The sequence below is a fragment of the Amycolatopsis sp. cmx-4-61 genome, from assembly GCF_046548775.1.
Classification (GTDB): Bacteria; Actinomycetota; Actinomycetes; order Mycobacteriales; family Pseudonocardiaceae; genus Amycolatopsis.
Map to the genome: position 1 here is coordinate 1 of NZ_JAEBEI010000013.1, position 56590 is coordinate 56590.

General features: G+C 71.1%; 51 protein-coding genes, 2 tRNA genes, 1 rRNA gene, 1 other RNA gene and 2 pseudogenes (1 of these 57 cut by a window edge). 36 read left to right on the forward strand and 21 right to left on the reverse strand.

All coding sequences use genetic code 11. The features are described 5' to 3' along the window. Positions 1-6: 6 nt before the first annotated feature. Positions 7-123 (forward strand): 5S ribosomal RNA (rrf, locus tag ACLJOU_RS30260). Positions 124-423: 300 nt separating this feature from the next. On the opposite strand, the gene ACLJOU_RS30265 is transcribed toward rrf, so the two are convergent. Continuing rightward, positions 424-876, reverse strand: coding sequence for an Lrp/AsnC family transcriptional regulator (locus ACLJOU_RS30265; RefSeq protein WP_410572049.1), 453 nt, complete (start codon positions 874-876; stop codon positions 424-426). A gap of 111 nt (positions 877-987) precedes the next feature. Here ACLJOU_RS30265 and ACLJOU_RS30270 point away from each other — a divergent pair, with 111 nt between their 5' ends. The 5 genes from ACLJOU_RS30270 to ACLJOU_RS30290 all read left to right on the forward strand — a co-directional run bounded on the left by ACLJOU_RS30270 (position 988) and on the right by ACLJOU_RS30290 (position 6851). Then, positions 988-1410, forward strand: coding sequence for a rhodanese-like domain-containing protein (locus ACLJOU_RS30270; protein ID WP_410572051.1), 423 nt, complete (start codon positions 988-990; stop codon positions 1408-1410). 15 nt (positions 1411-1425) lie between these two features. Beyond that, positions 1426-2175 (forward strand): type 1 glutamine amidotransferase, encoded by a 750-nt coding sequence (locus tag ACLJOU_RS30275; RefSeq protein ID WP_410572053.1) that lies wholly within the window; start codon positions 1426-1428, stop codon positions 2173-2175. Positions 2176-2269: 94 nt separating this feature from the next. Beyond that, the gene (locus ACLJOU_RS30280) at positions 2270-3403 is read left to right on the forward strand and encodes an anion permease (RefSeq protein ID WP_410572055.1); all 1134 of its coding nucleotides are present in this window, start codon (positions 2270-2272) and stop codon (positions 3401-3403) included. A 29-nt stretch (positions 3404-3432) separates the two neighbouring features. Continuing rightward, positions 3433-6408, forward strand: a complete 2976-nt coding sequence (locus ACLJOU_RS30285; RefSeq protein ID WP_410572057.1) for a bifunctional [glutamine synthetase] adenylyltransferase/[glutamine synthetase]-adenylyl-L-tyrosine phosphorylase — start codon at positions 3433-3435, stop codon at positions 6406-6408. Positions 6409-6422: 14 nt separating this feature from the next. Next, entirely contained in the window at positions 6423-6851 is a 429-nt protein-coding gene (locus tag ACLJOU_RS30290) for an acyl-CoA thioesterase (RefSeq protein ID WP_410572059.1), read from the forward strand. Between the two features lie 13 nt (positions 6852-6864). Here the strand turns inward: ACLJOU_RS30290 and ACLJOU_RS30295 are convergent, their stop codons facing one another. Further along, the gene (locus ACLJOU_RS30295; protein WP_410572061.1) at positions 6865-7314 is read right to left on the reverse strand and encodes a hypothetical protein; all 450 of its coding nucleotides are present in this window, start codon (positions 7312-7314) and stop codon (positions 6865-6867) included. A gap of 1383 nt (positions 7315-8697) precedes the next feature. Between ACLJOU_RS30295 and ACLJOU_RS30300 the strand changes: the two are divergent. Together ACLJOU_RS30300 and ACLJOU_RS30305 are read left to right on the forward strand one after the other, a co-directional pair. Then, a pseudogene (locus ACLJOU_RS30300) lies at positions 8698-8892 on the forward strand (helix-turn-helix domain-containing protein); the annotation flags it as partial. Between the two features lie 344 nt (positions 8893-9236). Beyond that, positions 9237-9614: a type II toxin-antitoxin system VapC family toxin gene (locus tag ACLJOU_RS30305; RefSeq protein ID WP_410572484.1), complete on the forward strand. Its 378-nt coding sequence runs from the start codon at positions 9237-9239 to the stop codon at positions 9612-9614. Here ACLJOU_RS30305 and ACLJOU_RS30310 read toward each other — a convergent pair. Next, positions 9598-9825 (reverse strand): annotated as a pseudogene (locus tag ACLJOU_RS30310) (HAD family hydrolase); the annotation flags it as partial. The gene ACLJOU_RS30305 and the pseudogene ACLJOU_RS30310 sit on opposite strands and share 17 nt — an antisense overlap. Positions 9826-9839: 14 nt before the next feature. On the opposite strand from ACLJOU_RS30310, the gene ACLJOU_RS30315 reads away from it, so the two are divergent. Beyond that, complete coding sequence (locus ACLJOU_RS30315) at positions 9840-10487, forward strand: tyrosine-type recombinase/integrase (RefSeq protein ID WP_410572063.1); 648 nt, start codon at positions 9840-9842, stop codon at positions 10485-10487. A gap of 155 nt (positions 10488-10642) precedes the next feature. Here the strand turns inward: ACLJOU_RS30315 and glnA are convergent, their stop codons facing one another. Then, positions 10643-12067 carry a type I glutamate--ammonia ligase gene (gene glnA / locus ACLJOU_RS30320; RefSeq protein ID WP_410572064.1) on the reverse strand — a complete coding sequence of 475 codons (1425 nt, stop codon included), beginning with the start codon at positions 12065-12067 and terminating at the stop codon, positions 10643-10645. Between the two features lie 269 nt (positions 12068-12336). Between glnA and ACLJOU_RS30325 the strand changes: the two genes are divergently transcribed. Then, positions 12337-12726, forward strand: a complete 390-nt coding sequence (locus ACLJOU_RS30325; RefSeq protein ID WP_310976043.1) for an RDD family protein — start codon at positions 12337-12339, stop codon at positions 12724-12726. 128 nt (positions 12727-12854) lie between these two features. On the opposite strand, the gene ACLJOU_RS30330 is transcribed toward ACLJOU_RS30325, so the two are convergent. Then, positions 12855-13595, reverse strand: a complete 741-nt coding sequence (locus ACLJOU_RS30330; protein ID WP_410572066.1) for a DUF4191 domain-containing protein — start codon at positions 13593-13595, stop codon at positions 12855-12857. Positions 13596-13651: 56 nt separating this feature from the next. Between ACLJOU_RS30330 and ACLJOU_RS30335 the strand changes: the two genes are divergently transcribed. The 6 genes from ACLJOU_RS30335 (at position 13652) to ACLJOU_RS30360 (ending at position 18446) form a co-directional block, all read left to right on the forward strand. Further along, positions 13652-15745: an ATP-dependent DNA helicase UvrD2 gene (locus ACLJOU_RS30335; RefSeq protein ID WP_410572067.1), complete on the forward strand. Its 2094-nt coding sequence runs from the start codon at positions 13652-13654 to the stop codon at positions 15743-15745. A 206-nt stretch (positions 15746-15951) separates the two neighbouring features. Then, positions 15952-16218: a hypothetical protein gene (locus ACLJOU_RS30340; protein ID WP_410572069.1), complete on the forward strand. Its 267-nt coding sequence runs from the start codon at positions 15952-15954 to the stop codon at positions 16216-16218. Positions 16219-16370: 152 nt separating this feature from the next. Continuing rightward, the gene (locus ACLJOU_RS30345) at positions 16371-16727 is read left to right on the forward strand and encodes a WhiB family transcriptional regulator (RefSeq protein ID WP_410572071.1); all 357 of its coding nucleotides are present in this window, start codon (positions 16371-16373) and stop codon (positions 16725-16727) included. Continuing rightward, positions 16724-16978: a hypothetical protein gene (locus tag ACLJOU_RS30350; protein ID WP_410572072.1), complete on the forward strand. Its 255-nt coding sequence runs from the start codon at positions 16724-16726 to the stop codon at positions 16976-16978. Before ACLJOU_RS30345 ends, ACLJOU_RS30350 begins: the two co-directional genes overlap by 4 nt. Before the next feature lie 419 nt (positions 16979-17397). Then, entirely contained in the window at positions 17398-18264 is an 867-nt protein-coding gene (locus ACLJOU_RS30355) for a class I SAM-dependent methyltransferase (RefSeq protein ID WP_410572074.1), read from the forward strand. Next, positions 18261-18446 (forward strand): hypothetical protein, encoded by a 186-nt coding sequence (locus tag ACLJOU_RS30360; protein ID WP_410572076.1) that lies wholly within the window; start codon positions 18261-18263, stop codon positions 18444-18446. The genes ACLJOU_RS30355 and ACLJOU_RS30360 overlap by 4 nt, the downstream gene beginning before the upstream one ends. 335 nt (positions 18447-18781) lie before the next feature. Here ACLJOU_RS30360 and ACLJOU_RS30365 read toward each other — a convergent pair whose 3' ends face one another. The 3 genes from ACLJOU_RS30365 to ACLJOU_RS30375 form a co-directional block, all read right to left on the reverse strand. Beyond that, positions 18782-19669: a hypothetical protein gene (locus ACLJOU_RS30365; protein WP_410572078.1), complete on the reverse strand. Its 888-nt coding sequence runs from the start codon at positions 19667-19669 to the stop codon at positions 18782-18784. A gap of 162 nt (positions 19670-19831) precedes the next feature. Beyond that, positions 19832-21172 (reverse strand): ABC1 kinase family protein, encoded by a 1341-nt coding sequence (locus tag ACLJOU_RS30370; protein WP_410572080.1) that lies wholly within the window; start codon positions 21170-21172, stop codon positions 19832-19834. A gap of 60 nt (positions 21173-21232) precedes the next feature. Continuing rightward, a complete protein-coding gene (locus tag ACLJOU_RS30375; protein ID WP_410572082.1) occupies positions 21233-22279 on the reverse strand; it encodes a ThiF family adenylyltransferase in 1047 nt (348 codons plus the stop codon). 230 nt (positions 22280-22509) lie between these two features. Between ACLJOU_RS30375 and ACLJOU_RS30380 the strand changes: the two genes are divergently transcribed. Continuing rightward, complete coding sequence (locus tag ACLJOU_RS30380; RefSeq protein ID WP_013223146.1) at positions 22510-23019, forward strand: M48 family metallopeptidase; 510 nt, start codon at positions 22510-22512, stop codon at positions 23017-23019. A 125-nt stretch (positions 23020-23144) separates the two neighbouring features. Here ACLJOU_RS30380 and ACLJOU_RS30385 read toward each other — a convergent pair whose 3' ends face one another. After that, the gene (locus ACLJOU_RS30385; RefSeq protein WP_410572084.1) at positions 23145-24557 is read right to left on the reverse strand and encodes a zinc-dependent metalloprotease; all 1413 of its coding nucleotides are present in this window, start codon (positions 24555-24557) and stop codon (positions 23145-23147) included. A 203-nt stretch (positions 24558-24760) separates the two neighbouring features. Here ACLJOU_RS30385 and ACLJOU_RS30390 point away from each other — a divergent pair, with 203 nt between their 5' ends. Further along, positions 24761-25765, forward strand: a complete 1005-nt coding sequence (locus ACLJOU_RS30390) for a PDZ domain-containing protein (RefSeq protein ID WP_410572486.1) — start codon at positions 24761-24763, stop codon at positions 25763-25765. On the opposite strand, the gene ACLJOU_RS30395 is transcribed toward ACLJOU_RS30390, so the two are convergent. Further along, positions 25762-26301: a PPA1309 family protein gene (locus tag ACLJOU_RS30395; protein WP_410572085.1), complete on the reverse strand. Its 540-nt coding sequence runs from the start codon at positions 26299-26301 to the stop codon at positions 25762-25764. The two genes, ACLJOU_RS30390 and ACLJOU_RS30395, sit on opposite strands and share 4 nt — an antisense overlap. Positions 26302-26450: 149 nt before the next feature. Between ACLJOU_RS30395 and ACLJOU_RS30400 the strand changes: the two genes are divergently transcribed. After that, on the forward strand, positions 26451-29450 hold the full coding sequence (locus ACLJOU_RS30400) for a UPF0182 family protein (protein ID WP_410572087.1): 3000 nt from the start codon (positions 26451-26453) through the stop codon (positions 29448-29450). 66 nt (positions 29451-29516) lie between these two features. After that, positions 29517-29590: transfer RNA gene (locus tag ACLJOU_RS30405), tRNA-Met, on the forward strand. Between the two features lie 134 nt (positions 29591-29724). Here ACLJOU_RS30405 and ACLJOU_RS30410 read toward each other — a convergent pair. Then, positions 29725-31143, reverse strand: a complete 1419-nt coding sequence (locus tag ACLJOU_RS30410) for an FAD-dependent monooxygenase (RefSeq protein WP_410572089.1) — start codon at positions 31141-31143, stop codon at positions 29725-29727. A gap of 96 nt (positions 31144-31239) precedes the next feature. Between ACLJOU_RS30410 and ACLJOU_RS30415 the strand changes: the two genes are divergently transcribed. The 8 genes from ACLJOU_RS30415 (at position 31240) to ACLJOU_RS30450 (ending at position 37216) form a co-directional block, all read left to right on the forward strand. Further along, positions 31240-31824, forward strand: a complete 585-nt coding sequence (locus ACLJOU_RS30415) for a TetR/AcrR family transcriptional regulator C-terminal domain-containing protein (protein ID WP_410572091.1) — start codon at positions 31240-31242, stop codon at positions 31822-31824. Positions 31825-31901: 77 nt separating this feature from the next. Next, a tRNA-Met gene (locus ACLJOU_RS30420) sits at positions 31902-31975 on the forward strand. A gap of 413 nt (positions 31976-32388) precedes the next feature. Then, positions 32389-32889, forward strand: a complete 501-nt coding sequence (locus ACLJOU_RS30425) for a PadR family transcriptional regulator (RefSeq protein ID WP_043776593.1) — start codon at positions 32389-32391, stop codon at positions 32887-32889. 63 nt (positions 32890-32952) lie between these two features. Then, positions 32953-34050 carry a peptide chain release factor 2 gene (prfB, locus tag ACLJOU_RS30430; protein WP_410572094.1) on the forward strand — a complete coding sequence of 366 codons (1098 nt, stop codon included), beginning with the start codon at positions 32953-32955 and terminating at the stop codon, positions 34048-34050. Between the two features lie 111 nt (positions 34051-34161). Then, positions 34162-34851 (forward strand): cell division ATP-binding protein FtsE, encoded by a 690-nt coding sequence (gene ftsE / locus ACLJOU_RS30435; protein ID WP_043776592.1) that lies wholly within the window; start codon positions 34162-34164, stop codon positions 34849-34851. Between the two features lie 48 nt (positions 34852-34899). Then, entirely contained in the window at positions 34900-35793 is an 894-nt protein-coding gene (ftsX, locus tag ACLJOU_RS30440; protein ID WP_410572096.1) for a permease-like cell division protein FtsX, read from the forward strand. Positions 35794-35837: 44 nt separating this feature from the next. Continuing rightward, a complete protein-coding gene (smpB, locus tag ACLJOU_RS30445) occupies positions 35838-36320 on the forward strand; it encodes an SsrA-binding protein SmpB (protein ID WP_003082092.1) in 483 nt (160 codons plus the stop codon). Further along, positions 36317-37216 (forward strand): amidohydrolase family protein, encoded by a 900-nt coding sequence (locus tag ACLJOU_RS30450; protein WP_410572098.1) that lies wholly within the window; start codon positions 36317-36319, stop codon positions 37214-37216. Before smpB ends, ACLJOU_RS30450 begins: the two co-directional genes overlap by 4 nt. Here ACLJOU_RS30450 and ACLJOU_RS30455 read toward each other — a convergent pair. The 5 genes from ACLJOU_RS30455 to ACLJOU_RS30475 form a co-directional block, all read right to left on the reverse strand. Then, on the reverse strand, positions 37206-38528 hold the full coding sequence (locus tag ACLJOU_RS30455; RefSeq protein ID WP_410572100.1) for an acyltransferase family protein: 1323 nt from the start codon (positions 38526-38528) through the stop codon (positions 37206-37208). The two genes, ACLJOU_RS30450 and ACLJOU_RS30455, sit on opposite strands and share 11 nt — an antisense overlap. Positions 38529-38652: 124 nt before the next feature. Further along, positions 38653-38877 carry a hypothetical protein gene (locus ACLJOU_RS30460; RefSeq protein ID WP_410572102.1) on the reverse strand — a complete coding sequence of 75 codons (225 nt, stop codon included), beginning with the start codon at positions 38875-38877 and terminating at the stop codon, positions 38653-38655. A 118-nt stretch (positions 38878-38995) separates the two neighbouring features. After that, positions 38996-39637: a response regulator transcription factor gene (locus ACLJOU_RS30465; protein WP_191315430.1), complete on the reverse strand. Its 642-nt coding sequence runs from the start codon at positions 39635-39637 to the stop codon at positions 38996-38998. Positions 39638-39676: 39 nt separating this feature from the next. After that, positions 39677-40807, reverse strand: a complete 1131-nt coding sequence (locus tag ACLJOU_RS30470) for a sensor histidine kinase (RefSeq protein WP_410572104.1) — start codon at positions 40805-40807, stop codon at positions 39677-39679. Further along, positions 40804-41478, reverse strand: a complete 675-nt coding sequence (locus ACLJOU_RS30475) for a sensor domain-containing protein (RefSeq protein WP_410572105.1) — start codon at positions 41476-41478, stop codon at positions 40804-40806. Before ACLJOU_RS30475 ends, ACLJOU_RS30470 begins: the two co-directional genes overlap by 4 nt. Before the next feature lie 153 nt (positions 41479-41631). Here ACLJOU_RS30475 and ssrA point away from each other — a divergent pair. Together ssrA and ACLJOU_RS30485 are read left to right on the forward strand one after the other, a co-directional pair. Further along, positions 41632-41999, forward strand: a transfer-messenger RNA (tmRNA) gene (ssrA, locus tag ACLJOU_RS30480). 393 nt (positions 42000-42392) lie between these two features. After that, positions 42393-42602 carry a hypothetical protein gene (locus tag ACLJOU_RS30485; RefSeq protein ID WP_143264264.1) on the forward strand — a complete coding sequence of 70 codons (210 nt, stop codon included), beginning with the start codon at positions 42393-42395 and terminating at the stop codon, positions 42600-42602. Between the two features lie 4 nt (positions 42603-42606). On the opposite strand, the gene ACLJOU_RS30490 is transcribed toward ACLJOU_RS30485, so the two are convergent. The 3 genes from ACLJOU_RS30490 to ACLJOU_RS30500 form a co-directional block, all read right to left on the reverse strand. Then, positions 42607-43845, reverse strand: coding sequence for a diguanylate cyclase (locus ACLJOU_RS30490; RefSeq protein ID WP_410572488.1), 1239 nt, complete (start codon positions 43843-43845; stop codon positions 42607-42609). Between the two features lie 139 nt (positions 43846-43984). Further along, positions 43985-45202, reverse strand: a complete 1218-nt coding sequence (locus tag ACLJOU_RS30495) for an MFS transporter (protein ID WP_410572107.1) — start codon at positions 45200-45202, stop codon at positions 43985-43987. A 120-nt stretch (positions 45203-45322) separates the two neighbouring features. Continuing rightward, positions 45323-46105: an IclR family transcriptional regulator gene (locus ACLJOU_RS30500; protein WP_410572109.1), complete on the reverse strand. Its 783-nt coding sequence runs from the start codon at positions 46103-46105 to the stop codon at positions 45323-45325. A 194-nt stretch (positions 46106-46299) separates the two neighbouring features. On the opposite strand from ACLJOU_RS30500, the gene hutH reads away from it, so the two are divergent. The 6 genes from hutH to ACLJOU_RS30530 all read left to right on the forward strand — a co-directional run bounded on the left by hutH (position 46300) and on the right by ACLJOU_RS30530 (position 54418). Continuing rightward, on the forward strand, positions 46300-47826 hold the full coding sequence (gene hutH, locus ACLJOU_RS30505; protein WP_410572111.1) for a histidine ammonia-lyase: 1527 nt from the start codon (positions 46300-46302) through the stop codon (positions 47824-47826). A gap of 2 nt (positions 47827-47828) precedes the next feature. Further along, a complete protein-coding gene (gene hutU / locus ACLJOU_RS30510; protein ID WP_410572113.1) occupies positions 47829-49481 on the forward strand; it encodes a urocanate hydratase in 1653 nt (550 codons plus the stop codon). Next, positions 49478-50674 (forward strand): allantoate amidohydrolase, encoded by a 1197-nt coding sequence (locus tag ACLJOU_RS30515; RefSeq protein ID WP_410572114.1) that lies wholly within the window; start codon positions 49478-49480, stop codon positions 50672-50674. Before hutU ends, ACLJOU_RS30515 begins: the two co-directional genes overlap by 4 nt. Positions 50675-50775: 101 nt before the next feature. Next, entirely contained in the window at positions 50776-52026 is a 1251-nt protein-coding gene (locus ACLJOU_RS30520) for a formimidoylglutamate deiminase (RefSeq protein ID WP_410572116.1), read from the forward strand. Next, the gene (gene hutI / locus ACLJOU_RS30525) at positions 52014-53159 is read left to right on the forward strand and encodes an imidazolonepropionase (RefSeq protein ID WP_410572118.1); all 1146 of its coding nucleotides are present in this window, start codon (positions 52014-52016) and stop codon (positions 53157-53159) included. Before ACLJOU_RS30520 ends, hutI begins: the two co-directional genes overlap by 13 nt. A 107-nt stretch (positions 53160-53266) precedes the next feature. Continuing rightward, positions 53267-54418, forward strand: a complete 1152-nt coding sequence (locus ACLJOU_RS30530; RefSeq protein WP_410572119.1) for an FAD-dependent oxidoreductase — start codon at positions 53267-53269, stop codon at positions 54416-54418. Here the strand turns inward: ACLJOU_RS30530 and ACLJOU_RS30535 are convergent. Next, entirely contained in the window at positions 54408-56015 is a 1608-nt protein-coding gene (locus tag ACLJOU_RS30535; RefSeq protein ID WP_410572121.1) for an exo-alpha-sialidase, read from the reverse strand. The genes ACLJOU_RS30530 and ACLJOU_RS30535 overlap by 11 nt on opposite strands. Further along, positions 56012-56590 carry the 3' portion of an acyltransferase gene (locus tag ACLJOU_RS30540; protein ID WP_410572123.1) on the reverse strand. 870 nt of this gene lie beyond the right edge of the window, so the window shows 579 of its 1449 coding nt (coding positions 871-1449); the start codon falls outside the window, past its right edge; it ends in the stop codon at positions 56012-56014. Before ACLJOU_RS30540 ends, ACLJOU_RS30535 begins: the two co-directional genes overlap by 4 nt.

Sequence of the window (56590 nt, forward strand, 5' to 3'; positions counted from 1 at the left end):
GAGTGTTTCGGTGGTTATAGCGTCAGGGAAACGCCCGGTCCCATTCCGAACCCGGAAGCTAAGCCTGACAGCGCCGATGGTACTGCAACCGAAGGGTTGTGGGAGAGTAGGACACCGCCGAACTTACGTTGAGGAAGGGCCTGGGCCCGGTAGAGACCACGAGTCTCCCGGCCCAGGCCCTTCCCTCATTTCCGGCCACAGCCGTGTCGACCCCCCAATCACGCGTGTCGACCCTTCAATCACGCGAGTCGACCCTCCAGACACGCGAGCCGACCCTCCAATCACGCCCGCCGACCGGCCCGGTACCCGAGTTCCGCCCCGGGTCACGCGATTCACGACTCGCTCGGCGGCGGTGATGCCTCCCCAGTCACACGTGATGCCCCGGCAGTCACGCGTGATGCCCCGGCAGTCACGCGTGATGCCTCAAGCCGGCCCCCGCCGGCCCAGCGGGCGGCTCCGCAACGGGGACGACAACACCAGCGACGTCGTCGTCTCCCCGTACCGCTGCACCTTCTCGACCAGCTCCTCCAGCTCCGCGGTGTCCCGGCACAGCACCCGCAGGATCCAGCACTCCTCGCCCGTGACGTGGTCCGCCGCCACCACCTGGGCCAGCGGCAGCACCGTCGTGCGGAACCGGGGCGTGTCCAGGCTCCGCACCCGGGCCCGCACCAACGCCTCGATCGGCCACCCCAGCTTCGTCGTGTCCACCCTCGCCGCGTAGCCCGTGATCACGCCGCGCTCCTCGAGACGGCGGACGCGCTCCGTCACCGCCGAGCCGGACAGCGACACCCGGCGCCCCAGCTCCGTGAAGCTCAGCCGGGCGTCGGCCTGCAGGAGCTCCAGCAGGCGCCAGTCGACGTCGTCGAGGTGGTCCACCACAACTCTCCCGGGTTCGCAGGGCCGCAACAGGGAAATCCCCGGCCGTCCCGGGCTTCCACGCCGATTCTGCCCTGTCCCGTAACCGCCTGCCCCAGCAGGATTTACCCCATGACACGCACGCTCGCCTTCCCCGCCGCGGCACCCGAGGCCGCGGTGAAGTACTTCGCGGCCGAGCTCGCCTTCGACGTCGATCCCGACGACCTCGTCCAGGACCTCGAAGCCGGCCGGACCGACGGCTACGTCGTCGTCGAAACCCGCGCGCCGGAGGCCTTCGCCCACTCCCGCATCCCCGGCGCGATCAACCTGCCCTACCGGGACCTGACGGCGGACAGCACGAAACACCTCGACCGGGACCTCGTCTACGTCTGCTACTGCGAAAGCGCCGTCTGCAACGCTGCCACCAAGGGCGCGCTCAAGCTCGCCGAGCTCGGCTTCAAGGTGAAACGGCTCTCCGGCGGCATCACCGGCTGGATCGCCGCCGGCTACCCGTACGAAGGCGACAAAGCCCCGGGAATCCGCTGCGCCTGCTGACCTACCCTGGACGACGTGACCCGAATCCTGATCATCCAGCCGGACGCGTCGGACCCGGTGGGCCCCCTCGGTGACTGGCTGACCGAGGCCGGCGCGGAACTCGACGTCCGCCTGCTGCCGGAAGCCGACCTGCCCGCCGAGCTCGACGGCTACCGGGGCGTGGTCTGCCTCGGCGGCGGCATGGGCGCGGAGGACGACGCCGAGCACCCGTGGCTCGCCGACGTCCGGCGGCTGCTGGCCAAGGCGGCCGGGAAGAACCTGCCGCTGCTGGGGATCTGCCTCGGCGGCCAGCTCCTGGCCGTCGCGACCGGGGGCCGGGTCGAGGTCGGCCCCGACGGACCCGAGGTCGGTCCGCACCTCGTCAGCAAGAAGGACGCGGCTTGGACCGACCCGCTGTTCGCCGACCTGCCGCTCGTGCAGGACGTCCTGCAGTTCCACACCGACGCCATCACCCGGCTCCCGCCCGGCGCCGAACTCCTCGCCTCCGCGCCGCGCTACGCCCACCAGGCCTACCGGCTCGGGCGGTGTGCCTACGGTGTCCAGTTCCACATCGAGACGACGCCCGCGGTCGTCGAGAGCTGGGCCGCCGAGTGTCCCGAGGAAGCCGAGTTCGCGCGGCCCGGTGCCCTCGAGCACGACAACCTGGTCACCGTGCACGCCGACATCGAGGAGACCTGGCGGCCCTTCGCGCACCGGTTCGTCAAGCTGGCCGCCGGAGAGCTCGAAGCCGCCGTCACGAGTCAGCGCACGTTGCCGCTGGCTTAACGACGGAAGTCACAACCAGCAACACGGTGTTAACGCCGGGCGCACCCGTCAGGTACCTTGCGGAAAGAGTCCCCACAAGGGTGCGGAGGTCGGGGTGCAACCCTCGTTGCTGGTCGTGGTCGTCGTCGTCACGGCCCTCATTTTCGATTTCACGAACGGGTTCCACGACACCGCGAACTCGATGGCCACGTCGATCGCCACCGGGGCTCTCAAACCGCGCGTCGCCGTCGCGATCTCGGCGGTGCTGAACCTGGTCGGCGCGTTCCTGTCGGTCGAGGTCGCCAAGACGATCTCCAGCGGCCTGGTGGACGACACGAAGATCGGCCCGGCGATCGTCTTCGGCGGGCTGATCGGCGCGATCGTCTGGAACCTCGTGACGTGGTTCGTCGGGCTGCCGTCGAGTTCCTCGCACGCGTTGTTCGGCGGCCTGATCGGCGCCACCTGGATCTCCGCCGGCGCCGACTCGGTCCACTTCGGAAAGATCGTCGAGAAGGTCCTGGTGCCCGCCGCGGCCAGCCCGGTCATCGCCGGGCTCGTCGCGATGGCCGCCACCTACTGCGTCTACCGCTTCCTGGTGCGCGGCCACCCGGCCACGCGCGGGTTCAAGGTCGGGCAGATCGTCTCGGCGTCGCTGGTCTCGCTCGCGCACGGCACGAACGACGCGCAGAAGACGATGGGCGTCATCACGCTCACCCTCGTCACCGCCGGCAGCCTGCCCGCGGGCGCGTCGCCGCCGGTCTGGGTGATCGTCAGCGCCGCGTGCGCGCTCGCGCTCGGCACCTACCTCGGCGGCTGGCGCATCACCCACACCCTCGGCAAGGGCCTGACCGACATCGAGGGCCCGCAGGGCTTCGCCGCCCAGACGAGCTCGGCGCTGGTCATCCTCGTCTCCTCTCGGCTGGGCTTCCCGCTCTCGACGACGCACGTCTGCTCCGGTGGGATCGTCGGCTCGGGCGTCGGCCGCCGGGACGCGCCGGTCCGCTGGCGGATGGCCGGCCGGATGGTCGTCGCGTGGCTGTTCACGCTGCCCGCGGCCGCGGTCGTCGGCGCGATCTCCGGCAAGATCGCCTCGCTCGGCACCATCGGCACGATCGCCGTGGGCGTCGCCGGCGCCGGGGTCGGCCTCGGCATCTACCTCCTCTCGCGCCGCCACCCCGTCACCGCGCACAGCTTCCACGTGCCCGAGCCGACGCCGGCCGGTGCCGAGCCGGGCCGGCTCGCCGCCTGAGCCGCCTTCCCCGGCTACGGTGGTCGGTGATGGCAGACCGCGCGCGAACGACCGCTTCGGCGGCGAGGTACGGCTTCACCGATTCCCGTGCCGAGGGTCAGTTGCGCGCGGCCGGCTGGTGGACCGACGCCGGCCCGGCCGAGACGGCCGCCGACGTGCTCGCGGCGTTGTCCCGCACCGCCGACCCCGACCTCGCCCTGCTCGGCCTGGACCGGATCCGCGAGGCCGACACCGCCGGGTGGGCCGCCCTCGAAGAGCGGCTGCGCACCCACCGGACCTTCCGCGGCCGCTTCCTCAGCGTGCTCGGGACGTCGAGCGCGCTCGGCGACTTCCTCGCCGCGAACCCGGACCAGTGGCGCTCGCTCACCGGGGACAAGTGCACCGACTCCGCCTGCTACCGCGAGGCGCTGCGCACGGCTCTCCTGGCCGACGACGGTTCGGTGCTCACCGGGCTCAAAGCCGAGCAGGCGCTCAAGGTCGCCTACCGCGGCCAGCTGCTCGGGATCGCCGCGGCCGACCTCGGGCACGTCGTCGAGGCCGGGCTCGACCACCCGAGCTACGCCGAGGTCGCGGCGCAGCTGACCGAACTCGCGGAGGCCGCGCTCGCCGCCGGGCTGGTCGTCGCCGAGGCCGAAGCCGGCGCGTCCGCCGAAGGCACTCTGGCGGTCGTCGCGATGGGCAAGTGCGGGGGCCGGGAGCTCAACTACGTCAGCGACGTCGACGTCATCTTCGTCGGCGAGGGCGACCTCGGTCTCGCGACGCGGCTGGCGAGCACGATGATGCGCGTCGTCGGCAAGGCGTGCTTCGAGGTCGACGCGGCACTGCGGCCCGAGGGCAAGGCCGGTGCGCTCGTCCGCACGCTGGACGGGCACCACGGCTACTACCAGAAGTGGGCCAAGACCTGGGAGTTCCAGGCGCTGCTCAAGGCGCGTCCGGTGGCGGGCGACGCCGAGCTCGGCCGCCAGTACGCCGAGATGGTGGCGCCGCTGGTGTGGTCGGCGGCCGACCGCGAGAACTTCGTCGCCGAAGTGCAGCAGATGCGCCGCCGGGTCGAGGGGCACGTGCCGTCCGAGCACGCCGACCGCGAGCTGAAGCTGGGCCGCGGCGGCCTGCGCGACGTCGAATTCGCCGTGCAGCTGCTGCAGCTCGTGCACGGCCGGGTCGACGCGGACCTGCGCTCACCGTCCACGATGGACGCGCTCGCAGCACTCGGCGAGGGCGGTTACGTCGGTCGTCAGGACGCCGCCGAGCTCGGCGCGTCCTACGAATTCCTGCGGATGATCGAGCACCGGCTGCAGCTGCGGCGGCTGCGCCGGACCCACCTGTTCCCGGCCCCGGCCGAGACCGACGAGCTGCGCATCCTCGCCCGCGCCAGCGGGATCAGGGCCAGCGGCGGCAAGACACAGGGCGAGGCCCTGCTCGCGGAGTTCCGGCGGCACGGCCAGGGCATCCGGCGCCTGCACGAGAAGATCTTCTACCGGCCGCTGCTGCAGTCCGTCGCGAACGTGCCGGCCGAGGCGCTGCGCCTGACGACCAAGCAGGCCGCCAGCCGCCTGGCCGCGCTCGGCTACACCGCCCCCGACGGCGCGCTGCAGCACATCAAGGCCCTCACCGCCGGCGTCTCGCGGCGCGCGGCGATCCAGCAGGCGCTGCTGCCGGTGCTGCTCGACCTCTTCGCCGACACGCCCGACCCCGATGGTGGCCTGCTGTCGTACCGGAAGGTGTCCGAGGCGCTCGAAGAAACGCCGTGGTACCTGCGGGTGCTGCGCGACGAAGGCACGGTCGTGGAGAACCTGGCGTTGCTGCTGGGCACGTCACGGCTGGTGCCCGACCTGCTGGTCCGCGCGCCGGAGGTGCTGCAGCTGATCGGCGATCCGGCCCGGCTGCTGGGCCGCACGCCGGCCGAGGTGGCGACGTCGCTGCGCGCCGCCGTCCGGCGGCAGCCCGGGTTGAACGCCGCCGTCGCCGCCGCGCGTTCCCTGCGGCGGCACGAACTCCTGCGCGTCGCCTGCGCGGATTTGCTCGGCTTGCTCGACGTGCCCGCAATCTGCGAGGCGCTTTCGAGCGTCTGGGTGGCGGTGCTGCAGGGCGCGCTGGCCGCGGCGTTCCGCCAGCGGCAGGCCGAGCTCGGCCGGACGCCGGCGCGCATCGCCGTCATCGGGATGGGCCGGCTCGGCGGCGCCGAACTCGGCTACGGCTCCGACGCCGACGTGCTCTTCGTGTGCGAGCCGGCCGAGGGGGTTTCGGACGCCGACGCCGTGAAGTTCGCTTCGTCGGTCGCGGAGACCGTCCGGAAGATGCTGGGGGCGCCGAGTTCGGACCCGGCGCTGGAGGTCGACGCCGATCTGCGGCCGGAGGGGCGCAGCGGGCCGCTGGTCCGGACGCTGGAGTCGTACCGCGCCTACTACGCGCGGTGGGGCGAGGTGTGGGAGGCGCAGGCGCTGCTGCGGGCCCGGTTCGTCGCCGGCGACGACGACCTCGGCGAGCGCTTCATCGCGATGATCGACCCGATCCGCTACCCCGAGGGCGGCCTGGACGCGACGAAGGCGCGCGAGATCCGCCGCATCAAGGCCCGCGTCGAGACCGAGCGGATGCCGCGAGGCGCCGACGCGACGCTGCACACGAAACTGGGTCGCGGCGGCCTCGCGGATGTCGAGTGGACGGTGCAGCTGCTGCAGCTCCAGCACGCGCACGAGGTCGAAGGCCTGCGGACGACGTCGACGCTCGACGCACTGGCGGTGCTCCCGGAAGCCGGGCTGGCGGAGCAGGCCGAAGCCGACTCGCTGACCGAGGCGTGGCTGCTGGCCACCCGGGTGCGGAACGCGGGAATGCTGGTGCGGGGCAAGGCGGTCGACCAGGTCCCGGGCTCGGGCCGCGACCTGGCCGCGGTGGCCCGGGTCCTCGGGCAGTCGGCCGGCGACGACCCGGGCGAGTTCCTCGACTCGTACCGGCGCATCACCCGGCGCGCGCACGCGGTGGTGGAGCACCTGTTCTACGAGGCCTGACCTACAGTGGGCCGGTGACCGATCGCGAGCCCTTCCGGACCCGGATCAAGGTCCGGCACTACGAGCTGGACACCCTGGGCCACCTCAACCACGCCGTCTACCACTCCTACGGAGAGGTCTCCCGCCTGGAGCTCCTCGAAGCGTCGGGCGCGCTGAAGGGGCTCCAGGGCGTTGCCGCGGTGCTGCTGGAGACGCACGTGGTGTTCCGCCGCGAGCTGCGCGCGGGCGACGAGGTCGAGGTGACGTGCGCGGCGAAGTTCGGCACGGGCAAGACGTTCAAGATGAACTCGGACATCATCAAGCTCGACGGGACGCTGGCGGCGGAGATCACCTGCACGCTGGGGCTGATGGACCTGGAGCGCCGCAAGCTGGTGGAGGACCCGCGCGGCCGGTTCGAAGCGGCCGGCGCGGACCTGAAGCTGCTGTCCGCTTCGGACGACTGATCGCGCCTTCGGCTCAACGCGTCCAGCGGACGGGCTTGTCCTGGTAGTCGCGCCCTTCGGCGTACTTGACCCCCGTGACCTTCTCGCCGGCCGAGGCGGCGTCCAGCCGGCAGGTGTCGAACTTGGCGCCGACGGTCGTGAAGGTCTTCGGCGTGAGCTTGGTCGAGCAGGCGTCCACGGACCCGGTGATGAAGGCGCCGGTCCCGCTGCCGTCGGCGAGCACGGCGCGCACGAGCGGCGGGTTCTTGGTCGCCAGGTTCGTGCCGCCCAGGTTTTCCAGCGTCAGGCGGATGTAGTACGGCACCATCCCGTCGGCGTTCGAACCGAACTTCTGCCGGAAGCTCGCGACGTCCCCCGCTTCGACGGCGGTCACGGTGACGCCGAGGTAGCCGTCCTGCCACGGCACCACCGCACGTTGCCCGAGCTTCAGCTCCGCACCGGCGGCCGTGATGTCCTTGGGCACGACGGTACTGGGGGGCGCGGCAGAGCTGCTCGAAGCCGGAGTGGCCCGGTCGTTGCCACCGCTCCCCGACGACGTACCGCAGGCAACGAGACAAAGGGCGGTCCCGCCCGCGACGAGGGCGTGCTTGATCCGCATGGCAATGCATCCTTCCGCTGGAGATCACCGCGATTCTGGACCAACCGGACAGCGGCGGATGACCCGGGGTTGATCTTCGCGGCGAGGCGGAAGACGAGAAACGCCGGCGGCGAGGGCTGTTCGCTCCTCGCCACCGGCGTGTCCGGGGGCCTACCTGATCACACGTCGTAGGTCTGCCACGACCAGGCGTTTACTTGCGGGCTGATCGTCGACACCCCTGCTGACCTGCTGGTTGTCGGTCGTCGTTGGTCGTTCTTGGTCAACCCTGGCGGACGTCTGACGGCCTGGAGACGGACTGCCGAGGTGGCAGTCCGCCCCGTCTTCCTCGCCCCTGCCGCTGTTAGCACCGGCTGCCGGGGTCAAGGGGGAGCGCAGCTCATCGCGCAGCGACGCCGGAGGCGCCCTTGAGGCCGGTGGGCTGGTGTTAAACGATCGCCAGCGAGGACCGGCCGACGCGGTGACCGTTAGTCACGACAAGTCAGGTCAAGTTAAGCCAAAATAAGCCAAGTTAGGCCAGAACATGCCGAGCGAGTTGTGGGGTGTACGTACACCGCCGGGGTTACAGTGACGCAGCCGGAGTCCGTATACGGAATTCGGAACGCGTCGCCGGAGCCGTCTTGAAGGACAGCCCCGACGACGAGTTGCCGCAGGTCAGCGCTGGTACCAGGTTCCTACGCCTAGCAGGACTAGCACGACCACGGTTACCGCCTGGTTCACCGTCAGTGTCACCTTGCCGGTGATGCTGACGGTGAACCGGTTCTTCCGGCCCCGTCGTGACATGGGCCTTCACCTACCTCATCCCCTGAGGCACAGCGCGGGCGATGTACCCGGCAGCGTCGAGAGCCAGGGGCGCTTCCTCGACGGCCGTCCGAGGAAGCGACTGGAGCAGGCTTCGCAGCCAGAGTAGAAGCCCGACGATGCGGCAATCGGGAAGACACGCGGGGCAATGTGTATGCGCGTGGCGCTCGCATCAACGTAGTCACGGCGGCGCGCCGCACACTGGATGCTCCGGCGGCTTGCCCGGCGGCCGGCGGCCGGAGCGGAGCGGCAGGCCGTCCGTGACGCGTGCGGGCGGGCCGCCGAACGGCAGGTGACGAGCGCGCCGCCGCTGGCGGTGCCTTGATCCCATAGAGCCACATTCGGCAATGACCGTGCCGCTGCGTCATCGTGGGAGGTGGTCGACGTTGGTAGACGCTGAGGAGAAGCCCCGTAGACTGGAGTCACGCAGACCCGAGGAGGCAGAGCGGTATGGCCGATCTCAAGAGGGGCGCGCGTGTGACCCACGACCCGCGCGACCGGCTGGTCGCTGACCTCAAGAAGAAGTACGAGCGGGGTGCCAGTATCCGGGCATTGGCTGAGTCCACAGGGCGCTCCTACGGCTTCGTGCATCGAGTGCTCCGTGAGAGCGGCGTTCAGATACGTGGTAGAGGCGGGGCATCGCAGTCATTCGTAAACGCACGTGGCGGCAGTAAAGAATCGAAGTCATCTGGAACCGCACGTGGCAGCAATAAGAAATCGAAGCCATCTTCTGGGAACACTCAACGTGCGCATGCCCGTCGTCTGCTGGACGCTCTCCCGGATTCTCGTGTAGCTGACGCTGTCGCTTTGCTGCGGGGACTCACTGAATCAAAAGAGGTCAACCAAACGCGCAGGAAATTCCGTACAGTCGGCGTTTTCGACGGAGAATCCGACCTGGGTAGGCGTGCTAAAGAAATAGCTCGGGAAGAATTCAGTAAAACCTCGGAAAAGACGGCGTGATAATCGTCGACACTGGCCCGGTGGTTGCGATGGCCAATCGTCGAGACGACGATCATGAACGTTGCACTGAACTGCTAACAAAAACTCCTGAGCAATTAATTCTCCCTGAGGCCATTGTTGGAGAGATTGGATATATGCTTGGAACTAGAGCTGGACCAAAGGCGGAGGCAAGCTTCCTTTGTGATATTGCAGATGGTTCGTACATCGTGGCGTCTATGCATGTCGACGACTTTGTTCGAGCGGCAGAATTAGTGGAACAGTACGCAGATCTACCCCTTGGTACTGCCGATGCTTGCGTCCTAACGGTGGCGGAGCGGCTCGGTATTACTCGTATCGCAACCTTAGACAGGCGACACTTCTCTATAGTGCGGCTTCGTCATGCGGCGTCGCTTACCCTCTTGCCATAGGGGCCATATGTACGGTTGCCAAGCTGGCGAGGGCGTCGGTGATGGCCCCGGCTGCATTGAGGTTGGACTTCTTACCGGGCTTGTTCGCATATCCGATTAAGCGGACCCCTGCGGCTTGTGCGGCTTCGATGTCGCTGGTTGAGTCGCCGATGAACACGGATTCACGGTGAGTGACATCGAGCGCCGCAACGGCCTGGTTCAGGAGGTAAGGGCTTGGCTTGAGTAGTGCGACGTTCGGAGGCGCGGGTACACGCGGTCCGGCGGACGCTCGGCGATCGCTACGGCGTCATGGTCCCGCTCGGCGCTGGCTGTGGGCTTCGCCAGGGTGAGGTGTTCGGCTGGTCACCGGACGACATCACCGATGGCTCCGACATGCTGCGGGTGGAGCGTCAGTTCAAGATCGTTCGCGGCCGGATGGTCTTCGCGCTGCCCAAGCATCGCAAAACGCGGGAGGTGCCGTTGTCGACGGAGGTCCGGACGGCGATCGAGGAACACATGGAGCGGTTTCCGCCTCTCGCGGTGACGCTGCCGTGGGAGGTGCCTGACGGCAAGCCGGTGACGGTTCGGCTGCTGATCTACACCCGGGAGAGCAACCAGCTCCACTGGCACTCCTTCAACCACCACACCTGGAAGCCCGCGCTGCGGGAGGCCGGGGTGAAGACGCCAGGCCGGGCGGATGGCTTTCACGCGCTTCGGCACTTCTACGCCTCGGCGCTCCTGGACGCGGGGAATAGCATCAGGGCACTCGCCGAGTACCTCGGCCACGCTGACCCGGCGTTCACGCTCCGCGTCTACACGCACCCGATGCCGTCAAGCTCGGAGCGGACGCGGCGGGCTATCGATGAGGTGTTTCGCCGAAGGGACGCCGCGTGAGGCGGCACATATATAAGGAACGGGACGGCGGTCGGGGTGTTCCCCTCGACCGCCGTCCCGTGTCTGGTGGGCCGTCACCTGGTGACCTTCACGGCCTGGTGACGGCCTGGTGGGGGCTCGGACCAGTGAAATGCCTGGTCAAAGCCCCGCGCCGATCAGACGTCGTAGTACAGAGCGAACTCGTACGGGTGCGGGCGCAGGCGCAGCGGGTCGATCTCGTTCTCGCGCTTGTACGAGATCCACGTCTCGATCACGTCCGGGGTGAACACGCCGCCCTCGAGCAGGTACTCGTGGTCGGCTTCCAGCGTGTCGAGGACCGTGCCGAGGTCGCCCGGGACCAGCTTGACGTCCTTGGCCTCCTCGGGCGGGAGCTCGTAGAGGTCCTTGTCGATCGGCTCCGGCGGCTCGATCTTGTTCCGGATGCCGTCGAGGCCGGCCATCATCATGGCCGAGAACGCCAGGTACGGGTTGCCCGAGGAGTCCGGGCAGCGGAACTCGGCGCGCTTCGCCTTCGGGTTGTTGCCCGTGATCGGGATGCGGACGCACGCCGAACGGTTGCGCTGCGAGTAGACCAGCGAAACCGGGGCCTCGAAGCCCGGCACCAGGCGGTGGTAGGAGTTCACCGTCGGGTTCGTGAAGGCCAGCAGGCTCGGGGCGTGCTTGAGCAGGCCGCCGATGTAGTGGCGCGCGGTGTCCGACAGGCCGGCGTAGCCCGACTCGTCGTGGAACAGCGGCTGGCCGTCCTTCCACAGCGACTGGTGGCAGTGCATGCCCGAGCCGTTGTCGCCGGCGAGCGGCTTCGGCATGAACGTCGCCGTCTTGCCCGCCGCGAACACCGTGTTCTTCACGATGTACTTGAACAGCTGCAGGTCGTCGGCCGCGTGGAGCAGCGTGTTGAACTTGTAGTTGATCTCGGTCTGGCCGGCGGTGCCCACCTCGTGGTGCGCGCGCTCGATCTCGAAGCCGATGTTCGTCAGGTTGCGGACGATCTCGTCGCGCAGGTCGGCGAAGTGGTCGACCGGCGGGACGGGGAAGTAGCCGCCCTTGAACTTCGTCTTGTAGCCCAGGTTGCCACCCACCTCGTCGGCGCCGGTGTTCCACCAGCCCTCGACGGAGTCGATCTCGTGGAAGGAGGCGTGCTCGGCGGAGTCGAAGCGGATCGAGTCGAAGATGTAGAACTCGGCTTCGGGACCGAAGTAGACGTTGTCGGCGACGCCGTACTCGGAGATGTACTGCTCGGCCTTGCGCGCGATGTTGCGCGGGTCGCGGCTGTACGCCTCACGCGTGAAGGGGTCGTGCACGAAGAAGTTGAGCGCCAGCGTCTTCGCCTTGCGGAACGGGTCGATCCGCGCCGTCTCCGCGTCCGGCAGCAGCAGCATGTCGGACTCGTGGATGGACTGGAAGCCGCGCACCGAGGAGCCGTCGAACGCGAGACCCTCTTCGAAGGCTTCTTCGGTGAAAGCCTTCGCGGGAACCGTGAAGTGCTGCATCACGCCGGGCAGGTCGCAGAACTGGACGTCGATGACCTCGACGTCCTCATCGGCGATGAGGCGCTGGATGTCGTCTGGAGTAGTGGGCACCCTCGGTGACTCCTTCTCGTTCGAGCTCGTACGGCAGTGCTCTCTTCGGCTCACGCTAAAAGTGCGGTGTTGCCCGACCGTCACCCGTATGTTTCGCCGGTGTTAACGGGTGGTCGATATCGGGTATCCGACCAGGTCGGATGTGGTCCACGCCACCGGCATACCCTGGACGGGTGGCGAGATGGACGGGTGAATGGCTGCCCGGCACCGGCGACGGCGGTCAGAGTACTGATCAGCACGGCTCGCGGTGGCCGGGCGAGAAGTTCGGTTTGCCCGAATCGGGCGTCGGCTCGGCGGCGAGCGGGGGCGCGCGTCTGCTCGGGCTGATCGTCGACCTGGTCGTCGCGGCCCTGGTCACGGCCATCTTCCTGCACCCCAGCCTGCAGGACCCGGCCGCGATGCAGCAGTTCAACCTCTGGTCCGGCGGCGTGTGGGCGGCCATCTCGGTCATCTCCGCCGGCTTCTTCGGCTTCACACCCGGGATGGCCGCCGTCGGCATCCGCGTCGCCCGCCTCGACGGCGCCGCGCTGGTCGGCCCGCTGCGCGCGCTGGTCCGGGCGGCACTGACGTTCGTGCTCATCCCGGCGGCGGTCCGCAACGCCGACGGCCGCAGCTGGCTCGATCGGCTGACCGGCACGGTGGTCATCCGGATGCGCTGACCGGCGCCCGGCCGCCCGCGGTTGCGGTCGGCGTCGCCCGGCGGGGTGGCCGAACCGGCGACCAGCGCCCTGCCGAACGTGAAAGGCCCCGTCCGGGATCCGGACGGGGCCTTTTCTTTGCGCGAGGGTCAGCGGCGGCGGATCGTCCGCTGGACGTTGCGCATCTTCGCGCCGGCGGGCATCGGGCCCTTCGGCAGCGCCGCGCCGCGGTTGCCGAGGGCGGCCAGCTTCGCCTCGAGGGCGTCGACCTGGGCCGGCTTGAGGTTGCGGGGCAGCTTCATCAGGTAGCTCTGGAGCTTCTTCAGCGGGAGCTGGCCGTCTTCGTGGCCGATCGTCACGTCGTAGATCGGCGTGTCGCCGATCAGGCGGGAGACGCGCTTCTTCTCCTGGGCGAGCAGGCTCTTCACGCGGTGCGGCGCGCCTTCGGCGACCAGCACGACGCCGGGGCCGCCGAGGACCCGGTGCACCGCGTCGAGCTGCGTGGTCGCCGCGACGGTCGGCGTCACCTTCCAGCGGCCGCGCAGGTTCTCCAGCGCCCACGCCGCGGCGCCGGGCTGGCCGTCGGCCTTCGAATAGACCGTCTTCTGGACGCGGCGGCCGAAGATGATCATGGCGACGAGGGCGCCGAGGATCAGGCCGAGCGGCAGCAGCACCCACTGCGCGTCGAAGAAGAAGCCGATCCCGAACAGGACGCCCGCGACGACCACGATCGCCCCGGCCATCCAGGGGATGAGCCACGGGTCTTCCTTGCGCTGCATCTTGAAGGCCTCGAAGAGCTGGCCGCGGCGGGCCTTGCTCGCCGCGCGCTTCTCCTTCTTGGCCTGCTTGGCCGCTTCCTTGTTCTTACCCGAGTCCTGCTGTCCCGCCATATGACCAGGATACGGCCGCGTGCCCCTGCCCCGTTTCCCCGTCCCCCTCTGCGAGGATGCCGGACGTGACCGGCGTACTTTCCCCCAGGAGCCTGAACCGTCTGCTCGATGGCCTCGACCCCGAGCAGCGCGCCGCCGCCAGTGCCCCACGGGGGCCGGTCTGCGTGCTGGCCGGCGCCGGCACGGGCAAGACCCGGACGATCACCCACCGGATCGCCCACCTCGTCCGGTCGGGGCACGTTTCCGCCGGTCAGGTCCTCGCCGTCACGTTCACGACGCGCGCGGCGGGGGAGATGCGGACGCGGCTGCGCGGCCTCGGCGTCGAAGCGGCGCAGGCGCTGACCTTCCACGCCGCCGCCCGCCGCCAGCTGCGTTACTTCTGGCCGCGCGTGGTCGGCGACCGGCCGTGGGACCTGCTGGAGAACAAGCTGCGGTACGTCGGCCAGGCCGCGAACCGGGCCAAGCTCGGCACCGAGGTCGAGGTCCTGCGTGACCTGGCGAGCGAGATCGAGTGGGCGAAGGCGTCGCTGATCAGCCCGGACGACTACCCGGCCGTCACCGCGCGCGCCCAGCGCGACATCCCCGCCCCGGCGGCGCAGGTCGCCGAGGTCTACCGGAACTACGAAGAGCTGAAGAACGCCGCGCAGGTGCTCGACTTCGACGACCTGCTGCTGCACACGACGGCGGTGCTCGAGGAGCACGGCGTCGTCGCCGAGGAGTTCCGGGACCGCTACCGCTGCTTCGTCGTCGACGAGTACCAGGACGTCACGCCGCTGCAGCAGCGCCTGCTCGACGCGTGGCTCGGCGGCCGCGACGACCTGACCGTCGTCGGTGACGCGAACCAGACCATCTACTCCTTCGGCGGCGCGTCGCCGCGGCCGCTGCTGGAGTTCACCCGGCGCTACCCGGACGCCACGGTCGTGCGCCTCGAGCGCGACTACCGGTCGACGCCCGAGGTCGTCGCGCTGGCGAACCGGGTGATCGGCGCCGCGCGGGGCCGTCCGGCGGGCTCTCGGCTGAAGCTGATCGGCCAGCGGCCCTCGGGGCCGGAGCCGCGGTTCGCCGAGTTCGACGACGAGGCGGTCGAGGCCGGCGCCGTCGCCCGTCGCGTGCGCGAGCTGCTCGACGGCGGCGTTTCGGCGAGCGAGATCGCCATCCTCTACCGGATCAACGCGCAGTCGGAGGCCTACGAGTCGGCGCTGGCCGACGCCGGCGTCCCGTACCTGGTCCGCGGCGGCGAGCGGTTCTTCAACCGGACCGAGGTCCGGCAGGCGATGTCCGCACTGCGGGCGGCGAGCGGCGACGGCAGCTCAGACCTGGTCACGACGGTGCGTTCGGTGCTCGCGCGGGTCGGCCTCACCGAGTCCCCGCCCGCCGGTGGCGCGGCGAAGGAACGCTGGGACGCGCTCCTGGCGATCGTCGAACTGGCCGAAGAGCTCGCCTCGACGGTCTCCGACGCGGACCTGCCGCGCTTCTGCGCCGAGCTCGACCAGCGCGCCGCGGCCCAGCACCCGCCGACGGTCGAGGGCGTGACGCTGGCGTCACTGCACGCGGCGAAGGGCCTGGAGTGGGACGCGGTGTTCCTCGTCGGCCTCGCCGAGGGCACGATGCCGATCCTGCACGCCGGCGACGACGAAGCCGCGATCGAGGAGGAACGGCGGCTGTTCTACGTCGGCGTCACCCGGGCCCGCGAGCACCTGTGGCTGTCCTGGGCGCTGGCCCGCACGCCGGGCGCGCGGCGCAACCGGCGGCGCAGCCGATTCCTCTACGGCCTGGTCCCGGAGGACCACCCGGCGGCCAGGGTCGCGCGGTCCCAGCAGAAGCCGGCGACGCCGGTGAAGACGCGCTGCCGCGTGTGCGGCGGGCCGCTGCTGGAGACCCTCGACGTCAAGCTGGGCCGCTGCGGGCGCTGCCCGTCCACTGTGGATGAAGACCTGCTGGAGCGGCTGAAGTCGTGGCGCGGCGACCGGGCGCGCGAGCTCAAGGTGCCGGCCTTCGTCGTGTTCACGGACGCGACGCTGATGGCCATCGCCGAGCAGCGGCCGGCCGACGAGGCGGCACTGGTGTCGATCTCCGGCATCGGCGCGACGAAGCTCGAGCGCTTCGGCTCGGGGATCCTCGGCGTCGTCCGGGCGTCGACGCAGACTTGACCGCGTCCGAACCATGATCGACGCGGCGAACCCGCTGCTCAGGGGCGATCTTCGTAACTTCGAGGATTTTCCCGTTAATTGAGTTGCCCCCGTGTGGTGCGGGGCAATAACCTGCCAGTACCGAGCCCGAAGGGCTCGACTGGGGATCTACGAGAAGCGCCGTCCAGCGGCCGCGTGTGCAGAGTACAGAAGGAGGTGCCGGTGAAATGACCATCAACATGACGCTCACGAACCCGGGCACCCGTCTGTCCTGCGCCGCGGAAGTTGCGGCTGCTCAGCGCCCGGGCACTGGTGTGTCCGTGAGCGCGAACGAGATCCGTGGCATGCGGCACGCCTCGCGCGTCGAGCGTCGTTGGGCCACCGGTGTCGTCGTCTTCGGGACGCAGGGCGTGCTCGCCGCGTACCCGCAGGCCGATCTGCCGACCATCAAGCAGTTCCGTGTTCCGTTGTCGATACGGGAGCGAAGTTCCTGACCCAGTCAGGACACTGAGGCTCACGAAGGCCGCGGAACCGGATAACCCGGATCCGCGGCCTTCGTGTTTTTGGCTGCACAACCCAAGAGGAACCAGCGTTGCCCAGCTCCAGCACCCAACCGAAAACCCGTACGACACAAGGAGGAACCACCATGTCTTCGGCCATCGCCTACACCTCGGGTGAGGCAATATTCGCCGACCTGCTCGACCCGATCGCCGTCCCCGACGTCGCGCTGCCCTGCCGTTCGGGCGACGCGGACCTGTGGTTCGCGGAGTCCCCGGCCGAGCTCGAGCGCGCGAAGGCGCAGTGCGCGGACTGCCCGGTCCGCGAGGCCTGCCTGGCCGGTGCGCTGGCCCGCCGCGAGCCGTGGGGCGTTTGGGGCGGCGAGATCTTCGAGCGCGGCGCGGTGATCGCGCGCAAGCGGCCCCGCGGCCGCCCGCGCAAGAACGCAGCGGTCGAGCCCGCCGCGGCCAAGGCCGCCGGCGATCACCGGAGCGCCGCCGCATGAGCGTCGAACCGGTCACCACGAGGGATTACGAAGCCCATCCCCGCAGCGAAGAGCTGCAGCTGACGAAGACCGAGATCGAGGAGATCAGCGAGATGTTGCTTTACGAAGAACTGTCCAGAGCCCGAATACGGGACTTGGAGGAGGGAGTCCGCGCCCAGCGGTCCCGAGGCGGCGCACGCGCTGCCCGCCGCTGGTCGCGGGTGGCTCGGTGGGCCGCGCGCCGAGCGGAGCGGTACCAGGAGCAGAGGTGAGTGCCGGCCCCTGCCGCCCCTTCGGGGGTGGCGGGGGCCTGCGCGTTGTGCGGGACGCTTCGGCGTGGCGTAGGCGGGCGGCGCGCCCGGATTCGCGATGTGCCCGCCGGACGGGGTCGCTCCGCGGGGTGCCCTGATGATGCCGCGGTCGCGCGCGGTGGTGCCCGTGAATGGTCAGGCCGTGTCGAGCCGTGCGCGGTGGCGCCGGTCCGGCCGACGGGCGCGACCGCGCGGGGCGTTCGCGAGTCGCCTGGGCGCTGCAGCGGCGCCCGGGGTCGAGCTGCCGCGGCTGCTGGGGTGCGTGCGCGAACCGGGTTGCATGCTGTGCCGCTGGGGTGGGGCCGGGAGCCTGGGTCTCCTTCGAGGGGTGGTCCTCCTTCGTGGCGGTTGCGGGTGGGGGGCTGGTGTTGAATGGGGTGATGTCCGGACACAGCCACCACGACATCGACTGGGCGGAGCGCCTGGCCCAGCTGCGGATGGCCGATGCCCTCGATGCCGAGGCGCTCGAACCCGTGGCCCGGCGACTCGTCGGGTCCGTTCGGGGGCCGGCGACCGTGGTCGATGTCGGGTGTGGGGCCGGGGGGATGAGCGTGCTCTTCGCGCGTGAGCTGGCCCGGGGCGGTGGGGGCACCGTTGTGCTCGTCGACGCCACGCCGACCCTGCTGGCCGAGGCCGAACGGGCCGTCGGCGAGGCGGCCGGCGACTCCGTCGCCGTTGTCGGCCTGCTCGGGGATCTCACCGATCCCGCGCTGGCCGTGCCCGCCGCTGAGCTCGTGTGGGCGTCCGGCGTCGTGCACCACGTCGGTGATCAGCAAGCCGCGCTGCGGACGCTGGCCGGGCTGCTGCGCCCCGGTGGGGTGCTCGCCGTCGCCGAGGGCGGGCTGGAGATGCGGTGCCTGCCGTGGGAGCTGGGCGTCGGGCGGCCCGGGCTCGAGCAGCGGCTGCTGGCCGCCCGGGCCTCGTGGTTCGAACGGATGCGTGCCGGGATCCCGGGCAGCGTCGGCATGCCCTACGGCTGGCCCCGCGCGCTCCGCGAGGCCGGCCTCGCGGACGTCGAGTCGTTCGGTGCGCTCATCGATCACCCCATGCCGGGCTCGGACCTCCTGCGTGAATACGTCGTGCACCGCGTCGGGTGGCTGGCGGAGTCGGCCGGGGAGTGGCTCGACGCCGACGACCTCGCCGCGGCCGCCGCGCTGACCGACCCGCAGAGCCCGGACTTCCTCGGCCACCGGGACGACCTGTACCTGTTCGGCGCCAAGGCGATCCACTGTGGACGGTTGCGGTGAGCGCGCCGGAGCCGGTCGTGTGCACCCGCTGCGGCCGGAGCCGCGCGGCCGACGACGATCCCGCTACGGCGCTCGCGTGGGTGGCCAGTCGCGAGCGGGGCGCTCTGCGGTGGCTTTGCCCGGTCTGCGCGCGGCAGCATGTGCGGGACATCGAGGGGAAGTTGCCTGACGAGTACTGGTGATACGGCCTCCTGGGTGGTGGTCGTGTCGGGGGTGGCGGGCGTCAGGCGGCGCCTCCGAGCGGTGCCTGCGGACCGCGCGGACGTGGGGCGGGGTGCCTTGACGCTTCGCCGACGGCACGACGGTCCGGCTACGGCGCTCGCGTGGGTGGCCAGCCGGGAGCGGGGCGCTCTGCGGTGGCTTTGCCCGGTCTGCGCGCGGCAGCACGTTCGGGACATCGAGGGCAAGCTGCCTGACGAGTACTGGTGATCAATTCGGCCTCCTGAGTGGTGGTCGTGCCGGGGTGGAGGTGCCGGTGGGACCGGGCGTCCTGAGTCGTAGGGGGAGTGGGTAGACGTCAGGCGGCGCCTCCGAACGGTGCCTGCGGGACCGCTCGGACCTTGGGGCGGGGTGTCCTGGACGCTTCGCCGAACGCCCGGGCCAGCTCTCGTGCCACCTCCTGCGGAACCTGGCGCAGCTGCCTGACCGTGCAGCGGACCAGGACGATGCCCGTCGCGGCCAGGGCCAAGTGGGTGAAGCCGCCGCCGGTGCCCGGGGCGCAGCGGTAGCGCCAGGCCAGGCCGAACTCGTCCCACCACGCGTCGGCCTCGCCCAACCTGCGGCCGCGGCGGTCGCAGATCGTCTGGTCCCAGCTCGGCGGGGGCAGGTGGGCCAGGTCCAGTACCCGGGCCGCCAGGCCGTGGGCCCGGATCGGCCCCTCCTCGATCTCGCGGAGCACCTTGCGGACCGCCGCCGTGCCGCGCTGGGGGCCCGCTTCGAGCTCCGCCAGGAGCTCCCGCCGGTCACACAGGCCCCAGTAGAGCGGCAGGGTCAGCAACTGGCGGACGCGGGCCACGTCGGGCTCGCACCGGGCCAGGTCCAGCGCCGCCCGGGCCGGTGGGGCGAACGGCAGCCCGTCGACCTGGAGCGGCTCCGGTAATCGCGCCGTCCGCGCCAGGCGGACCCCCTCGGCTGCCACCACCCGGCACTGGCTGGGCACCAACAGGCGGATGTCGCCCGCCACCCGGTACTTCACGCCGTGGGCCCGCAGCGCGTCGGCGCCGGTGATCACCACCCCGGGCCCGTACCGCACGAGCGCGGCCTGCAGCAGCTCCTGCCGCGTCGGAGCGGTGTTGCGGAGCAGGACGACCCCGGGGTGCAGGCGGCGCCACGGCCCTCCCGGGCCGCAGAGCCGCCTCGTTCTTCGGTCGGACACCCCGGCCCGGCGCAACTGTTCGAGGTCCATCACCTCGCAGCCGCCGGGATTACCAAGTGCGAGCGGGTCAGTGCTTTGCGTAGCAGTCATACTCCGAGCATGGCGGCTCGGCCAACCGGGTGGAACCCCCGCCACCGCGGCTGTGGACAACTTCGCCGGATCCGCCCGTTCGTGGCGCCGCCTGTGGACAACTCAGGCGGCGAACCCCGGCTGCCAGCGCTCCACGATGCCGCGGGCCGGGATCTCCGCGTCGAGCTGGCAGAGGATGCCCGTCGACCCCGCCGTCACCCGGTGGATCATCAGGTACTCGGGCGGCAGGTTGAGGGAGCGCCCGACCCGGAAGTCGTTGCCGCGGCTGTCGCCCACCCGTCCGGCCTGCTTCTGCATCCAGCGGCGGGTGAAGTGGAACGTCGGCGCCGCCAGCGGCTCGGTGAACGGCGCGAGGTAGGCGAGGACCTCCTCGGCCTTGAGGTCGCTGTCCGGCCGGATGAACCGGTTTTCGCGCAGCAGGCGCATCAGCTCGGCGGACTCGCCGTCGAGGGCCAGCCTCGTCATCTCGCCCAGGTGGCGGGGGATGCCGTCGGGCAGCCGGGCCACGCCACCGAAGTCGATGACGCACAGCCGGTCGTCGTCGGTGATCATGAAGTTGCCCGGGTGCGGGTCCGAGTGCAGCAGGTGGACGCGCTCCGGTGACGAGTAGTGGAACTCCGCGAGCAGCCGGCCCGCCAGGTTCCGGGTCTCGCGGTCGCCGTCCGCGATCACCTTCGACAACGGCGTGCCGCTCGCCCACTCCGTCACGACGACCTTCGGCGCGCTGGCCACCACCCGCGGCACCAGGATGCCGGGATCGCCGTCGAAGGCCTTCGCGAAGGCGCGCTGGTGCTGGGCCTCGGCCTGGTAGTCGAGCTCCTCGTTCATCCGCTCGGCGAGCTCCGCCAGCAGCGGCTTGACCTCGGTGCCGGGCACGAAGGCCTGGAACAGCCGGCTGAACCGCTGCAGCTGCCGCAGGTCGCTGCGCAGGGCTTCGTCGGCGCCGGGGTACTGCACCTTGACCGCGACCGCGCGGCCGTCGTGCCAGACCGCGCGGTGCACCTGGCCGATGCTCGCGGCCGCCGCCGGTTCGTCGTCGAACGACGAGAACCGGCTGGCCCAGGTGCGGCCCAGCTGCTCGGCGAGCACCCGGTGGGTCTGCCGGACCGGCATCGGCGGCGCGGCGGCCTGCAGCTTCGTCAGCGCCTCGCGGTACGGCTTCGCCATGTCGTCCGGCACCGCCGCTTCGAACACGCTCAGCGCCTGGCCGAACTTCATCGCCCCGCCCTTGAGCGTGCCGAGCACCTCGAACAGCTGCTCGGCGGCCTTCGCCGACAGCGTTGCGTTCACCTGTTCCGCGCTCTGGCCCGCGAGCCTCTTGCCCCAGCCGCCGACGGCCCGGCCGGCGATGCCGAGCGGGAGACTGGCGAGCTTGGCGGTACGGGCGGCACCCTTGCGCGGCATCGCGGTGTCACGATCGGCTGGGTCGCGGAAGTCGGTCACAAGGGCGATTCTGCCCTGCGGCCTCGGCGGCGCGCAGCCTGCGAGCGACGTCTTCGTGGACTACGTCTCCAGGATCACCTCCCGGGCGCCGCACCGGCACCGGGGGTGCGGCGGCCAGCGACGGCGGCGGATGCGGCCGTCGAAGGCGTCGATTTCGAGGGTGGCGTTCCACGCCGGCGGCGGCGCGGCGCTGGGGGAGAGCAGCCGCATGGCCTGGGCGACCGCCAGTGATGCGCAGGACTGGACCGCGCCGAGATCGGGCCGCTGGTGCCGGCCGGCGAGCTGTCCGGCGACGCGCGGCCAGCACGGGTCGAGCTCCGTCCGGTGCAGGTCGGCGCAGCGCAGGCACGAGCTGCGGCCCGGGATGACGAGCGGCCCGACGATGCCCGTGCCGTCGCGCACGCGCGCCGCGAGGTGCGGGACGCCGTCTTCCACCAGTTCGGCGACGACCTCCGGGGCGGGTACGACGGCGTCGGTGAGCAGGGCGAGGTCCGGGTACCGGTCGTGCAGGCGGGTGACGCGGACCTCGGGATCGACCCGCCGGAGCAGGTCGGCGAGGGCTTGCCGCCGGGGACGGCCGAGGTCGGCGTCGGTGAGGCCCGAGCCGAGGTCGTGCTCGGTCACCGCCCCGGGCACCTGCAGCTCGACGTGCCCGACGCCGGCGTTGGCCAGGAGCACGGCGGCCGCCACCGCCACCCGGCCGTCGCCGCACACCGAGACCGCGGCGGCGCGCCGCCGTTCGGCCATGGTCGGCTGGTGGTGCCTCGCCCGCAGCGACCAGAGGCCGGGCTCGCCGCGGAAGCCCGGGCCGTCGGGCCGGCCGGCGTCGGTGACCAGGCCGAGCGCGGTCAGCTGCCGCAGCAGGGTCCGCAGCTGGTCGCGGTGTTCGCTCTCCGCGAGCAGGAGCCGCTCGACGTGCTTGGTGCCGTCGAGCGCGCGCAGCCGCGCGGCGAGGTGCGGGGAGAGGTTTTCGACGATCACGCCGTGCCGCGGGTCGAGGCCGATCTGGATCTCGCGCGGGCCGCGTTCGAGCACGGTGAGGCCCGGGAGCAGGGCGGGGTGGTCCGGCAGGAGGACCGGTGGCATGTCCGCGGTGTCGAGGATCATGTCCGCAGCATCGCACCCGGTGCCGGCCGGAAGGCCCGGGAAGCCGCCGGAGCGGCCGAGTTGTCCACAAGTGGAACCGCCTGTGGACAACTCGGGTCTGTGACCTCAAGGCGCTCGGAGTTGTCGGTGCCTGGCCGTACCGTTGTCGGGTGGTCGAAGCACGGATGCCCTCACTGAGAGGCCGGGGGGAAGCGAACCCCTCGTCGGACACACCCGGACACAAGGTCGAAGTGCGGCGCAGCCAGCGCCGGCACCGGACGGTCACCGCGTATTGGAACGACGACACGCTCGTCGTGCTCATCCCCGCGCGGATGACCAGGGCGGAGGAGAAACACTGGGTCGCCGAGATGGAGCGCAAACTGCAGCGCTCGGAGCCACGTCGGCCGGCGTCCCCGAAGACGTCGGACGAAGCCCTGCTGGCGCGCTGCGCGCTGCTGTCGGGCAAGTACCTGGGCGGCACCGCGGTGCCGGCGAGCGTCCGCTGGGTGCCGCCGATGCGCACGCGGTGGGCGTCCTGCACGCCGGTCGACGCGACCATCCGGGTCAGCGAACGGCTGCGCAAGGTCCCGCCGTGGGTGCTGGACTACGTCCTGGTGCACGAGCTGGCGCACCTGCGGGAGCCGGGGCACGACGCGGCTTTCTGGGCGCTGGTGCAGCGGTACCCGAAGACCGAACGGGCCATCGGGTACCTGGAGGGACTGTCGGCCGCGGCCGGCTGGGGGATCTCCACCGAGGACTGAGCGGGTGAGCGGCCGGGGCGACCCGCGGTGGTGGGTCGCCCCGGCCGCCTCCGGGGATCCCGGGGGCCGGAAAGCAGAAGGCCGGTGACCCGCTCTCGCGGGGCACCGGCCTTCCGGAACTCGGCTCAGGACTGCTTGCCGCCCTCTTCGGACGGCGGCTCGTCCTTCTCGGGAGACTCAGCAGCCTCGGAAGACCCAGCAGCCTCCGAAGACCCGGCAGCCTCCGCACGCTCGGCCTGCTCCGTGCGCTCCAGCTCGGCCATCGGGTCCAGGTCGTCGATCGACCCCGCTTCGCCCACCCGGTCCGCGAAGTCGATCGGCTCGTCCAGGTCCTCGGCCGTCGGCATCAGGTCCGGGTGCGACCAGAGGCCGTCGCGCTTCTCGAGGCCGTGGCGGTCGCCCACCAGCTTCCACAGGGAGGAGGCCGCGCGCATGCGACGCGGCCGCAGCTCCAGGCCGACCAGCGTGGCGAACGTCTGCTCCGCCGGCCCGCCCGTGGCGCGGCGGCGGCGCAGCGTCTCGCGCAGCGCCTCCGCTCCCGGGAGGCGGTCGCCGACCGCTTCGGCCACCACCACGTCCACCCAGCCCTCGACCAGGGCGAGCAGCGTCTCCAGGCGGTTCAGCGCCGCCTTCTGCTCCTCGGTCGTCTGGGGCTCCAGCAGACCCGAGGACATCGCCTCTTCGATGCTCGCCGGGTTCGCCGGGTCGATCCGGCCGGCCAGGGACTCCAGGGCCGACGTGTCGACCGTGATGCCGTGGGCGAACTCCTCGACCGTCGCCAGCAGCCGCTGGCGCAGCCACGGCACGTGCGTGAACAGGCGCTGGTGCGCGGCCTCGCGCGCGGCCAGGAACACCAGGATCTCGCTGTTCGGCAGCTCCAGGCCCTCGGCGAACTTCTCGATGTTCGCCGGCAGCAGCGCCGACGTGCCCGCGGGAGCCAGCGGCAGGCCGATCTCCGACGACGTCAGCATCTCCGAGGCCAGCTGGGCCAGCGCGTTGCCGAGCTGGGAGCCGAAGGCCATCCCGCCCATCTGCCCCATCATCTGCAGCAGCGGACCGGCGGCCTGCTTGGCCTCCTCCGGCAGCGCTTCCATCCAGGCACCCGAGACGCGCCGGGCCACCGGGTCGCACAGCCGCTGCCACGTCGGGAGCGTCTTCTCGACCCAGGACCGCGGGGACCAGGCGACCGTCGACGTCGCGCCCGCCGGGTACACCGTCGCCGCGTCGAGCCACAGCTCCGCCAGGTGGGCCGCGTCGCGGACCGCCGCGTTCGCGTCGTCCCCGCCGCGGAAGCCGAGCTTGCTCTCGCCGGTGTTGCCTTCGCTGCCGAGGGTCTGCAGGGCGATCTGCTTGGCGAGGTCGTAGTTCACCGGCCCGCTGGAGGTGCCGGCCTGGCTGAGCATCTGGCCCAGCTGGCTCAGCATCTGCCCGAGCTGGTTGAAGGCCTCGGCGCCGGACTGCTGCCCGCCTTCCGAGGGGTCGTTCTCACCTCGTTTGTCGGGATCGGAAGGTCCGAAGCCGAACGGGGGTTTGCTCATGTGTCCACCGTACGCGGGTCGGCGGCCCCCGAGCGCGTCAACCGGGCCCATGAGCGTGGCCTTCACCGGGAAGCGAACGCGGTCACCGTACGCTGTCGGGCGTGACCAAGTCCTCCGAGGAGACCGCCCCCGCGCAGCGCACCGAGGAACCGGCGCCGGAGCCGGCCGGCGAGGCCCGCCGGATGACCCGCCGTGGCTGGACACTGGTGGTCAGCGGCTCGCTGTTCCTGATCTTCGTGGTGCTCGGCTCGGTCGTGCCGGTGCCGTTCGTGGCGATCGGCCCGGGCCCGACCTACGACACGCTCGGTCGCGACGCGGCGGGCAACCCGGTCATCCAGGTCACCGGTCACGACACCGTCCAGACCACCGGCGAGCTGCGGATGACGACCGTCTCGCTGCACGACGGCGTCACCCTCTTCCAGGGCCTCGGCTTCTGGGCCAGCGGCCGGTACGCGCTCGCGCCGCGCGAGGACTACTTCAAGCCGGGCGAGACGAACGAGCAGGTCAAGCAGGAGAACATCCAGCAGCTGCAGGACTCGCAGACCAACGCCCAGGTCGCCGCCCTCCGCAAGCTCGGCTACCCGATCAAGGTGCTGGCGAAGCAGATCGTCTCCGGCAGCCCCGCCGACCACGTGCTCTCGCCGGGCGACAAGCTGATCACCGTCAACGGCAAGAAGATCGTCGAGGCCGCCGACGTGCGGGCCGCGCTCGCCGGCACCCTGCCCGGCCAGACCGTGCAGATCACCTTCCAGTCCGACGGCCAGCCCGAGCGGACCGTGCCGCTCACCCTCGCCGCGCGCCCCGACCGCAAGGAGGGCTTCATCGGCCTCACCGCGGTCGACCGCGCCGACGCGCCGTTCACGGTCAACATCTCCCTGCAGGACGTCGGCGGCCCGTCCGCCGGGCTGATGTTCACCCTCGCCATCATCGACCGCCTGCAGCCCGGCGACCTCGCGAGCGGGCGGCACATCGCCGGCACCGGCGAGATCACCGAGACCGGCGAGGTCGGCCCGATCGGGGGGATCTCGTTCAAGGTCGTCGGCGCTCGCGAAGCGGGCGCCACCGACTTCCTGGTGCCCGACCACAACTGCGCCGAGGCCAAGACCACCGCGCCCGCCGGCCTCAACCTCATCAAGGTGTCCACACTGGACGACGCGCTTGCCCAGCTGGCCAACCTGAAGGCGGGACGCCCGACGGCCGCCTGCTAGGGCAGCAGCGTGGCCTTCAGCGCTTCGACCAGGTTCGGTGCCAGGTCCGGGCTTTCCACGATCTCGTCCATCGTCTCGTCGGTGCCGATCCCGCGCAGCCGCATCACGCAGGAGCCTTCGCCGTCGCGCAGGACGGCCGCGACCAGGCGCGCCTCCGTGCGCTGCGGGTGGTCGGCGGCCGCGCGGCGGAGGCTCTCGGCGTCCGCCTCGGCGACGTCCGGCAGCTCCGACTCCGAACCCGGCGGCAGCACGATGATCTCCTGGGCCAGCGCGCACCCGATGACCAGGTCCGGCCAGGCGATCCGGCCCAGCGCCTCGGCCAGGTCGCCCTCGGGCAGCGCCTCCTGGGCCACCGGCGTCAGGGGGTTCGTCCGGTCGAGCTGCCCGGCCAGCTCCGGCTGCTCGTCCAGCAGCGCCGCCGTCGGCACCAGCGCGAACAGCTGCGGCGGCTGGTCCCAGCCGCCCGCGGCCATGAACTCCTCGATCTCACGGGCGAGCGCGGCCACGCCGGCCTGTCGCGCTTCGTTCGCTGCCATGCGCCCATCGTGTCAGGTCGGCCGCCGCGGCGACGCCGCGAGTCCGGTTTGGGCGGGTCCCGGGAACTTCACCGGGCATCCGTAGAGTTAGGGAATCAGGGGGCGCACGCGCCCCTGCTCAGGTATTGACGAAGACAGGAGCGTGTGCCGTGGCGACTCGGCCCCCGGTGAGCCTGCCGAAGCTGTCCCGGCGGAGCCGGATCCTCCTCATCATCGCCGCGGTGATCGTGCTGGCGCTCCTGCTCGGAGCCCGCTTGCTCGACACGTACGTCGACTGGTTGTGGTTCGGTGAAGTCGGTGCCCGCCCGGTGTTCACCACCCAGGTGGTGACCCGGATCATCCTGTTCTTCGCCGTCGGCCTGCTCGTCGGCGGGGCGCTGGCGATCAGCCTGATGATCGCCTACCGGACCCGGCCGGTGTTCGTGCCGATCTCCGGCGCCGACGACCCGCTGGCGCGCTACCGCTCGGCGATCGTGGCCCGGATCCGCCTCTTCGGCGTCGGCATCCCGGTGCTCACCGGCCTCATCGCCGGCCTGTCGGCCCAGAGCGACTGGCAGGTCGTGCAGCTGTTCCTCAACGGCACCTCCTTCGGGCAGACCGACCCCGAGTTCGGCAACGACGTCGGCTTCTACGCCTTCGACCTGCCGTTCTACAACTGGCTGCTCGGCTGGCTGTTCATCACCGTCGTCATCTCCTTCTTCGGCGCGCTGATCTCCCACTACGTCTTCGGCGGCATCCGGCTGGCCGGCAAGGGCGGCCAGCTCGCCGGCCCGACCCGCGCGCAGCTCGCCATCACCGTCGGGCTTTTCGTGCTGCTGAAGGCGGTCGAGTACTTCTTCGACCGCTACAACCTGCTGCTGTCCGACCGCGGCGCCCCGCTGTTCATCGGCGCCACCTACACCGACCTGAACGCGGTCCTGCCCGCCAAGCTGATCCTGCTGTGCATCTCGGTGATCTGCGCGGTCGCCTTCTTCGCCGGGGCCTTCCTGCGCAACCTGCAGCTCCCGGCGATCGCGCTCGTGCTGCTGATCCTGTCGAGCATCCTCGTCGGCGTGGCCTGGCCGGCCGTCCTCGACCAGTTCTCGGTGAAGCCGAACGCGAACGAGAAGGAAGCGACGTCCATCCAGCGCAACATGGACGCCACCCGCCGCGCCTACGGCCTCACCGACGTCCAGTACCAGCCCTACAGCGGCAAGTCCGACGCCACGCCGGACCAGATCAAGGCCGACAACGGGACGATGGCGAACATCCGGCTGCTCGACCCGAACATCCTCTCCGACACCTTCACCCAGCGCGTCGGCCGCGAGAACTTCTACGGCTTCCCGGCCAAGCTCGACATCGACCGCTACACGGTCGGCGGCGTGACGCAGGACTACATCGTCGCGGCCAAGGAGATCAAGACCGAGGGTCTCACCGGCAACCAGACCAGCTGGATCAACAAGCACCTCGTCTACACCCACGGCAACGGCTTCGTCGTCGCGCCGGCCAACACGATCGACCGCGCGGTCAAGGACGCCAACTCCGACGGCGGCTACCCGATCGCCACCACCAGCGACACGCAGAACCCGGCGGGGGCCGGGGCGGCCGCCTCCGGCCAGCCCGGCATCGAGGTCAGGGAACCCCGCATCTACTACGGCGAGCTGTCCGCCGCCGAATCCGACTACGCCATCGTCGGCGGGAACGGCGCGCCCGGCGAGTACGACACCGCCACCGACCGGTACAGCTACAAGGGGTCCGGCGGCGTCTCGGTCGACAACTGGTTCAACCGCCTCGCGTTCGCGGCCGAGTACGGCGAGCGCAACATCCTGTTCTCCGACGCCATCGGCGACGGGTCGCGGATCATGTACAACCGCGACCCGCGCGACCGCGTCAGCAAGATCGCGCCGTGGCTGACCCTCGACGGCGACCCGTACCCGGCCGTCGTCGACGGCAAGATCCAGTGGATCATCGACGGCTACACCACGCTCAACAACTTCCCGTACGCCCAGCAGACCCAGCTCGGCGCGGCCACCAACGACTCCCTCAACGGCGTCGCCCGGCAGGCCAACAGCTCCATCAACTACATCCGCAACTCGGTCAAGGCCACCGTCGACGCCTTCAACGGCACGGTGACCCTGTACTCGATCGACGACAAGGAACCCGTCCTCAACGCCTGGGAGAAGGTCTTCCCCGGGCTCGTGAAGCCGAGCTCCGACATCTCGCCGGACCTGCGGTCCCACTTCCGCTACCCGGAGGACCTGTTCAAGATCCAGCGTGAACTGCTGTCGCGCTACCACGTCAGCAACCCGCAGGAGTTCTACTCGCAGCAGGCGTTCTGGAGCGTCCCGCAGGACCCGACCGCCGAAGGCGGCTCGAACCCGGCCGCGGCCGGCGCGGCCAACCAGCCCGGCTACTACGTCCTCGCGGACACCCCGGGCCAGTCCAAGCCGACGTTCCAGCTCACCAGCTCGCTCACCGGCCTCCAGCGCCAGTACCTCGCGTCCTGGATGTCGGTGTCCTCCGATCCGAACGACTACGGGAAGATCCGCGTCCTCCAGCTACCCAGCGCGGCCACCGGAGCCACCCAGGTCGACGGCCCGGTCCAGGTCCAGAACCGGTTCCAGAGCGACTCCCGCGTCGCCCAGGACCGCACCCTCTTCAACAACCCCAACGTCACCCCCATCTACGGCAACCTGATCACGCTCCCGGTCGCCGACGGCTTCCTCTACGTCGAACCCGTCTACATCCGGCAGCGCAACCAGAACAGCTACCCGCAGCTGGCCCGCGTCCTCGTCTCCTACGGACCCAAGGTCGGCTACGGCGCCACCCTCCAGGAAGCCCTCGACCAGGTCTTCGGCGCCGGCACCGGCGAAGCCACCACCACGCCGCCCCAGGCCGGGCAACCGACCACGCCGACCACGCCGACGACCCCCACCACCCCGGCCACGCCACCGCCCAACACCGGCGGCGGCAACGCGGCCCTCGACAAGGCCGTCGCCGACATCCAAGCGGCCATCGCCAAACTCAAAGCCGCCCAGCAATCCGGCAACTTCACCGACCAGGGCGCGGCCCTCGCCGCCCTCGACGCAGCCGCCCGCGCCTACGAATCCGCCAAAACCACCGCACCCGGCACCAGTACCCCACCCCCCAGCAGCCAGCCCGGAGGGTGACGTCGGCAACGCAACGGGCACCTGCTTTGCACCCCGCGAAACCAGGGCGTAAGGTAGGTGCCACGACGCGGGGTGGAGCAGCTCGGTAGCTCGCTGGGCTCATAACCCAGAGGTCGCAGGTTCAAATCCTGTCCCCGCTACAGAGGTTGGGAGGGGTGTGCGGACGGAATGCGTCCGCACACCCCTCCTTCGCATTTGTTCTGGGGGTCGAACCCCCAGGCCCCCGCCAGGGGGGCTTCGCCGCCCCTGGACCCCCCTGCGCGTGGTTGCGTTGTTACCTGAGCCAGGCTTTTGTCTCTCCTGTTGTGTTTGCTATGTAGCCGTCCGGGCGGATCAGGAGTCTGTCTGTGTCCGGGTGGGGGAGGTTGGGGACTTCGGCTACTAGTACCTCTGGGTGGGGGGTTGGTGCCGGGGTTTTTGTCAGGAGGACCCAGTTTCCTTTGTGGAACAGGGTGCTTGCGTGGGTGTTTTCCAGCTTGAAGTCCGGGAGGCGGGTTCCTGCCGCTGGGTGGGGATCTTCGTTCGCGTACTTGATGTTCAGGCCGGAGACCATGCCTGACAGGTGGTGCTGGACTTCGGGGAGCTTGGTCAGATCCCGGAAGAGGGCTCGTAGGGCCAGTTGGTTCGGGGTGGTCGGGATCAGGGCGTTTTGGGCCGCTATGTTGGCCAACACTTGTTCGGCTACTGGGCGGCGCTCCGCTTCGTACGTTTCCAGGAGTCCCGCGGAGGCGCGGTTGCGGAGTTCGGCCGCCAGTTTCCAGCCCAGGTTCATGGCGTCCTGGATGCCCAGGTTGAGGCCCTGGCCTCCGGCCGGGAAGTGCGTGTGGGCCGCGTCGCCCGCCAACAGGACCCGGCCCACCCGGTAGTGCGCGGCCAAGCGGCTGTCGTCCGAGAAACGGCTCGCCCAGCGAATTTCGGCGATCTCGACCTCCTCGCCGAAGCGCTCGGCCACTGCGTCCCGCACCTCTTGTGGAGTTACCTCTGCTCGGAGGTTCGGTGGGCGGTTCAGGCGGTCTCCGAACGTCATGCGGTACAGGTTCCGCTCGGCCAGGGGGATCACGCCGACGAACTTGCCCGGGCTTTTCGAAGTCACCATGTTGCCCATCGAGCGCCACTGCGTCGGGGCTCCCGGGGGCGTCGATCCGAACAAGACGTCTGCCGCTACGCCGTGGCCCTGGCCCTCGATGCCCTCGAAGGGCAGCTTCAGGGCCTTGCGGACGGTGCTGCGGCCGCCGTCGCAGCCCACCAGGTACTGCGCCCGGATCCGTAGATCGCCAGCGGTGACCGTCACGCCGTTCTCGTGCTGGTCGAATCCGGTGAGCTCGTGGCCTCGCCGGACGCGGACGCCCTGCTCGTTCAGGCGCTCCTCCAAGGTCGCTTCCACCTCGGCCTGCGGGATGCCCAGCTGGTACGGGTGCCGGGTGTCCCAGCCCGCGTAGCTCACCGGGATCACCGCGAAGTGTCCCTCCGCGACAGTCGCGAACGAGCGCTCCTCCGCGCGACCCAGCAACCCGCGCAGATCCAGGATCTCCGCCGTGCGCGGTTGCAGGTTCAAGGCCTTCGACAAGCCCGTTCGCTCGTGCATCCGCTCGAGCACGAGAACGTCCACTCCGGCCAGTGCCAGCTCGTTCGCCAGCATCAGGCCCGTCGGGCCCGCGCCGGCGACCACGACCTCCGCGGTCAGCTCTTGCATCCCCAGCTCCTTAACAACGTTAAATTGACCTGCCCCCGAGAATGCCCTTAATCTTGTTAAGGTGTCAACCCCGGGTGCTTGAGGAGACGGCGCAACATGGCCCTGACCAGGCAGGACATCGCTCGATCCGGACTCAAGCTGCTCAACGACGTCGGCCTCAACGGGCTCACGCTCCGGCTGATCGCCGGTGATCTCGGCGTCAAGGCGCCGGCGCTCTACTGGCACCTGAAGAACAAGCAGGAACTCCTGGACGAAATGGCCACGCAGATGTACCGGGATTCCGCCGCGGACCGCGAACCGCCGGCGTCCCTGGGGGAGTGGGACAGCGTCGCGCACGGCGCCCGGGCGCTGCGGCGGATGATGCTGGCCTATCGGGACGGCGGCAAGGTTTTCGCTGGTACGTACCTTGCGGACACCGGATTGATCGGCCCGCACCCGCTCCGCCGGAGCATCGAGGCCGGGCTGGACGAGGCGCGGGCGCGCCAGGCCACCTTCACCGTCTACTGCTTCGTCATCGGCTACGTCATCGAGGAGCAGGCCGTCCGGCCGATGCCCGGGGAGTTCGACGAGCGGTACCGGGAGTCGGGCGGCGAGGCGGTACTGGGCGACGCCGACGCGCGGTTCGAGGACGGCCTGGCCATGGTCCTCAGTGGAGCCCGTCAGTGGCTCGAGACCGCGTAAGGGCAGGTGAGGGCGTTTAGGGACCCCGGTGAAACGGCCTTGGCCACCCCGTGTAATCTATTCAAGTACCACAACGGCGCGGGGTGGAGCAGCTCGGTAGCTCGCTGGGCTCATAACCCAGAGGTCGCAGGTTCAAATCCTGTCCCCGCTACAGAGGTAAGAGGCGTGGTTCGCGGAAAGCGCGAACCACGCCTCTTTCGCATTGTATCGGGGGTCGAACCCCCAAACCCCCGCCAAGAGGGCTTCGTCCCCTTGGATTCCCCGTCGTTGGTGCCTTTCGCTACGGATCTCGTGATGTGGACGTCCGGGCGGGGCGGTTGCGGTGCGTGTCCGGGGTGCGCCAAGCCGGGGAGGGCCGCCCGCCGAACTCACCTGCCTGGCCGTCGCCGGGCGGTTCGCGTGCGTCTGGTTGGACCAAAAATCCCTGGGAGCGGTTGCAGAGCGTATTCACGTCCACAGTGGACCGGCTCGCATTGGGCCGAACGAGGGGATCTCACTAGCCACAATGGACAGATCCGCTGACCACTGTGGACACAGCGGCCGATAAGTGGGAATCTAGGGGGCGTGTCCGAATTGAATGCAACAGCCGCCGCCCTGCTCGGTCTGCTCCACGACGGTCCCGCCACCGGCGGGCAGCTCGTCGCCGGAGCCGGAGAGCGGTTCGGTGCCTTCTTCAGCGTCACCCGCAGCCAGGTGTACCGGGAGCTCCCGGCGCTGTCCAAGGAAGGCCTCGTCCGGCTCGGCAAGCAGGGCCCGCGCTCCAGCCAGCAGTACCTGATCACCGCCGCCGGCAAGAAGGCCTTCAAGGCCTGGCTGACCTCCGAAGCCGGCCCCGACCACCTGCGCAGCCCGCTCATCCTGCGGCTCGTGCACGCCGGGTCGCTGACGGCGAAGCAGCGCCAGTCGCTGCTCGACTCGGCCCGGGCGAGCTACAGCCAGCAGCTCGACGACGCCAAGGCGGCCACCAAGGCGGCCGAGGGGCCGTACGAAAAGGCCGTCGCCGAGTTCGCCCAGGCCCAGGCCAAGGCCGCGCTCAAGCTGCTCGACGCCATCCCCGCGGCCTGAGGTTCGCGCGCCCACGACCGGTCCCTACAACCGGTCGTGGGTTTTGCCGTAACCTTGACAAACGTGAGTGATGAGTTCGACGCGGCACTGAAGGACCTGGCCGGCAAGCTGACGCAGATCGAGTCGGTGATGGACCTGGCTGCGCTGCGTGCCCAGGTGGCCGACCTGGAGCAGCAGGCCTCCAGCCCCACCCTCTGGGACGACCCGGAGGCGGCGCAGAAGGTCACCAGCCAGCTGTCCCACCGGCAGGGCGAGCTGCGCCGGGTCTCCGACCTGCGCCAGCGGCTCGACGACCTGGGCGTGCTGTACGAGCTCGCCGAGGCCGAGGGCGACTCCGGCAGCATGGGCGAGGCCGAGACCGAGCTCGCCGACCTCGGCAAGGCCATCGACGGCCTCGAGGTCCGCACGCTGCTCTCGGGCGAGTACGACGACCGCAACGCCGTCGTCACCATCCGCTCCGAGGCCGGCGGCGTCGACGCGGCCGACTTCGCCGAGATGCTCCTGCGCATGTACCTGCGCTGGGCCGAGCGCCACAGCTACCCGACCGACGTCTACGACATCTCCTACGCCGAAGAGGCCGGGATCAAGTCGGCGACGTTCAAGATCACCGCCCCCTACGTCTACGGCACGCTCTCGGTCGAGCAGGGCACCCACCGGCTCGTCCGGATCTCGCCGTTCGACAACCAGAGCCGCCGCCAGACGTCGTTCGCGCACGTCGAGGTGCTGCCCGAGGTCGAAGAGGTCGACCACGTCGACATCCCGGAAAAGGACATCCGGGTCGACGTGTACCGCTCGTCGGGCCCCGGCGGGCAGAGCGTCAACACGACCGACAGTGCGGTGCGCATCACGCACCTCCCGACGAACATCGTCGTCTCCTGCCAGAACGAGAAGTCGCAGCTGCAGAACAAGGCGGCCGCGATGAAGGTCCTCCAGGCCCGCCTCCTGCAGCGCAAGAAGGAAGAAGAGCGCAAGGAGATGGACGCGCTCAAGGACGGCGGCTCCAGCTGGGGCAACCAGATGCGCTCCTACGTGCTGCACCCGTACCAGATGGTGAAGGACCTGCGGACCGAGTACGAGGTCGGCAACCCCACCGCGGTGCTCGACGGCGACATCGACGGCTTCCTCGACGCCGGCATCCGCTGGCGGAAGCAGACTGCCTGATCGGCCGGGGAGTAAAGGGGCGACCGCTCACCGTACGCAAACGCCCCTTGCTCCACTCGGGTGGACCGGGCAACCGGGGCTTCACGAGACCGGTGGGTAGTATGCCGAATCGTGATCCGGCTCGAAGAGGTTTCCAAGGTCTACAAGACCTCGACGCGGCCCGCGCTCGAGCGGGTGTCCGTCGACATCGAAAAGGGTGAGTTCGTCTTCCTGATCGGTCCCTCGGGATCGGGGAAGTCGACCTTCCTCCGGCTCCTGCTGCGCGAAGAGACGCCGACCAAGGGCCGTGTGATGGTGTCCAACTTCGACGTCGCCAAGCTGGCCCGCCGCCGGGTCCCCCGCCTGCGGCAGACCATCGGCTGCGTCTTCCAGGACTTCCGCCTGCTGGCGAACAAGACCGTCGCGGAGAACGTCGCGTTCGCCCTCGAGGTCATCGGCAAGCCCGGCCCGACCATCAAGAAGGTCGTTCCCGAGGTGCTGGAGCTCGTCGGCCTCGACGGCAAGGCCGACCGGCTCCCCAACGAGCTCTCCGGTGGTGAGCAGCAGCGCGTCGCGATCGCCCGCGCGTTCGTGAACCGCCCGCTGGTGCTGCTCGCCGACGAACCGACCGGGAACCTGGACCCCGACACGAGCCAGGACATCATGCTGCTGCTGGAGCGGATCAACCGCACCGGCACGACCGTCCTGATGGCCACCCACGATCACTCCATCGTGGACTCCATGCGGCGCCGAGTGGTCGAGCTGCAGCTCGGCCGGGTGATCCGCGACGACGCCCGCGGCGTCTACGGCATCGGCCGCTGACCCGCCCGCCCCGCACCGCCCCCCGACTCCCAAGGACCTGCACCCGACATGCGCGCCAGTTTCGTCTTCAGTGAGGTAGTCACCGGCCTGCGCCGGAACGTCACGATGACCATCGCGATGATGCTGACCACGGCCGTGTCGCTCGCCATGCTCGGCGGCGGCCTCCTCGCCGTGCGGACGATCGACAAGATGAAGTCCAACTTCCTCGCCGACGTCGAGGTTTCGGTCTACCTCACCGACGACATCAGCGCGAACGACAAGAACTGCACCCAGTCGCTGTGCCAGTCGCTGCGGACCTCGCTGCAGAGCAACAACGGCGTCGAGTCGGTCGTGTTCGAAAACCGCGACCAGGCCTTCGACCGGTTCAAGAAGATCTTCGAGAGCCAGCCGGAGCTGATCGCGCTCACCGGCCCCGAGTCGCTGCCCGCGTCGCTGCACGTGAAGCTGAAGGACCCGGACCGCAGCGACGCGATCGTGCAGGAGTACGCGAGCAAGCCGGGCGTGCGGAAGGTCGACGACCAGAAGAAGTTCCTCGACCGCGTCTTCAACGCCTTCAACGGGGTCCGGAACATGGCCTTCGGCGCCGCGCTCATCATGGCCATCGCCGCGCTGCTGCTGATCGCCAACACGATCCAGGTGTCCGCGTTCACCCGGCGCACCGAGGTCGGCATCATGCGGCTGGTCGGCGCCACGCGGTGGTACACGCAGCTGCCGTTCCTCCTCGAGGCGGTGGTCGCCGGCGCGGTCGGTGCGATCCTCGGAATCATCATGCTGATCATCACCAAGGCCGGCTTCCTGGACTCGGTGTTCACCGGGGACGTGTTCCCGAAGATCACCATGCTGGAACTGCTGTTCCCGGTCGCGCCGATCCTGCTGGCGGTGTCCGTGGTGATCTCCGCCATCACCGGGTACGTCACGCTGCGGCTGTACGTCCGGCACTAGATAACCCGCTGCTTGTCACCATCGGAATCACGTAGAGTGGTCGTATGCCCAAGGAACGTGGCCAGAAGGTGATCGTGTCGAACCGCAAGGCGCGGCACGACTACTCCATCCTCGACACCTACGAGTGCGGTCTCGTGCTCGTCGGCACCGAGGTCAAGAGCCTGCGCGAGGGCAAGGCATCGCTGGCGGACGCGTTCGCGACGGTCGACGACGGCGAAGTGTGGCTGCGCAACGTGCACATCCCGGAGTACACGCAGGGCACGTGGACCAACCACATGCCCCGGCGCACCCGGAAGCTGCTGCTGCACCGGCGCGAGATCGAGAAGCTGATCGGCAAGACCAAGGAGAGCGGGCTCTCCCTGGTCCCGCTGTCGATGTACTTCAAGGACGGCAAGGTCAAGGTCGAGATCGCGCTGGCCCAGGGCAAGAAGGCCTACGACAAGCGGCAGGCGCTCGCCAAGCGCGACGCGGACCGGGACATCAGGAAGGCCATGGGCCGCGCGCTGAAGGGCCGGTTCACGGAGTGACGCCCGGCCCCGCCTCGGACGCCGACGTCGCGCGGTGGACGGCGTCGCTGGGCCTGCCCGGCCTGGTCGACCTGCACGTCCACTTCCTGCCGAAGCCGGTGATGGACAAGGTGTGGGCGTACTTCGACGCGGCCTCGACGCACTACGGCACCGAGTGGCCGGTGTTCTACCGGACGTCCGAAGAGGAGCGGCTGGCGACGCTGCGTTCGCTCGGTGTCACGCGCTTCGCGCCGCTGGTCTACCCGCACAAGCCGGGGATGGCGGAGTGGCTGACTTCCTGGGCGCTCGACTTCGCCGCGCGGGTCCCGGACGCGGTACCGACCGGGACGTTCTACCCCGAGCCCGGCGCCGGGTCCGCTGTGGACGGTGCGCTGCGCGCCGGCGCCCGGGTGTTCAAAGCACACGTGCAGGTGGGCGCGTACGACCCGCGGGACCCGCAGCTGACCCCGGTGTGGGGCGCGCTGGCCGACGCGGGCGTCCCGGTCGTCGTCCACTGTGGACACGGTCCGTTGCGGGGCGACTTCACCGGGTTGTCGGTCTTCGGCGAGGTCCTCGCGCGGCACCCGAAGCTGACGGCGGTGCTCGCGCACGCGGCGATGCCGGAGTTCGGGGCGGCGTTCGACCTGATGGCGAAGTACCCGCGGGTGCACCTGGACACGACGATGGTGGGCGTGCCGTTCGCCGAGGCGATGTCGCCGTTGCCGCCGGACTGGGCCGCGCGGCTGGCCGGGTACGCCGACCGGGTCGTGCTCGGCACGGATTTCCCGAACATCCCGTACCCGTACGTGACGCAGCTGCAGGCGATCGCCGGCTGGGCGGCAGCCGACGATCGCCTGGGGGAGCCGTTCCTGCGGGCGGTCCTGCACGACACACCCTTGCGGCTGCTCAACGCTTGAGGGCGGCTCGCTCGCTCACGTCGACCGCGCGGCCCAGCAGGTCGATCACCGGGAGCTGCTTGCCCGCCAGGAGGAAGCCGGCGGTGGCCAGGAGCACCCACGGCACCGGGCCGTGCGCGATGCCGTCCGAGAGCGGGGCGAACCCGTGCGCCGCCAGGCCGAGCAGGCCACCGGAGACCATGAGCCCGGCCGCGACCAGCTGCGGCGTCCTGGCGGTGCGGGCGCTCGTGTCGCGCTGCAGCTCGAAGTGGGCGAACAGCCGCAGCAGGCCGAGCAGCACCATCCCGCACGCCGCGAACCACGCGGGCGCCATGACCAGCCAGAACACCGTGCCCGGCGCCGGGGTCTCGTAACCGAGGCCGTAGACCGCCACGCCCGCCACGACGACCAGCGCCGGCATGTGCCAGAGGTAGACGCTCATGAACCGCGCGCCGAGCCAGCCGAGCGCGTCGCCGATGCCCGGGCGCGCCGCGAAGGCGTTGAGCTGCGGGCGGAAGGCGAGCAGCAGGCCGATCTGGCCGACGGCGAGGAAGGCGAGCAGCACGGTCGGCGGGCTCATGTTCGACACCGGCGCGCCCGGCATGCCGATCATGCTGGCCGGGTACGGTCCGAACGCGACCAGCAGCGCGGTGACGCCGAACCCGGCCGCCGACAGCGTCAGCGCGCCGCGGCGGGTCAGCGCCCCGAGCCGGCCTTCGACGTAGTGGAAGCCCAGCTGGTGCACGGCGACCCAGACGAAGATCGCGTTGGCGTAACCGAGGTAGCCGAAGTCGTTGAAGCGGGCGACGTCGACGAGGACACCGGCGGCGCCCATGACGAGCGGCACCTTCAGGCCCCAGCGCCGGTGCGCGGCGACCATGAGCGGCGTGACGAGCACGACGAGCACGTACACCGCAAGGAACCACAGCAGCTGCGCGGCGATCGCACTGGCGACCTGCACCGGCTGCGGTGGCACGCCCAGGCCGCGCAGGAAGTCCGGCACGATCAGCCAGACCGCCAGCAAGGGCAGCACCGGCACCATCAGCCGCTTGATGCGCGCGGCGAGCCACTGCCGCGGGGATGCCGCGCGGCGGAAGGAAATCAGGTTCGCCGCGCCGCCGGCGAAGAAGACCAGGGGCATCACTTGCGACAACCAGGTGACGACCCACCAGCCCGGCGTGGCCAGGGCGTTGCCGGTGGTGAGGTGGCCGTCGGAGTAGGAGAGCACCGGCATGGTCCAGTGCTGGGCGATGACGGCGAGGATGGCCCCCGCCCGGACGACGTCGAGGAACCGGTCCCGGCCGCCGCTCGCGACCCCCTGGCTTGTCTGCATGCCGTTCAGCCTGGCCGGTGCGGCCTGGGGAAACAGCGGTGCTGACCGGTCTTTCCGGGGTCCTGTTCACCCCCGCGGGATACGGGGGTTACCCCTACCTCCCCGGCGGATCGGGGGGTTGTCCCTACCTCGAGCCGTCCGGCTCGGGTTCGTGCTGCGCCGCCGCGACCCGGTACTCCCAGCCGGTCCCGGTCAGGCCGAGTTCGTAGCGGGTCTCGATCTTCGGGCCGCCGTGCAGGTGGATGTGCCGGATGACGGTCCCGGGGATGGGCTCGGCGTCGCCGAGCTCCTGGACGCGGCCGTCGAGCGGGCCGCCGAAGAAGCGGACGCAGCGGATCTCGTCGGACATCTGCGCGCTCCTCTCGCCGGCGGGTCCGCTCATGGTAGGTGAGCGCTCACAGCGGTGCCGCCCGCGGAACGGGTGACCCGTTGTCCACCTTACGGGACATCCGGTCACCGTCCGTCGCTCAGCGGCCCAGGTACGTCAGCACCGCACGGACGCGGCGGTGTTCCTCCGCGCTCGCCTCGAGGCCGAGTTTCGAGAAGATGTTGCCGATGTGCTTCTCCACGGCGCCGTGCGAAACGACCAGCGAGTTCGCGATCGCCGTGTTGGACAGGCCCTGCGCCATCAGGCCCAGGACCTCGGATTCGCGGGCCGTCAGCGCGTCCAGGGGGTTGCGGCGGCCGCGGGCCATCAGCTGGGCGATCACGTCCGGGTCGATCGCCGTGCCACCGCCCGCCACGCGGCGGACCGCGTCCAGGAAGTCCGCGACGTCCGCCACGCGCTCCTTCAGCAGGTAGCCGACTCCGCCGGCGCCGCCCGAGAGCAGCTCCACGGCGTAGGACTCCTCGACGTACTGCGAGAGCACCAGCACCGGGAGCCCCGGGATCTCCTTACGCGCCGCCAGTGCCGCGCGCAGGCCCTCGTCGGTGAAGGTCGGCGGCATCCGGACGTCGACGATCGCCAGGTCGGGACGGTGTTCCTTGACCGCGCCGAGCAGGTCGTCCCCGTTGTCGACGGCCGCGGCCGTCTCGATGCCCTCGTCGGCGAGCAGGCGGGTCACCCCGGCCCGCAGCAGCACGGCGTCCTCGGCGATGACTACCCGCATCCGGCCCCCAAGTCCGTGGATGAACGGGGTCCAGCCTATTCACCACTGGCAGGGCAGGTCCGCCCGGATCACGGTCGGCCCGCCCACCGGGCTGACCACGGTGATGACGCCGTCGATCGTCGCCGCGCGGTCGGCCAGGCCGGCCAGCCCGCCGCCGGGACGCACCTCCGCGCCGCCGTGGCCGTTGTCGGTGATCTCGACGACGACGTGGTCGTCGGTCCGCCACACCTTCACCTCGGCTTCGGTCGCGCCGGAGTGCTTCGCGATGTTCGTCAGCGTCTCGCCGACGATGAAGTACGCCGTCGTCTCCACCGCGGCGGGCGGCCGCGGCTCGACGTCCACCGAGACGTCCACCGGGATCGGCGACTTCGCCGCCTGCGCCGACAACGCCGCGTCCAGCCCCCGGTCGCCGAGGACGGCCGGGTAGATGCCGCGGGCCAGGTCCCGCAGCTCCGACACGGCGAGCTTCGCGTCCGAGTGCGCCTCGTCGATCAGTTCGCGGACCGCCTGCGGGTCCTGGTCGAACTTCGACTTCGCGCGCCCCAGGCTCATCGCGACGGCCACCAGCCGCTGCTGCGCGCCGTCGTGCAGGTCACGCTCGATCCGGCGGCGTTCGGCTTCGGCGGCGTCGACACCGCGGGCCCGCGACGCCTGCAGCCGCTCGGCCTTCTGCTCCAGCCGCTTCGTGCGGTCCGGCCCCAGCAGCGCCAGCGCCAGCTCGCCGTGCAGCCAGCCCAGCCACGGCGTCACCCAGATCGCCATCGGCAGCAGCACGATCGACGCCAGCGCGATCGCGACCTCCGCGCACGCCAGCGGGAACGCCGCCATCAGGTAGGCCAGGTCACGCCACGTCGTCGGGTCACTCAGCCGGGTGACCCACCGCCGCAGCAGCGTCTGCCCCTCGACCGACCGGCGCTCCACCGGCGGCAGCGGCACGCTCAGCATCCGGCCCGCCCAGCCGCGCTCGCGGTCACCGGACCAGCGGACGAAGCTCGTCGTCGCCAGCAGGATCGGGAACCCGATCCAGATCACCGCCGTCGACACGCCCACCCCGATACCGACCACGACCAGCACGAACTGCAGGAGCCGGAAGACGAAGCTGGCGATCATGTAGAGGATCGTGCGAGCCGGGTGCGGCCGCGGGTGGTCCAGCTGTTGCACCTCGGTCATCCCGCCACCAGATTCTTCTTTTCCGCGTCTTCCCACCAGCGCTCCATCCGGCGGCGCTGCGCGACCGTCGGCCCCAGCAGCCCTTCCGCCAGCCGGGCGTGCGTCCCGGCCAGCGCCTTGGTCAGCGCCACCGACAACGCGACGAACAACACCCCCAGTGCCGCCCACGGTAGCGCCTCCACCGTGGAGCCCACGGTCAGCCACGGCACCTCCGAGTTCGGGAACCGGTACTCGCCGCCCGGCAGCCACCGGAAGTACACCGGCAGGGCCACCAGCGCCAGGCTCGTCGCCCAGAACGTCGTCACGAGCACGAACTCGACCAGGCCCACCGGGAACAGCAGAGCGAAGTACGCGAAGTCCCGCCAGCTCGACGGATCCTTCAGCCGCGCCTTCCACCGCACCACCTGCTTGCCGGCGGGCAGCGGCAGGTAGGGCAGATCGATGTACCGGTCCAGCAGCGCGTAGACCCGCGCCCGCTCCACCCGCGCCGCCCCCCGCACGGCGAGCACGAGCACGGCGAGCAGCCCGACCCCGACCCACACCACCGCCGTCCCCACCCCGGCCGCCGTGAACGCCGTCAGCAACCCGAACGCCACCGCCCCCAGCGGCAGGTTCATCAGCAAGAACACCACCGAACCACCGAACGGCGGATCCCGCCTCTCGCGCACCATGACCGCGCTCCTTCCCACGGCCCCCAGCATCGCCGGTCCGCCGCCCCCGGCGACATGGTGCGAGCGGGCATCCCCGCGGTAGGGCTGACCCCACCCCACCCGGACCAAACCGGTGGCGCCGGGCGTTATGATGAACAGGTTGTGTCCCGACAAGGGGGTGAACGGTTTCGACTTTGGACGTTGAGTCAGGAGAAGCGTGCCGGTGCAGGCGAGAGACCACCGTAAGCGTCATCGCAAACCAATAAGCGCCGACTCCAGTCAGCGCGAGTTCGCCCTCGCCGCCTGAGCGAGTGCGACTCTGTCGGCCCGGGTTCGCCTCCGGCCCGGGTACCGGCATCAGCTAGGAGGCTCAGCGGCTGTCCCGGCCACGGGGAACAGTCGTGAAGCAAACAGTGGCTGGGCTCGTCACCTCAGCTTGTTCGCGTGACTGAGGGAGCCAAGCAGAGACGTAGCGGACTGCGCACGGAGAAGTCCTGTCGATACGCCAGAGGACCCGGGTTCAATTCCCGGCACCTCCACGGCACTTCGCGGGAAGGCCCACGCCCCTTCGGGGCTGGGCCTTCCCTTCGTTTTGTCGTGTTCTTTGGGGGTCGGACCCCCAAGCCCCCGCCAAGGGGGCTTCGCCCCCCTGGACCCCCCGGGTGGTTGCGTTGGGTGGTGAGCCAGACGGGTCTGGCTTCGTCTCCTCTTGACCTCCGGGTGTTGCCTTGGGTGGTGGGCCAGACGGCGGGTGGCTGGTCGTCCGCCGGGGTTGCCGGCCTTGGGTGGTTGTGGGCGCTCACCTGGGGTGATCGGATTCGGGGCGGATGGTTGCTGCTTGTGGTGGGGGCCACTTGTGAGTGAAATTCTCGTTAGTGTCATGCTTGGGGTCCGACCATGGCTCCGCACCCGTGGAGTCGGAAGTAGGTGGCCAGATGACCTGGGCCCGGCGTAGTGGCAGTTCCCTTGCCAATGACGAAGACAGCCGGATGGGCGTTATCCGGGCTGAAGAGGCGGTACGCCTCGGCGAACAGAACGATCGTGCCGTCCTCACCGTGGCCGGTCACTCCTCCGATGTCCACGACTGCGCCGAACTGCTGGCCATGCTCGGGCTCGACGCCGGGCGGCGGCAGCGGACCGCCTGACCCCTCACACCAGGTCTGCGACGTGGACCACCTTGTTCCGGCCCGTCGCCTTCGCGTGGTAGAGCGCCGTGTCCGCGGCGTCCAGCAGGCGCTGTAGCGAAGCGCCTGCTGACGGGTAGACCGCGATGCCGATCGAGACCGTCAGGCCCGTGATCGACAACTGGCCCGCCGGAACCTTCAGCGCGCTGATCGCCCGCCGGATGCGCTCCGCCACCGGACCGATGTCCGGCTCGGTGATCCCCGGCAGCAGCACCACGAACTCTTCACCCCCGAACCGGCCGACCGCGTCCCCCCGGCCGCGGACCGCCGAGATGATCGACTGCGCCACCGCCTTCAGGACCGCGTCGCCCGCCAAGTGGCCGTACGTGTCGTTGACCTGCTTGAAGTGGTCCAAGTCCAGCATCAGCAGCCCGAACGTCGTCCGCTGGCGAGCCGCCGCCGCCAGCGTTCGCTTCGCCAGCGCGTGCCACCCGCTCGTGTTGTACAGCCCCGTCTTCTCGTCCCGGTGAGCCGCCACCTCCAGCTGCTTCACCAGCACCGTGCGGTGCAGCAACAGCAACGGCGGGAACACCAGCACCACCAGACCCGGCAACGTCGCCATGGCCAGCGCGTTCAGCGCACCCAGGCAAAGCGTCGCAACTTCGAGGCCGTTGTCCGCCCACGTACCGAACAGGGCCTCCGGTGTCCGGCCGACTTCGCGCCGCGCCGGAAGCACCAACAGGGCGTTCACCGCGAAGAACGTCACTCCCGCGGCCGCGATCGCGAACGTCCCGGCCCAGCCGTGGGTCATCGTCGAGCGGACGTCGGAGAAACCCGCGACCCGCAGCACCGACTGGGCCGCGTAACACGACAGCACGATGATCGCCGCGTTGCTGACCGTGCGGGACACCGGCACCCGCTGCAGGCGGTACCAGCTGCGGACCGCCAGGTGCGCGTACAGGCCGCCGACCAGCACCGCCAGCAGGAGCGGGGGCAGCAGCAGCACCCCGGCGAACGTCCAGACCGACGTCATGTTGATGTGCGGCGTCCCCGACACGCGACGGCGGATGCGCTCCACGCGCCGGCCCGTCTCCGACTGCGCCACCCCGAGGACCAGCAGCACCGCGAGGATCGCCAGCGTCCGGCGGTCCACCGCGATCGGGGACGGGCGCAGTGTCAGCACCACCGCCACCACCTCGCTGACCAGGCAGTAGGCGACCACCCGCGGGCCCTGGCGCCACAGCACCCAGCGCCGCGGTGCCACGAGGACGTCACGAATACGCAGCCCGGTGCGCGGAATCCCGCCTCCGGTCCGCATACTCATGGTGTCCGGCCGGTGACGGAGCCGGTCCGGCCCGAGGTCGCGAAGGGAGGCGCACCATGTGCGGACGCGACAACTGAGGTCATCGATCCTCCACCCCGACCCGGCGCCACGCCCTCGCGATCGGCACGGCCACCGCGGCACCCGCCGCCCCGGCCGCGGCGATGGTGTGCGCCGGGCCCAGCACGTCGGCCAGTGCGCCCGCCGCGGCCGCGCCGACCCCCTGCACCGTGATCAGGCCCGCCGAGTTCACCCCGGCGCACTGCGCGCGGTGCTCGTCCGGCACCCGCCGCATGAACGACACCGTGCCGGTGATGTTGTAGCCCGTCGCCAGCAGGCCCGACCCGGCCAGCAGCACCACCGACGGCACCAGGCCCGGCCGGCAGACGAACACCACCAGCGGCAGCCCCGCCGCGATCCCGAGCCAGCCGAGCACGCGCAGCTGCACCCGCTCCGGGATCCACTTGCCGAACACGACGCCGCCGAGCACGCTGCCCGCCGGGTCCGCCGCCATGAGCAGTCCCACCAGCGTCGCGCCCGCGCCGATCCCCGCCGCGTACGGCGCGGCCAGCGCCTCCGGCACGACGTAGAACCCGGCCAGCCAGTTGAGCGCGACCAGCGTCCGCAGGGCCGGGTCGCGCCAGATCAGCCGGAACCCCGCGCCGGTCGTGGCCAGCCACGCGGGCCGGACCGCCTGCGCGATCGCCGCTCGCCGCCGGACGCCGGTGACCAGGAACAGCGCCGACAGCACGAACGTGGCCGCGTCCAGTGCCAGTGCCGCGGACGGGGTGAACGCGGCGATCAGCGCCCCGCCGCCGGCGAACCCGGCCAGCTGCGCGCCCTGGATCGTCACGTTGCGCAGGGCCATCCCGACGAGGTACCGCTCACCGTCCAGCACCGTCGGCAGCAGCGCCTGCTGCGCCGCCTTGAAGGGGCCGCCGAGGGTCGTCATCACCGCGACCAGCACGCACAGCACCCACAGCGGGACGCCGGGGATCGCGATGACCGCGACGAGCGCGGCCCGCGCCAGGTCGGTCGCGACCATCACGTCCCGCCGCGGCCACCGGTCGCCCGCGCCGGCCAGCAGGATGCCGCCGAGCAGGGACGGCACGTACGTCAGCGCGTAGGTCAGGCCGGTCAGCGCGGCCGAAGACGTCCGCTGGAAGACGAGCACGGCGAGCGCCACCCGGGCGAGCTGGTCGCCGCAGACGGACAGCAGCTCGGCGGTCCACATCGCCCGGAACTCGGCGACGGCGAGCACCGCACCGAACCCGGCCTTCTTCACGCGTGCGTCATCCATCGGCGCCCCTCGAAACCGCAGGTTCCTCAAGGTAATCACCCACCGGAGTGGAATCGAGCCGTTCGGTGACAGTTGCCCCGTTCGCAGCAGCCCCGGCGCCCGGACGGCCCGCGACGGCCGTCAGGCCGGGTGGCCGCCGATGCGGGTGGTCAGCTCGGCCGCCGTCGCCGCCACTTCCGCGGCGAGATCCGGCCACGTCTCGGGGCACGGCTCCGCCGAGCAGTGGTGGCGCAGGGTGACGCTGATCGCGGCCAGCGGGCGGGCGCCGTGGTCGAAGACCGGGCAGGCCACCGAGGCGAAGCCGGCCGTGACGTGGCCGTCCTCGACCGACCAGCCGAGCCGGCGTTCCGCCGTGAGCGTGCGGCGCAGCTCGGCCAGCGTGCGCGGGCCGCGGCCGGTGCGGAGCACGAACGCCGACGCCGAAGGGAAGAGCGCGCGGACGTGCGGGGCCGGCAGGTGCCGCAGGATCGCGCGGCCGGACGCGGTCAGCTGGGCCGGCAGCCGGACGCCGACCTCCGTCACCAGCGTCTCCGGCCGGACCGGGCGCTCCTTGATCAGGTACAGCGACTCGTTCCCGTGCAGCACGCCGAGGTGGGCGGTGTGCCCGACGCGGTCGACGAGCTTGCGCAGCAACGGCCCGGCCAGCCGTTCCAGAGGATCGTGGCGGAGGTAGGCCGAGCCCAGCTCGAAGGCCGCGATGCCGAGGCCGTAGCGGCGTTCCGCGGGCAGGTGGACGACGAAACCGGCCGCTTCGAGCTCGTTGAGCAGGTGGTAGGTGGTCGAGCGGGGGAGTCCCGCCTCCCGGGCGATGGCCGCCGCGGTGACCGGGCCGGGCCGCGTCGCCAGCAGGCGCAGCACCGCCAGACCGCGGCGCAGCGCCGGGACCTCGCTGCTGTCGCCCACCGCCCACCTCCCGCTCGAAGCGCCCCAAGGCGGCCTTGGGTGCGTGAGACGCACCCAAGGCGGCCTTCGGTGCGTGAGACGCACCGAAGGCCACATTGGGGCGCTTGGGGCCAGGGTAGTCTGTGTCTGGGATCCCAGACAGAACCACTCCGTCGGGCATCCCACCAGCGGTTCCGAGGGGGTCCAATGAGCCCATGCCGGAAAAAGTGCTCCTGGGCCCGGATCCCCTGACCGCCGCCCAGGTCGTCGACGTCGTCCGCGGGTACGCGCCCGTCGGGCTCACGGACGCCGCCGAGAAGAACCTCGCCGCGACGCGCCAGCACATCGAGAACCTCGCCCACGCCGTCACGCCCACCTACGGCGTCTCGACCGGCTTCGGCGCCCTCGCCACCCGTCACATCCCGGTCGAGAGCCGGACCGCGCTGCAGCGCAGCCTGATCCGCTCGCACGCCGCCGGGGCCGGGCCCGCCGTCGAGCCCGAGGTCGTCCGCGCGCTGATGCTGCTGCGGCTGCGCACCCTCGCCAGCGGGTACACCGGCGTCCGGCCGGGGACCGCGCAAGCGCTTGCGGCCCTGCTCAACGCCGACATCACCCCGATCGTCCACGAGTACGGCTCGCTCGGGTGCTCCGGCGACCTCGCGCCGCTGGCCGCCGTCGCGCTCGCGCTCATGGGCGAGGGCGAAGTGACGTACCGCGGCGAAGTCATGAACGCCGGGGAAGCGCTGAAGCACGCCGGGCTCGAGCCGGTCGTGCTCGCCGAGAAGGAGGGCCTGGCGCTCACCAACGGCACCGACGGCATGCTCGGCATGCTCCTGCTCGCCGCCGCCGACCTGCGCAAGCTGTTCGACATCGCGGACCTCACCGCGGCGATGAGCGTCGAAGCCCTCCTCGGCACCGACCGCGCGTTCGCCGCCGACCTCCAGGCCCTGCGCCCGCACCCCGGCCAGGCGAAGTCCGCGGCCCGGATGTGGCAGGCGCTGCAGGGCTCGAAGATCGTCGAGAGCCATCGCGGCCCGGACTGCAACCGCGTCCAGGACGCCTACTCGCTGCGCTGCGCCCCGCAGGTCCACGGCGCCGCGCGCGACAGCCTCGCCCACGCCGAGCTCGTCGGCGAACGGGAGCTGATGTCCGCAGTGGACAACCCGGTCGTCCTCGCCGACGGCCGCGTCGAGTCCAACGGCAACTTCCACGGCGCGCCCGTCGCCTACGTGCTCGACTTCCTGGCCATCCCGATCGCCGACGTCGCCAGCATCGCCGAGCGCCGCACCGACCGGATGCTCGACAAGGCGCGCTCGCACGGCCTGCCGCCGTTCCTCGCCGACGACCCCGGCGTCGACTCCGGCCACATGATCGCCCAGTACACCCAGGCCGCCGTGGTCAGCGAGCTCAAGCGGCTCGCCGTGCCGGCGTCGGTCGACTCCATCCCGAGCAGCGCCATGCAGGAGGACCACGTCTCGATGGGCTGGTCGGCCGCGCGGAAGCTGCGCAAGGCCGTCGACGGCCTGACCACCGTCCTGGCCATCGAACTGCTGACGGCGGCCCGGGCGCTGGACTTCCGGGCGCCGCTGGAGCCGTCGCCGGTCACCGGCCGCGTCCGGGACCTGCTCCGCACGAAGGTCGCGGGCCCCGGCCCGGACCGCCACCTGGCGCCCGAGATCGCGGCCGCCGAAGAACTCGTCCGCTCCGGCGCCGTCCTCGACGCCGCTCGTCTGGAGGTCTGAGCATGTCCCGTGTCGTCCGTGCCGCCCGCGGTACCCAGCTCACCGCCAAGTCGTGGCAGACCGAAGCCGCGCTGCGGATGTTCCACAACAACCTCGACCCCGACGTCGCCGAGCGGCCCGAGGACCTGGTCGTCTACGGCGGCACCGGCAAGGCCGCCCGCAACTGGGCCAGCTTCGACGCCATCACCCGTGAACTGACCACTTTGGACGTCGACGAGACGCTGCTGGTGCAGTCGGGCAAGCCGGTCGGCGTCTTCCGCACCCACGAGTGGGCGCCGCGCGTGCTGATCGCGAACTCCAACCTCGTCGGTGACTGGGCGACCTGGCCGGAGTTCCGGCGGCTGGAGCAGCAGGGCCTGACGATGTACGGCCAGATGACCGCGGGTTCGTGGATCTACATCGGCACCCAGGGCATCCTGCAGGGTACCTACGAGACCTTCGCCGCCGTCGCGAAGAAGAAGTTCGGCGGTTCGCTGAAAGGCACCCTTACCGTCACCGCCGGGCTGGGTGGCATGGGCGGCGCGCAGCCGCTGGCCGTGACCATGAACGACGGCGTCGCGCTGGTCATCGAGTGCGACCCACAGCGCGCGCACCGCCGCGTCGAAACCCGCTACCTCGACGAGGTGGCCGACGACCTCGACGACGCCATCGCCCGCGTCACCAAGGCCAAGCGGGAGAAGCGGCCGCTGTCGGTCGGTGTCGTCGGCAACGCCGCCGAGGTGCTGCCGGAGCTGCTGCGGCGGAACGTCGAGGTCGACATCGTCACCGACCAGACGTCGGCGCACGACCCGCTTTCGTACCTGCCCAAGGGCGTCAGCGTCGACGACTGGCACGACTACGCGGCCAAGAAGCCCGACGAGTTCACCGACCGCTCGCGCGAGTCGATGGCCGACCACGTCGAGGCCATGCTCGGCTTCCTCGACCGCGGCGCCGAGGTGTTCGACTACGGCAACTCCCTGCGTGGCGAGGCCAAGCTCGGGGGCTGCGAGCGCGCGTTCGACTTCCCCGGCTTCGTGCCCGCCTACATCCGCCCGCTGTTCTGCGAGGGCAACGGCCCGTTCCGCTGGGCGGCGCTCTCGGGTGACCCCGAGGACATCGCCGCGACCGACCGCGCGATGCTGGAGTTGTTCCCGGAGAACGAATCCCTCGCGCGCTGGATCAAGCTGGCCGGCGAGCGGGTGGCGTTCCAGGGGCTGCCCGCGCGGATCTGCTGGCTCGGCTACGGCGAACGCCACCTGGCCGGTCTGCGGTTCAACGAGATGGTGGCCGGCGGGGAGCTGAAGGCGCCAGTGGTGATCGGCCGTGACCACCTCGACTCCGGCAGTGTGGCCTCGCCGTACCGCGAGACCGAGGGCATGGCCGACGGCTCGGACGCGATCGCCGACTGGCCGCTGCTGAACGCGCTGGTCAACACGTCCTCCGGCGCCAGCTGGGTGTCCGTCCACCACGGTGGCGGTGTCGGCATGGGCCGGTCCATCCACGCCGGCCAGGTCAGCGTCGCGGACGGGACGCCGCTGGCCGCGCAGAAGCTCGAACGGGTGCTCACCAACGACCCGGGCATGGGCGTGATCCGGCACGTCGACGCGGGTTACGACCGCGCGGCCGACGTGGCGGACGAGCGCGGCGTGCGGGTGCCGATGCGGGCGGGCGAGTGAGCGCCTCGGGACTGCTGGCCGAGATCGCGGACGTCGGGCGCGACCCGAAGCGCGGCGGCTACTCGCGCCACGCCTTCGACGCGCCCGAGCAGGACCTGCGCGCGTGGTTCGGCGAGCGCGCGCTGGGCCTCGGGCTCGACGTCGACACCGACCACAACGGCAACATCTGGGCCTGGTGGGGTCCGCCGGGGCCGGACGCCGTCGTCACCGGCAGCCACCTCGACTCGGTCCCCGGCGGCGGGGCGTTCGACGGCCCGCTCGGCGTCGCGAGTGCCTTGGCCGCGGTGGAAACCCTGCAGCAGCGCGGGTTCCGGCCCGGGAAGCCGGTCGCCGTCGTCGTGTTCGCCGAGGAGGAGGGCGGCCGGTTCGGCGTCCCGTGCCTCGGCTCGCGGCTGCTCACCGGCACGATCGACGCCGCCAAGGCCCGCGGGCTGCGGGACGCCGACGGTGTCACGTTCGCCGAAGCCGCCGCGAAATCCGGCTTCGACCCGGCACGGGTCGGGCCCGACCCGGACCGGCTCGGGCGGATCGGGAAGTTCCTCGAACTGCACGTCGAGCAGGGCCGGGGGCTGATCGACCTCGGCTCGCCGGTGGCCGTGGGCAGCACGGTGATCGCCCACGGGCGGTGGCGGTTCTCCTTCGCGGGGCAGGGGAACCACGCCGGGGCGACGCTGCTGGCCGACCGGGCCGACCCGATGCTGCCGGCGGCCGCGACGGTCACCGCCGTCCGGCGGCTGGCCCGCGCGGTGCCGGACGCACGCGCGACCGTGGGCCGCCTGGTGCCGACCCCGGGCGGCACGAACGTCATCGCGTCCACAGTGGACCTGTGGCTCGACGCGCGCGTGCCGGGCACCGCGACCCCGGCGCTGGTCTCCGAGATCGCGCGAGCCGCCGAAGCCGCGGCGGCGGAGGAGGGGTGCCGCGTCGAGGTGACGCGGGAGTCCTATTCGGACGACGTCGTGTTCGACGACACGCTCCGGCGCGACCTCGGCGGGTGGCTCGGCGGCCCGCCGGAGCTGCCCACCGGCGCCGGGCACGACGCCGCCGTCCTCGCCGGGTTCGTCCCGGCGGGCATGCTCTACGTGCGGAACCCGACCGGCGTCAGCCACTCGCCCGAGGAGTTCGCCGAGGCCGAGGACGTCGAAGCCGGTGCGTCGGCGCTGGCCACGGTCCTGGAGCGGCTGGCGCGATGACCTTCGGCCCGCGGGGGCGCCCCCCGTTTCCAGCCTATCGCTCGGCACCGACGGTTTTCTGGTGCGAACAGGCCTGGCTGCCGGACGGGATCGCGGCCGGCGTGCGGATCGACGTCGACGGCGGCCGGATCACCGCGGTGACGCCGGGTTCGCCGCGCGCGGGCACGATCCTCGGCGGGCTCACCCTGCCGGGCTTCGCGAACGGGCACTCGCACGCCTTCCACCGGGCGTTGCGGGGGCGGACGCACCACGCGCGCGGCACGTTCTGGACCTGGCGCGAGCGGATGTACGCGCTGGCGTCCCGGCTCGATCCCGAGGCGTACTACCGGCTGGCCCGCGGGGTGTACGCCGAGATGGTGCTCGGCGGGTACACGAGCGTCGGGGAGTTCCACTACCTGCACCACGCACCCGGCGGGAAGCCGTACGCCGACCCGAACGCGATGGGGCAGGCGTTGCGGCAGGCCGCGGCCGACGCCGGAATCCGGCTGACGCTGCTCGACACGTGCTACCTCGCGGGGGGCATCGGCGTCGAACCGGACGAGGTCCAGCGGCGGTTCTCCGACGGCTCGGCCACGGCGTGGGCCTCGCGGGTGGCCGAGCTGGACGAAGGCGAGCTGTTCCGGGTCGGCGGGGCGATCCATTCCGTGCGTGCGGTGCCGGAGGACCAGCTGTCCGAAGTGGACGACGGTGTGCAGGGGGACCGGCCGCTGCACATCCATCTGTCCGAGCAGCGGGCGGAAAACGAGCAGTGCGAGGCGGCCACCGGGTTCACCCCGACCGGGCTGCTGTGGGACAACGGCGTGCTCGCGGAGCGGCTCACCGTGGTCCACGCGACCCACCTCACCGACCGGGACGTGCGGTGGCTCGGCGAGTTCCGGGTCGGCGCGTGCTTCTGCCCGACCACCGAACGCGACCTCGGCGACGGCATCGGCCCGGCCCGCGCGCTGCGGGACGCCGGGGTGCGGCTGAGCATCGGCAGCGACAGCAACGCCGTCGTCGACGCCTTCGAGGAAACCCGCGCGCTGGAGCTCGACGACCGGCTGGCCAGCGAGGAACGCGGCCGGTTCGGCGCCGCGGAACTCCTCGCGGCGGGCACGGACCACGCGGCGATCGGGTGGGGCGAGGTCGGCGCGCTCGCCGAGGGGGCGGCCGCGGACTTCGTCACCGTCGCCCTGGACACCGTGCGGACGGCCGGGATCGAGCCGTCGGGGGTCCTGTTCGCCGCGTCGGGCGCGGACGTCCGGCACGTCGTCGTCGCCGGTCGCGAGGTCGTGCGCGACGGCGTGCACCTGCTCGTGGACCGGCCGGAAACCGTCTTGGCGAAGGAGATCGAGGCACTGTGGCAGTCCTGATCACGGGCATCGGCGAGCTCACCACCAACGACCCGGCGCTGGGCCGCCTGTCCGACGCGGCTCTGGTGCTGGACGGCCCGCGCGTGGCGTGGGTGGGCCCGGCGGCGAGCGCGCCGGACGCCGACGAGCGCGTCGACGTCGAAGGCCGGGCGGTCCTGCCCGGCTGGGTCGACAGCCACACGCACCTGGTCTTCGCCGGCGACCGCACCGCGGAGTTCGAGGCGAGGATGGCCGGGAAGCCCTACACCGCGGGCGGAATCGCGACCACGGTCGAGGCGACGCGGGAAGCGTCCGACGAGCAGCTGGCCGCGAACCTGCGGCAGCACGTGGACGAGGCGGCCCGGCAGGGGACGACCTGCCTGGAGACGAAGACGGGCTACGGGCTGACCGTCGCGGACGAGGCCCGCAGCGCCCGGATCGCCGCGGAGGTCGCCGACGAGGTGACGTTCCTCGGGGCGCACCTGGTGCCGCCCGGGGCCGACGCGGAGTCCTATGTGGACCTGGTGTGCGGGGAAATGCTCGACGCCGTGGCGGGAAGCGTGCGCTGGGCGGACGTGTTCTGCGAGACGGGGGCGTTCGACGAGGCCCAGTCGGCGCGGGTGCTGAAGGCCGCCGCCGAGCGGGGCCTCGGCCTGCGGGTCCACGGCAACCAGCTGGGCGAAGGCCCCGGCGTGCGGCTGGCGGTGGAGCTGGGCGCGGCGAGCGTCGACCACTGCACGTACCTGTCGGACTCCGACGTCGAAGCGCTCGCGGCGTCCGAGACGGTCGCGACCCTGCTGCCCGCGTGTGATTTGTCGACCCGGCAGGCACTCGCGCCGGCCCGGCGGCTGCTCGACGCGGGCGCGACGGTGGCTTTGGCCAGCAACGCCAACCCGGGCAGTTCGTACACGACGTCGATGGCGTTCTGCGTCGCGACGGCCGTGCTGCAGATGCGCATGACGATCGAGGAGGCGGTCCGGGCCGCGACGGCGGGCGGCGCGAAGGCGCTGCGCCGCGAGGACGTGGGCGTCCTGCGGCCCGGTTCGCGGGCCGACGTCCACGTCCTCGACGCGCCTTCGGTGACGCACCTGGCTTATCGCCCGGGCGTGCCGCTGACCCGCGCGGTGTGGCGCGCGGGCGAGCGCGTGCGCTAACGTCGAAGGCGAGGACGCGCGAAGACACAGTCCGGTATGGGTTAGTCCGGGCAGCTCACGCAGGCTTACCTGTGCGTCCCTTCCTCATCCGTGACGAAGGGACAGCTGTGTCCGTGATCATCATCGGTGCCGGCCTGGGTGGCCTGAGCCTCGCGCACGGCCTGCGCCGCGCGGGAATCCCGTGCCTGGTCCACGAACGCGACGAATCGGCCGGGGCGCGCAAGCAGGGCTACCGCCTGCACATCGGCGGGGACGGCGACACGGCGTTGCGCGAGGTGCTGCGCCCCGAACTGCACGAACTCTTCCGCGCCACCGCGGGCCGGGCGCTGCCGCACACCAACGTCTACGACGACCGGCTGCGGCTGCGCACGCGCCTGGCCGACCCGGGTGTCCACCTCAACACCAACCGCTTCACCGTGCGGCAGATCCTGCTCCACGGCCAGGAAGTCCGCTACGGCAAGCGGTTCACCCGCTACGAGACCGACGCGGACGGCGTGACCGCGTACTTCGCCGACGGGACGTCCGCGCGGGGCGAGCTGCTCGTCGGGGCCGACGGCATCAATTCCGCCGTGCGGCGGCAGTACCTCCCGCACGCCCGGGTCGTCGACGCCGGGCTCGTGCACCTCTACGGCCGGATCCCGCTGACCCCGGAAACCCGCGCGCTGTTCGAGCCGGAGATGTTCGCGGTGTTCTCGATGATGCTCGGACCGGACCGGACGATGGTCGGCTTCGCGCCGGTCGACTACCCCGAACCGGTGGCCCGGGTGTGCGCGCGGCTGGTCCCGGACCTGCGGTTGCGCGACGACCGGCCGTACATGACCTGCTCGGTCGGCGCCCGCTGGGAAGTCGTCGGCCACCCGGAGGAGGAGCTGGCCGCGATGGCGCCGGACGACCTGCGGAAGGTCGCGCTCCGCCTGGTGGACGGCTGGCACCCGCTGGCCCGCGCGATGGTCGAGCGGTGGGACGTCCCGGCGACGTTCCCGCAGCCGATCCGCACGAGCGTTCCGATCGGGCGGTGGGAGCCGTCGCGCGTGACGCTGGTCGGTGACGCGATCCACGCGATGAGCCCGGCGGCCGGCGCGGGCGCCAACACCGCGTTGCGCGACGGTGCGGCCCTGGCGGCCGCGCTGGCCGGGGCACCCCTGCTCGAAGCCGTGGCGGCCTACGAGACCGCGATGGTGAACTACGGGTTCGCCGCCGTGCGGGAATCGGCCGAGAACGGGCGCCGGTACCTCGGGCAGCGCCCGCTCACGTCGTGACGACCACCCGGCGGCACTGGTTCGTGCCGCCGGCCTGCTCGTTGACCTTCACGCCGGCGGCCGTGCCGGTGAGCGCGGAGTTGTCGGCGGACGCGAGGTCGAAGTGGATGATCGTCTCGCCGTTGACCGCCGCGGTCACCGTGCCGGACCGGACCGCCGCGGCGAGCGTGTGGAAGCCACCGGCGTTGACCGGCTTGCCGGTCGCCAGCACCAGCTGCGTCAGCGTGCCGCCGATGGCCTTGTAGAGCCGGAGGTTCACCCCGCCGGTCTCGGCCGTGAACAGCAGGTAGTTCCCGGCGTCGGTGTAGCGCAGGAAGAGGCCGAACCCGGCCTGGCCGGACCACGCGAAGTCGGCCTCCACGCGGTGGTCGGGGCTCGAGGTCTCGAGCACCGCGTGGTCGGCGACGTTGTCGGCGCTGGCCGAGCGCAGGACGCCGTCGACCACGGTCACCGCGCCGTTGCCGGTCCACCAGGGGATGGGCAAGGCGCCGTTCGGCTGCTGGAACGTCGTGCCGAGCACGAGCTGGTCGTAGCCCGACCGCGCGGCGTCCTGCTCGCCGGGGACGAACCCCAGCGGCGTCACCTGGGCGCCGCTGCCGAGGTAGGCGAAGGCCAGCCGCGACTCCGTGCTCGTCGGGTCCTCGGCGGCCAGCACCGTGAAGACCTGCCCCGGCGTGGTTTCCAGCAGTGACGCGTACGTCGACTGGCCACCCTTCGGGGGTGTCTGGACGATGGACGGCGGCAGCCAGCTCGCGCCGCGGTCGCGGGTGGACCGCATCGCGAACCGGCCCGAACCGTCCCGGAAGGCGACGACGATCGTGTCGTCGGCCTGCCAGACCGAGGACGGCCGTCCGCTGCCGGTGAACGCGGCGGCGGGGGTGGACCAGGTGGTGCCGCTGTCGGTCGAGAGGGCCGCGCCGATCGAGGCGTTGTTGCCCCAGCGGAAGGTCAGGAACAGCGCGCTGCCGCGCTGCACGAGGTAGGGCTCCTGGTAGTCGCGCCCGGCGGCCTGGCCGTTGACGAGCCTGCTCGACGTCCAGGTGGCGCCGCCGTCGGTGGAGCGGGCGAGCCAGACGGAGTCGAAGGTGTCGCCGGAGCTCTTCGAGTAGTGCGCGGCCAGGAGGGTGTTGTCGGACAGCTGCACGACGGGCGCGGTGATCGCCGACGAGGGCAGGCTCGCGTCGATCCGCGTCTCGGCGCTCCACGTCACGCCGTTGTCGGCCGAGGAGCGGAAGAACGAGCCCGCGGCGGCCACCGACGTGGTGCCCTTGAAGTAGGTCAGGTAGAGGGTGGTGCCGGTGCGGCTGAGGGAGACCGACGGGTCGCGGTAGTCGGTACCCGCGGACGCGGCGACGACGGTGGCCGGCGCCGACCACGTCCGGCCGTTGTCGGTGCTCGTCGTGCTCCGCAGGAAGCCGTCGCGGTTGGTGTAGTGGTTGCTGCCCTGGCGATGGACGACGTACAGCGTGCCGTCCGGCAACCGGGTCACGCCCGGGAACGCCGAGTGCTGGGTGTCCTGTCCGTACGCGATGGTGGGCTTGGTCGCCCGGATGGTGCGCGTGCTGCCGCCGGGGCTGTCGGGTTGCCGCAAGGTCATGCCCCGACCGTAGTGGCGGGACCCGCCGGCGTGGGCGCCTTCCGCGGGGTTCGCCCGAACAGCGTCACGGCTGCTCCGATCAGGGCGAGCAGCCCGCAGAGCCACGCGAACCAGTCGCCGAAGCGGGCGTACGGCGTCTTCCCCGGTCCGATCGGGACGTCGGCGACGACGACCGTGAACGGGCTGTCGCCGGTGCGGGCCTCGGCCCGCACGTGGCCTTGGGCGTCGGCGAGCATCGGCGTTCCGCGGGCCGCGCTCCAGGCCACCGAGAAGCCGTTTTCGACGCCGCGGATCAGCGCCGTGCGGCTGTGGGCCCAGCCGTCGGCGTCTTCGTCGGACGCCGGGATGAGGACCAGGCCCGTGCCGGCTCGGCCGTACTCGCCGCTGGGGTCGGCGAAGTTGACGTCCATGCACACCATGAGCCCGGCTCCGCCGACGTGCGCGAGCCCGGTGCCCGCGGTGAGGTTCGGCGAATCCCCGTTGTGCCACTTGCGGTATTCCACCGGCGGGCCGGACGGCGGAATCGCCAGTGCGGCGTTGAACCGGCCGTCCGGGGTCGTGTCGACGACGCCGGT

Excerpts from the sequence above, each read along its gene's own strand:
- ACLJOU_RS30270 (WP_410572051.1), top strand. The coding sequence starts at position 988 with ATGACACGCACGCTCGCCTTCCCCGCCGCGGCACCCGAGGCCGCGGTG.
- ACLJOU_RS30285 (WP_410572057.1), top strand. The coding sequence starts at position 3,433 with ATGGCAGACCGCGCGCGAACGACCGCTTCGGCGGCGAGGTACGGCTTC.
- ACLJOU_RS30305 (WP_410572484.1), top strand. The coding sequence starts at position 9,237 with ATGGCCAATCGTCGAGACGACGATCATGAACGTTGCACTGAACTGCTA.
- ACLJOU_RS30330 (WP_410572066.1), bottom strand. The coding sequence starts at position 13,595 with ATGGCGGGACAGCAGGACTCGGGTAAGAACAAGGAAGCGGCCAAGCAG.
- ACLJOU_RS30335 (WP_410572067.1), top strand. The coding sequence starts at position 13,652 with ATGCCGGACGTGACCGGCGTACTTTCCCCCAGGAGCCTGAACCGTCTG.
- ACLJOU_RS30340 (WP_410572069.1), top strand. The coding sequence starts at position 15,952 with ATGACCATCAACATGACGCTCACGAACCCGGGCACCCGTCTGTCCTGC.
- ACLJOU_RS30345 (WP_410572071.1), top strand. The coding sequence starts at position 16,371 with ATGTCTTCGGCCATCGCCTACACCTCGGGTGAGGCAATATTCGCCGAC.
- ACLJOU_RS30350 (WP_410572072.1), top strand. The coding sequence starts at position 16,724 with ATGAGCGTCGAACCGGTCACCACGAGGGATTACGAAGCCCATCCCCGC.
- ACLJOU_RS30355 (WP_410572074.1), top strand. The coding sequence starts at position 17,398 with ATGTCCGGACACAGCCACCACGACATCGACTGGGCGGAGCGCCTGGCC.
- ACLJOU_RS30365 (WP_410572078.1), bottom strand. The coding sequence starts at position 19,669 with ATGGACCTCGAACAGTTGCGCCGGGCCGGGGTGTCCGACCGAAGAACG.
- ACLJOU_RS30375 (WP_410572082.1), bottom strand. The coding sequence starts at position 22,279 with ATGATCCTCGACACCGCGGACATGCCACCGGTCCTCCTGCCGGACCAC.
- ACLJOU_RS30385 (WP_410572084.1), bottom strand. The coding sequence starts at position 24,557 with ATGAGCAAACCCCCGTTCGGCTTCGGACCTTCCGATCCCGACAAACGA.
- ACLJOU_RS30395 (WP_410572085.1), bottom strand. The coding sequence starts at position 26,301 with ATGGCAGCGAACGAAGCGCGACAGGCCGGCGTGGCCGCGCTCGCCCGT.
- ACLJOU_RS30410 (WP_410572089.1), bottom strand. The coding sequence starts at position 31,143 with ATGCAAGAGCTGACCGCGGAGGTCGTGGTCGCCGGCGCGGGCCCGACG.
- ACLJOU_RS30415 (WP_410572091.1), top strand. The coding sequence starts at position 31,240 with ATGGCCCTGACCAGGCAGGACATCGCTCGATCCGGACTCAAGCTGCTC.
- ftsX (WP_410572096.1), top strand. The coding sequence starts at position 34,900 with ATGCGCGCCAGTTTCGTCTTCAGTGAGGTAGTCACCGGCCTGCGCCGG.
- smpB (WP_003082092.1), top strand. The coding sequence starts at position 35,838 with ATGCCCAAGGAACGTGGCCAGAAGGTGATCGTGTCGAACCGCAAGGCG.
- ACLJOU_RS30455 (WP_410572100.1), bottom strand. The coding sequence starts at position 38,528 with ATGCAGACAAGCCAGGGGGTCGCGAGCGGCGGCCGGGACCGGTTCCTC.
- ACLJOU_RS30460 (WP_410572102.1), bottom strand. The coding sequence starts at position 38,877 with ATGTCCGACGAGATCCGCTGCGTCCGCTTCTTCGGCGGCCCGCTCGAC.
- ACLJOU_RS30465 (WP_191315430.1), bottom strand. The coding sequence starts at position 39,637 with ATGCGGGTAGTCATCGCCGAGGACGCCGTGCTGCTGCGGGCCGGGGTG.
- ACLJOU_RS30470 (WP_410572104.1), bottom strand. The coding sequence starts at position 40,807 with ATGACCGAGGTGCAACAGCTGGACCACCCGCGGCCGCACCCGGCTCGC.
- ACLJOU_RS30475 (WP_410572105.1), bottom strand. The coding sequence starts at position 41,478 with ATGGTGCGCGAGAGGCGGGATCCGCCGTTCGGTGGTTCGGTGGTGTTC.
- ACLJOU_RS30485 (WP_143264264.1), top strand. The coding sequence starts at position 42,393 with ATGACCTGGGCCCGGCGTAGTGGCAGTTCCCTTGCCAATGACGAAGAC.
- ACLJOU_RS30495 (WP_410572107.1), bottom strand. The coding sequence starts at position 45,202 with ATGGATGACGCACGCGTGAAGAAGGCCGGGTTCGGTGCGGTGCTCGCC.
- hutH (WP_410572111.1), top strand. The coding sequence starts at position 46,300 with ATGCCGGAAAAAGTGCTCCTGGGCCCGGATCCCCTGACCGCCGCCCAG.
- hutU (WP_410572113.1), top strand. The coding sequence starts at position 47,829 with ATGTCCCGTGTCGTCCGTGCCGCCCGCGGTACCCAGCTCACCGCCAAG.
- ACLJOU_RS30535 (WP_410572121.1), bottom strand. The coding sequence starts at position 56,015 with ATGACCTTGCGGCAACCCGACAGCCCCGGCGGCAGCACGCGCACCATC.